Origin of the sequence: Sulfitobacter dubius (genome assembly GCF_027214245.1) — a bacterium.
Classification (GTDB): domain Bacteria; phylum Pseudomonadota; class Alphaproteobacteria; order Rhodobacterales; family Rhodobacteraceae; genus Sulfitobacter; species Sulfitobacter dubius_A.
Genome location: NZ_JAPWHM010000011.1, coordinates 1 through 57671 on the forward strand (window position 1 = coordinate 1; position 57671 = coordinate 57671).

Annotated in this window: 53 protein-coding genes and 2 pseudogenes (1 of these 55 running past the window's edge); 29 read left to right on the forward strand and 26 right to left on the reverse strand. The window is 59.7% G+C overall.

All coding sequences use genetic code 11. The features are described from left to right. Positions 1-121: 121 nt before the first annotated feature. Positions 122-1168 carry a tyrosine-type recombinase/integrase gene (locus O4H31_RS18125; protein WP_269348002.1) on the forward strand — a complete coding sequence of 349 codons (1047 nt, stop codon included), beginning with the start codon at positions 122-124 and terminating at the stop codon, positions 1166-1168. 97 nt (positions 1169-1265) lie between these two features. Here O4H31_RS18125 and O4H31_RS19695 read toward each other — a convergent pair. The 22 genes and pseudogenes from O4H31_RS19695 to O4H31_RS18235 form a co-directional block, all read right to left on the reverse strand. Beyond that, positions 1266-2624 (reverse strand): annotated as a pseudogene (locus O4H31_RS19695) (ParB/RepB/Spo0J family partition protein); the annotation flags it as partial. 179 nt (positions 2625-2803) lie between these two features. Then, on the reverse strand, positions 2804-4015 hold the full coding sequence (gene repC / locus O4H31_RS18135) for a plasmid replication protein RepC (protein ID WP_037954835.1): 1212 nt from the start codon (positions 4013-4015) through the stop codon (positions 2804-2806). A 213-nt stretch (positions 4016-4228) separates the two neighbouring features. Continuing rightward, entirely contained in the window at positions 4229-5158 is a 930-nt protein-coding gene (repB, locus tag O4H31_RS18140; RefSeq protein ID WP_037954833.1) for a plasmid partitioning protein RepB, read from the reverse strand. Further along, complete coding sequence (gene repA / locus O4H31_RS18145) at positions 5142-6335, reverse strand: plasmid partitioning protein RepA (RefSeq protein ID WP_009827042.1); 1194 nt, start codon at positions 6333-6335, stop codon at positions 5142-5144. Before repA ends, repB begins: the two co-directional genes overlap by 17 nt. A 192-nt stretch (positions 6336-6527) precedes the next feature. Beyond that, positions 6528-7439, reverse strand: a complete 912-nt coding sequence (locus tag O4H31_RS18150) for a DUF2493 domain-containing protein (RefSeq protein ID WP_009827041.1) — start codon at positions 7437-7439, stop codon at positions 6528-6530. A 312-nt stretch (positions 7440-7751) separates the two neighbouring features. Continuing rightward, entirely contained in the window at positions 7752-8798 is a 1047-nt protein-coding gene (locus O4H31_RS18155; protein ID WP_009827040.1) for a DUF7146 domain-containing protein, read from the reverse strand. After that, positions 8795-13192 carry a strawberry notch-like NTP hydrolase domain-containing protein gene (locus O4H31_RS18160; protein WP_009827039.1) on the reverse strand — a complete coding sequence of 1466 codons (4398 nt, stop codon included), beginning with the start codon at positions 13190-13192 and terminating at the stop codon, positions 8795-8797. Before O4H31_RS18160 ends, O4H31_RS18155 begins: the two co-directional genes overlap by 4 nt. 126 nt (positions 13193-13318) lie before the next feature. Continuing rightward, a complete protein-coding gene (locus O4H31_RS18165; protein WP_009827038.1) occupies positions 13319-13618 on the reverse strand; it encodes a type II toxin-antitoxin system RelE/ParE family toxin in 300 nt (99 codons plus the stop codon). Then, positions 13611-13862 (reverse strand): type II toxin-antitoxin system ParD family antitoxin, encoded by a 252-nt coding sequence (locus O4H31_RS18170; RefSeq protein WP_009827037.1) that lies wholly within the window; start codon positions 13860-13862, stop codon positions 13611-13613. Before O4H31_RS18170 ends, O4H31_RS18165 begins: the two co-directional genes overlap by 8 nt. 50 nt (positions 13863-13912) lie before the next feature. Then, complete coding sequence (locus tag O4H31_RS18175; protein WP_009827036.1) at positions 13913-14557, reverse strand: hypothetical protein; 645 nt, start codon at positions 14555-14557, stop codon at positions 13913-13915. A gap of 105 nt (positions 14558-14662) precedes the next feature. After that, entirely contained in the window at positions 14663-15139 is a 477-nt protein-coding gene (locus O4H31_RS18180) for a DUF6915 family protein (RefSeq protein ID WP_009827035.1), read from the reverse strand. Position 15140: 1 nt separating this feature from the next. Then, positions 15141-15524 carry a DUF6878 family protein gene (locus O4H31_RS18185; RefSeq protein WP_009827034.1) on the reverse strand — a complete coding sequence of 128 codons (384 nt, stop codon included), beginning with the start codon at positions 15522-15524 and terminating at the stop codon, positions 15141-15143. Positions 15525-15602: 78 nt separating this feature from the next. Further along, positions 15603-15899 (reverse strand): hypothetical protein, encoded by a 297-nt coding sequence (locus tag O4H31_RS18190; RefSeq protein ID WP_009827033.1) that lies wholly within the window; start codon positions 15897-15899, stop codon positions 15603-15605. Positions 15900-16015: 116 nt separating this feature from the next. Then, on the reverse strand, positions 16016-16396 hold the full coding sequence (locus tag O4H31_RS18195) for a DUF3768 domain-containing protein (protein ID WP_009827032.1): 381 nt from the start codon (positions 16394-16396) through the stop codon (positions 16016-16018). Positions 16397-16522: 126 nt separating this feature from the next. Then, positions 16523-18694 carry a ParB/RepB/Spo0J family partition protein gene (locus O4H31_RS18200; RefSeq protein WP_009827031.1) on the reverse strand — a complete coding sequence of 724 codons (2172 nt, stop codon included), beginning with the start codon at positions 18692-18694 and terminating at the stop codon, positions 16523-16525. 165 nt (positions 18695-18859) lie between these two features. Continuing rightward, positions 18860-19986 (reverse strand): IS3 family transposase gene (locus O4H31_RS18205; protein ID WP_197918801.1). Its coding sequence is split into 2 segments (ribosomal slippage): positions 18860-19716 and positions 19716-19986, totalling 1128 coding nucleotides; the frame shifts between segments, so codons are not numbered across the junction. A 204-nt stretch (positions 19987-20190) separates the two neighbouring features. Continuing rightward, a complete protein-coding gene (locus O4H31_RS18210) occupies positions 20191-20649 on the reverse strand; it encodes an acyl-CoA thioesterase (protein ID WP_007120589.1) in 459 nt (152 codons plus the stop codon). A 73-nt stretch (positions 20650-20722) separates the two neighbouring features. Continuing rightward, complete coding sequence (locus tag O4H31_RS18215) at positions 20723-21604, reverse strand: helix-turn-helix domain-containing protein (protein ID WP_232272173.1); 882 nt, start codon at positions 21602-21604, stop codon at positions 20723-20725. A 52-nt stretch (positions 21605-21656) separates the two neighbouring features. Further along, positions 21657-22859: a CaiB/BaiF CoA transferase family protein gene (locus O4H31_RS18220; RefSeq protein ID WP_007120591.1), complete on the reverse strand. Its 1203-nt coding sequence runs from the start codon at positions 22857-22859 to the stop codon at positions 21657-21659. Beyond that, positions 22859-24013 (reverse strand): iron-containing alcohol dehydrogenase, encoded by a 1155-nt coding sequence (locus tag O4H31_RS18225; protein ID WP_007120592.1) that lies wholly within the window; start codon positions 24011-24013, stop codon positions 22859-22861. The genes O4H31_RS18220 and O4H31_RS18225 overlap by 1 nt, the downstream gene beginning before the upstream one ends. Positions 24014-24031: 18 nt before the next feature. Continuing rightward, positions 24032-25192, reverse strand: a complete 1161-nt coding sequence (locus O4H31_RS18230) for an acyl-CoA dehydrogenase family protein (protein WP_007120593.1) — start codon at positions 25190-25192, stop codon at positions 24032-24034. Positions 25193-25207: 15 nt separating this feature from the next. Continuing rightward, on the reverse strand, positions 25208-26002 hold the full coding sequence (locus tag O4H31_RS18235) for an IclR family transcriptional regulator (protein WP_007120594.1): 795 nt from the start codon (positions 26000-26002) through the stop codon (positions 25208-25210). A 171-nt stretch (positions 26003-26173) separates the two neighbouring features. Between O4H31_RS18235 and O4H31_RS18240 the strand changes: the two genes are divergently transcribed. Both O4H31_RS18240 and O4H31_RS18245 read left to right on the forward strand, forming a co-directional pair. Next, on the forward strand, positions 26174-27628 hold the full coding sequence (locus tag O4H31_RS18240) for an NAD-dependent succinate-semialdehyde dehydrogenase (protein ID WP_232272174.1): 1455 nt from the start codon (positions 26174-26176) through the stop codon (positions 27626-27628). A gap of 8 nt (positions 27629-27636) precedes the next feature. Then, positions 27637-29718: an FAD-dependent oxidoreductase gene (locus O4H31_RS18245; RefSeq protein ID WP_197918802.1), complete on the forward strand. Its 2082-nt coding sequence runs from the start codon at positions 27637-27639 to the stop codon at positions 29716-29718. Between the two features lie 75 nt (positions 29719-29793). Here O4H31_RS18245 and O4H31_RS18250 read toward each other — a convergent pair. Next, positions 29794-30727 (reverse strand): annotated as a pseudogene (locus tag O4H31_RS18250) (IS5 family transposase). A gap of 252 nt (positions 30728-30979) precedes the next feature. On the opposite strand from O4H31_RS18250, the gene O4H31_RS18255 reads away from it, so the two are divergent. From O4H31_RS18255 to O4H31_RS18290, 8 genes are all read left to right on the forward strand, one after another. Continuing rightward, positions 30980-31882, forward strand: a complete 903-nt coding sequence (locus O4H31_RS18255) for an alpha/beta hydrolase (RefSeq protein ID WP_009827026.1) — start codon at positions 30980-30982, stop codon at positions 31880-31882. A 125-nt stretch (positions 31883-32007) separates the two neighbouring features. Next, positions 32008-33645 (forward strand): flavin-containing monooxygenase, encoded by a 1638-nt coding sequence (locus O4H31_RS18260; protein WP_009827025.1) that lies wholly within the window; start codon positions 32008-32010, stop codon positions 33643-33645. Between the two features lie 51 nt (positions 33646-33696). Further along, positions 33697-34473 (forward strand): SDR family NAD(P)-dependent oxidoreductase, encoded by a 777-nt coding sequence (locus O4H31_RS18265; protein ID WP_009827024.1) that lies wholly within the window; start codon positions 33697-33699, stop codon positions 34471-34473. 76 nt (positions 34474-34549) lie between these two features. Continuing rightward, a complete protein-coding gene (locus O4H31_RS18270) occupies positions 34550-35308 on the forward strand; it encodes an electron transfer flavoprotein subunit beta/FixA family protein (protein WP_009827023.1) in 759 nt (252 codons plus the stop codon). After that, on the forward strand, positions 35308-36234 hold the full coding sequence (locus O4H31_RS18275) for an FAD-binding protein (protein ID WP_009827022.1): 927 nt from the start codon (positions 35308-35310) through the stop codon (positions 36232-36234). Before O4H31_RS18270 ends, O4H31_RS18275 begins: the two co-directional genes overlap by 1 nt. Further along, entirely contained in the window at positions 36231-37430 is a 1200-nt protein-coding gene (gene pcaF, locus O4H31_RS18280) for a 3-oxoadipyl-CoA thiolase (RefSeq protein WP_007120599.1), read from the forward strand. The genes O4H31_RS18275 and pcaF overlap by 4 nt, the downstream gene beginning before the upstream one ends. Positions 37431-37753: 323 nt before the next feature. Next, positions 37754-37963 carry a helix-turn-helix domain-containing protein gene (locus O4H31_RS18285; protein WP_007120600.1) on the forward strand — a complete coding sequence of 70 codons (210 nt, stop codon included), beginning with the start codon at positions 37754-37756 and terminating at the stop codon, positions 37961-37963. Between the two features lie 76 nt (positions 37964-38039). Beyond that, the gene (locus O4H31_RS18290) at positions 38040-38240 is read left to right on the forward strand and encodes a hypothetical protein (protein WP_007120601.1); all 201 of its coding nucleotides are present in this window, start codon (positions 38040-38042) and stop codon (positions 38238-38240) included. Here the strand turns inward: O4H31_RS18290 and O4H31_RS18295 are convergent. Then, positions 38234-38812 (reverse strand): hypothetical protein, encoded by a 579-nt coding sequence (locus tag O4H31_RS18295; RefSeq protein ID WP_007120602.1) that lies wholly within the window; start codon positions 38810-38812, stop codon positions 38234-38236. The genes O4H31_RS18290 and O4H31_RS18295 overlap by 7 nt on opposite strands. A 132-nt stretch (positions 38813-38944) precedes the next feature. Here O4H31_RS18295 and O4H31_RS18300 point away from each other — a divergent pair, with 132 nt between their 5' ends. The 17 genes from O4H31_RS18300 to O4H31_RS18380 all read left to right on the forward strand — a co-directional run bounded on the left by O4H31_RS18300 (position 38945) and on the right by O4H31_RS18380 (position 54462). Then, entirely contained in the window at positions 38945-39259 is a 315-nt protein-coding gene (locus O4H31_RS18300) for a hypothetical protein (RefSeq protein ID WP_007120603.1), read from the forward strand. Positions 39260-39338: 79 nt separating this feature from the next. Continuing rightward, on the forward strand, positions 39339-39896 hold the full coding sequence (locus tag O4H31_RS18305) for a lytic transglycosylase domain-containing protein (RefSeq protein WP_007120604.1): 558 nt from the start codon (positions 39339-39341) through the stop codon (positions 39894-39896). Positions 39897-39912: 16 nt separating this feature from the next. Next, the gene (locus O4H31_RS18310; protein ID WP_007120605.1) at positions 39913-40194 is read left to right on the forward strand and encodes a TrbC/VirB2 family protein; all 282 of its coding nucleotides are present in this window, start codon (positions 39913-39915) and stop codon (positions 40192-40194) included. A gap of 15 nt (positions 40195-40209) precedes the next feature. Beyond that, positions 40210-40488, forward strand: a complete 279-nt coding sequence (locus O4H31_RS18315; protein WP_038070148.1) for a type IV secretion system protein VirB3 — start codon at positions 40210-40212, stop codon at positions 40486-40488. Further along, the gene (locus O4H31_RS18320; protein WP_007120607.1) at positions 40463-42856 is read left to right on the forward strand and encodes a type IV secretion system protein B4; all 2394 of its coding nucleotides are present in this window, start codon (positions 40463-40465) and stop codon (positions 42854-42856) included. Before O4H31_RS18315 ends, O4H31_RS18320 begins: the two co-directional genes overlap by 26 nt. Then, complete coding sequence (locus O4H31_RS18325; protein WP_007120608.1) at positions 42853-43062, forward strand: hypothetical protein; 210 nt, start codon at positions 42853-42855, stop codon at positions 43060-43062. Before O4H31_RS18320 ends, O4H31_RS18325 begins: the two co-directional genes overlap by 4 nt. Beyond that, the gene (locus O4H31_RS18330; protein ID WP_007120609.1) at positions 43059-44171 is read left to right on the forward strand and encodes a lytic transglycosylase domain-containing protein; all 1113 of its coding nucleotides are present in this window, start codon (positions 43059-43061) and stop codon (positions 44169-44171) included. The genes O4H31_RS18325 and O4H31_RS18330 overlap by 4 nt, the downstream gene beginning before the upstream one ends. Beyond that, the gene (locus tag O4H31_RS18335; protein WP_007120610.1) at positions 44168-44935 is read left to right on the forward strand and encodes a type IV secretion system protein; all 768 of its coding nucleotides are present in this window, start codon (positions 44168-44170) and stop codon (positions 44933-44935) included. The genes O4H31_RS18330 and O4H31_RS18335 overlap by 4 nt, the downstream gene beginning before the upstream one ends. A gap of 8 nt (positions 44936-44943) precedes the next feature. Next, the gene (locus tag O4H31_RS18340) at positions 44944-45369 is read left to right on the forward strand and encodes a hypothetical protein (protein ID WP_007120611.1); all 426 of its coding nucleotides are present in this window, start codon (positions 44944-44946) and stop codon (positions 45367-45369) included. Continuing rightward, positions 45370-46383 (forward strand): type IV secretion system protein, encoded by a 1014-nt coding sequence (locus O4H31_RS18345; protein ID WP_007120612.1) that lies wholly within the window; start codon positions 45370-45372, stop codon positions 46381-46383. 17 nt (positions 46384-46400) lie between these two features. Further along, positions 46401-47081, forward strand: a complete 681-nt coding sequence (locus tag O4H31_RS18350; protein ID WP_007120613.1) for a virB8 family protein — start codon at positions 46401-46403, stop codon at positions 47079-47081. Positions 47082-47086: 5 nt separating this feature from the next. Next, a complete protein-coding gene (locus O4H31_RS18355) occupies positions 47087-47809 on the forward strand; it encodes a TrbG/VirB9 family P-type conjugative transfer protein (RefSeq protein ID WP_007120614.1) in 723 nt (240 codons plus the stop codon). Between the two features lie 2 nt (positions 47810-47811). Continuing rightward, positions 47812-49254, forward strand: a complete 1443-nt coding sequence (locus O4H31_RS18360) for a TrbI/VirB10 family protein (protein ID WP_007120615.1) — start codon at positions 47812-47814, stop codon at positions 49252-49254. Between the two features lie 82 nt (positions 49255-49336). Beyond that, entirely contained in the window at positions 49337-50332 is a 996-nt protein-coding gene (gene virB11 / locus O4H31_RS18365) for a P-type DNA transfer ATPase VirB11 (RefSeq protein WP_007120616.1), read from the forward strand. A gap of 348 nt (positions 50333-50680) precedes the next feature. After that, positions 50681-51538, forward strand: coding sequence for a DUF1837 domain-containing protein (locus O4H31_RS18370; RefSeq protein WP_235859527.1), 858 nt, complete (start codon positions 50681-50683; stop codon positions 51536-51538). Then, entirely contained in the window at positions 51535-54156 is a 2622-nt protein-coding gene (locus tag O4H31_RS18375) for a DEAD/DEAH box helicase (protein ID WP_084353841.1), read from the forward strand. Before O4H31_RS18370 ends, O4H31_RS18375 begins: the two co-directional genes overlap by 4 nt. An 18-nt stretch (positions 54157-54174) precedes the next feature. Further along, a complete protein-coding gene (locus tag O4H31_RS18380) occupies positions 54175-54462 on the forward strand; it encodes a DCL family protein (protein ID WP_007120620.1) in 288 nt (95 codons plus the stop codon). A gap of 231 nt (positions 54463-54693) precedes the next feature. Here O4H31_RS18380 and O4H31_RS18385 read toward each other — a convergent pair whose 3' ends face one another. Then, a complete protein-coding gene (locus O4H31_RS18385; protein WP_007120621.1) occupies positions 54694-54969 on the reverse strand; it encodes a WGR domain-containing protein in 276 nt (91 codons plus the stop codon). Between the two features lie 174 nt (positions 54970-55143). On the opposite strand from O4H31_RS18385, the gene O4H31_RS18390 reads away from it, so the two are divergent. Beyond that, on the forward strand, positions 55144-56565 hold the full coding sequence (locus O4H31_RS18390; protein WP_040701697.1) for a T6SS phospholipase effector Tle1-like catalytic domain-containing protein: 1422 nt from the start codon (positions 55144-55146) through the stop codon (positions 56563-56565). Between the two features lie 18 nt (positions 56566-56583). On the opposite strand, the gene O4H31_RS18395 is transcribed toward O4H31_RS18390, so the two are convergent. Beyond that, positions 56584-57671: the 3' portion of a type IV secretory system conjugative DNA transfer family protein gene (locus O4H31_RS18395; protein WP_269348001.1), read on the reverse strand. Its footprint extends 820 nt past the window's final position; only the last 1088 of its 1908 coding nucleotides appear in the window; its start codon lies off the right edge, out of view; its stop codon occupies positions 56584-56586.

Consider the following 57671-nt stretch of genomic DNA (forward strand, 5'->3'; position numbering starts at 1 on the left):
CTCAATCTCAAAATGAAAAATCCGCAAACCATTGAAAACACATGGCACCCAATCTCAAAAACCTTGGCAGAACGACACAGAGGACGAGAAGTCGACATCATCAAACTCTGGTGCGTTTTGTATCGCTCAGAACGGCGACAGCGATCAAGAAAAAAGCGACGACATCTCCCTACCCGCCCACGTCGCGGGATCCGGCAGCCTTGATCGCCTGGTCGACGCCGCCCGAGATTATGCGCGCGCCGCAGCTTCTGACAATACGCTGAAAGCCTATGCCAAGGATTGGGCGCATTTCGCGCGGTGGTGTCGGATGAAGGGCGCGGAGCCTCTGCCCCCGTCGCCTGAAATGATCGGGCTTTATCTCGCAGACCTGGCGTCCGGAGCGGGCCCCTCCCCTGCCCTATCGGTCAGTACCATCGAACGTCGCCTCTCCGGCCTTGCCTGGAACTATGCGCAACGCGGCTTTGTCCTCGATCGTAAGAACCGCCACATCGCAACAGTGCTGGCCGGGATCAAACGCAAACACGCCCGTCCGCCGGTGCAGAAGGAAGCGATCCTGGCCGAGGACATCCTCGCGATGGTCGCCACCCTGCCCTACGACCTGCGCGGGCTCAGGGACCGCGCCATCCTGCTCCTCGGGTACGCCGGCGGGCTCCGCCGCTCCGAGATCGTCAGCCTGGATGTCGGAAAGGACGACACGCCCGATTCAGGCGGCTGGATCGAGATCCTCGACGACGGCGCCGTGCTGACGCTCAACGCCAAGACCGGCTGGCGCGAGGTCGAGATCGGTCTGGGATCGTCTAACTCCAGCTGCCCTGTGCATGCGCTCGAGCAGTGGTTGCACTTCGCCAGGATCGACTTCGGGCCGGTCTTTGTCGGCACCACTCGGGGTGGAAAGAAGGCCCTGGAGACAAGGCTGAACGACAAGCATGTCGCGCGGCTGATCAAGCGAACGGTCCTGGACGCCGGCATCCGATCCGAACTGCCCGAAAAGGAACGCCTGGCACTGTTCTCTGGCCATTCTCTGCGCGCAGGTCTCGCCAGTTCGGCCGAGGTGGACGAGCGGTATGTGCAGAAGCACCTTGGCCACGCTTCGGCACAGATGACCCGCCGCTACCAACGCCGCCGCGACCGCTTCCGCGTGAACCTGACGAAAGCCGCTGGATTGTAATCTTGCGAACTGTCATCCTGTCATTAATCCTTGGCCGGTCTGAGCTGATGAAGTCAAGAAGATCTGCATCTTCAGCCTGCTCGGTGTCGGGAACGGGCTCAGGCAAGGGCTTCAACGCACCATCGTCCTCGTCGTCGCGTGCGTTCGCGCCAAGCGCTTGACCAGCAGAAGTGATTTCCGTACCGTGGCCGATACCATCCGCGTAACTCCCCGTTGAAAGCTCAGCGCCCTGCTGTCGGTTCACAGCTGAAGACATCAGCGTATTCCCGAGGCTCATCCTCGGGCCGGACAAAGCCGCGATTAACGACAAGCTCGCCATGCGATAAAGCGTCACAAAAGCCCCTGCCCGCGCGATCTCTTCATCGTCGAAGATCAACGGCCGAGTCTCGAGCTTCTCCATCGCAATTTCCAACTCGCCAAGTCGCGCGTCGACTTCCTCGGGGAATTCATCCTGGCCCTCGTATTCCTCTTCGAGCGCCCGGTATTCGGCAAGAAGCTTGGCATGGGCCGCGCCTTCGTCATCCGTCATCGGTGCCGGGTCTCCGCTCAGCCGCCGCAAACCGTGGCTGTAGCCATAGGGCAGGTCGAGCGAGACCTCGATCCATTTCCAACCTTCGGTCGCAATGGCTTCGGCTTCAGCCTGAAGCTTCTCGCTGACCAGACGATCGAACAGGGCGGGGTCTTCCAGCCAGCCGCCGTCATCGCCCTGGAAGAGGTCGTGCAACATGGTGCCGCCAGCAGACTCATAGGCATCGATGCCGACAAAGACAGCACGACGATCGGATGCCCGCACCGAGGTTTCCGTCAGCATCCGCCGGATCTGATAGGGCTCCTTGTTCCAGGACGAGCGGATCGCCTCCCAGACCTGAACCTGGCGCTCATGATCCGGGTTAACCGTCAAGGCCATCAGCTGCTCCAGCGTCATTTCATCCTCGGCATAAAGCTCGAGCAGGGCAGGGGCCACGACGGCGAGTTTCAAGCGCTGTTTGATCACCTGCGGCCTGACGAAGAAGGCGGTTGCGATCTCTTCGTCGCCCTGACCCTTCTCCTGCAGCGCCACGAAGGCGCGGAACTGATCGAGTGGATGCAGGACAGCGCGCTTCATGTTCTCGGCGAGCGAGTCGTCTTCGGCGAGGATCGTGGACTTCGCATCCCGCACGAAGCAGGGAATGGGCGTCGTCTTGGCCAGGCGCTTCTGCTTCACCAAGAGTGACAGGGCCTGGAAGCGCCTACCGCCAGCGGGTATTTTGAACTTGCCTGTCTCGGACCCATCATCCGCCAGAACGGGCCGGACGCACAGGCTTTGCAGCAACCCGCGGCGGGCGATGTCTTCGGCCAGTTCCTCGACCGAGATGCCGGCCTTGATGCGCCGGACGTTGGACTGGCTCAGCACGAGCTTGTCGAAGGGAATGTCCCGGAACGGGGACTGGGTGACTTTCTGGGCAGGTTTCGCCATCAGATCTCCTCCACGACGGGCGCCGGAAGCCACTCTTCCGATCTCACTTCCCGTCACCCTCAAACCAACAACCCTTTCCCTCTCATATTCTGACGCTCGCGAGGCAGGACTTTAACAGCTGTTAAGTCGACAGTCCCGAGGTGGCGGAAAAGTACGCAGTCTCTCAACCTTAACAGCTGTTAAGCTGCAGATCGTCGCCCAATCAATGCCATGACCATCGGCCCACAGGAGAACTCGCCGGCCGCAGCTTTGGCAGTCAGAGCTCGCAAGTATCCACCAGGCGATCTTATGTCGGCGAAGCGTTCCAGCATCGCAGCAACGACGATCGACGCTTGCTCCGGACCCATGAACCGCTGTGCTTCTTCCCATGCAGACGCACTGATCCCCATGGCTGGCCGCACATGGCCCGCCGCATCGAAAAGCTGATGCCAATGCCGGATCTCACCTTGGTAGAAGGTCTTCAGCGAGGGACATGCCGCTATCACTAGGTGAAGCGGGATCTTTGGCAGATGTCTTGTGTCCTGTTCATCAACGTCAGCCACCGGCTCATTCGTATCCACATCTGGCACACCCGCCGCCGCCCCGCTTTTTTCTAAAGCCGGCTCAAAATCTATAGATTCTTTATTTGAATTATGATGGTGACGCTCAGATTGGGCATCATTGGTGTTCATTTCTTCTGTTTCAGGGCCATCAATGATGTTGCGTGCCTGGTCAAGGAGAGCTTCAAGATCGGCTCGATAGGCCGCGAGGTCCTCAATTGAAAGCTTGCGGCGAAGCGCGCGGGCTGTGAGGGCAGCCTTGTCGCGAAGCTGATCCCAGAAGCCTAGGCCTGGCTGCATCTCGTCTCCGAACTCGGCGAGGGCCGCGAGATCGCGTCGCATGAGGCTTACGACCTCTCTCAGGCGCCTGACGCGCTCCTCAGCCTCACGTACGGCCTCTGCGGCCCGTGCTATCTCCTCGGACTGGCAGTAGAGCGGGGAAAGATCGAAGCCAAAGGCGACGCGGTCTTCGCCGTGCTTGCGGACGTAGCGCTTCCCATTGGGGCTATCGCGCCGCTGGAGCAAGCCAGCCTCGACGAGACGCGCGAGGTGACGACGCATCGTTGAGCACGGCATGCCATTCAGGCGCTCGCAGATCGCCTTGTTCGAGGGGAAGACGACCATCTCGGCGTTCCCGCCAAGCGCATCGTCCGGAAAGAAGCTGAGGAGCCCCTGCAAAACAGTCAGATCACGTTCCGAGACCCCAAAGGCCGCTTGCGCCTTGGAGAGCTCGCGCAGGAGTTCCCACTTGTTAACGGGTCTGGCCGGAACAGATGCCTCGGGTCGCTCGATGACGCGCAAATGAGCGTGCGAAATCGGCCGCATAAACGGCGAAATTGGTGTGTACTCCATGAAAATGTTCACGAAGACAAAAATTCTAGGGCCCGCGAATCGCTTTGCGCTTGCGGGGTAGGGGCCAGAACGCTACATTCAGAAGTGCGAAAACTGAGATTTTGTAGCGGGCTGATCCCGGTGCGAAACCTTACAAAGGTCTCGTGAAGCTAGCTTCTCGGGGCCTTTTTCTTTTTGCCTGTATCGTGCCTCCTTCTTGTTGGTTGCTCTTCCTCAGTCTTCTGAACGCTTCCAGCGCTCATGAAGCTCGGTAATCAGCTTTGGGGCATTGCCCTCCAACCAGCTGATAAAATCAGGTTCATCCGTAGTCAGATCGAGTTTAAGCTGCTTGCCTTGGCGGCTGGTCTTGACCGTCGCAGCTCCGACACCGGGGATCGCCAAAGCAGGCACGCCTTTTCTAGACGGGCTTGCTTTCTTCTCTGCGCTCTTCGCGGCTGCCAGAACTGCGAGAAACGCACGCTCAGAAACCTCATCGACCGAGCCGGAACTTTCGGACTTGGCTGCATGAGCTACGGCTTGCAGTTGGTCTCGATCACCGTCGTAGGCACCCAAAGCCTTTTTGAGCTCTTCCCATCTCGGGCGACCAATCCCGGGAGCCGCACCAATTGCCTGGATGAGTTCCTCGCCGACCGTCCGAACGACACTCAAGAGTTGTGAAACCCCGGCTTCGTGGAGGTTAAGGACTTCGGCGACACCTCGATTGGTGCGCTCAGCCCCTTCCAAATGATCACCGTCCAGAAGTGCCGTCGCAACGAGCGCACGCTCAATAAAGCTCAGATCACGACGCTCTTGGTTCTCGAGAAGCTGATCTCGAAGCGCTTGATCACCCTCAACCTCTGTGACGATGGCTCGAACTTTGATACCGAGTTCGCGACATGCTTCCAAGCGTCTGCGGCCATAGATCAGGTTGTAGCGATCGCCTTCCAGTGGGCGCACCAAGACGGGCACACGCTGACCGTTCTTGGAAATAGAGTTCTTCAGGCCCTCAACTTCAATCTGAAGCCTGTCATCCAACCGTCCTTCGGTAAGGATCTGCGCCGGATCGATCTCAAATACACCGCCACGCAGTCGGCGCCCTTCAAGAGCGTCAGGAGCGTTGCGAAGGGTCTGCAGCGGCAGGCCAAGTTTAGGCTTTCTTGCCATTCCGACCCCATGTGTTCTGGATGATTTCAGCGATCTCATCGTTCACTGCGTTCATGGATTCGATCGCACGATCAAACGTCTGACGCGTGAAGTCCTTTTTGTCAGCTTCGTAGAGCGTTTGCTTGGTCAAGCCGGCATCAGATATTGCGGTCGATTCAACCATGTGATTGGTCAGGACCGACCTCCCAAACAGCCCGCGAATGAAGGCGATGACTTCGGTTTGTGGCGCGTCGCCGACTTTGTATCGCGTTGGCAAGAAGCGCAGCCAATCGAAGCGCAGATTTGCGCCTGCATCCCTGATCACTCCCAGGAGATCCGCAGTCATTCGCAGGAATTGAGACATCGACATGAGGTCAAGCATCTGCGGGTGAACCGTCACGAGGACACCCGAGGACGCAGAAAGTGCTGACATCGTCAAGAAACCAAGCTGCGGCGGGCAGTCGATCACAACAACGTCGTAGTTTGCTTCAACACTATCGAGTGCGTCATGAACTCTCGCGAAGAACGCCTTCGCTCCGCCTCGCTGGATAGCAGCAGGCGTCTCGTGCTCGAACTCCATGAGTTCAAGGTTGCCCGGGATAAGATCAAGGCCGCGGATGTAAGTCTTGCGGATCACTTCGGCGATCGGAACCGGATCGTCGTAGCGAACGGCATCATAGAGGGTTCCGCCCTCCATAAGGTCGAGTTCTGGCTGGATTCCATGAAGAGCCGAAAGAGATGCTTGGGGGTCGAGATCGATCGCAAGAACCCTGTACCCCTTTAGCGCCAAGCGCTGAGCGAGGTGAGCAGACGTCGTCGTTTTGCCGGAGCCGCCCTTGAAGTTCACCACTGATATGACTTGAAGCTCGTCACCGTCGCGACGCCCAGGCACGTAAGTTCCAGACTTTTTTGCATTTCCTTCAAGCGTCTGCCGGATTTCCCAGATATCGTCGAGCGTATAGCGGCGATGACTTCCCGCCGTCGTCTCGACGTCAACGATCTTTCCTTCTCGATGAAGCTTCCGAAGATAGGTATGGTCGACGCCAAGGAGCTCAGCAGCTTCGCCGCTGGTCAAAGTGCGCATCACCTTCTTTGCATCTGGTGGGAAGTGCGCAGCGCGCTGAGCATGCAGGTTCGACGCGAGAAGTTCCGCGTAGTGCCCGATGGCGATATCAAGATCCTGTTCTGCTTCGCTCATGTCTGCCCCGATCCGTGGGCGCGTTTTTTATGTGACCGCGCGTTATTTTTCGAGACTATTGCCCGACCAGCCAGATTCGTGCAAGCACTTTCTAGATATTGCGTCGTGCACCAAGTCCACCACAAGGGTAGCGTTCCATTACTCCGAGGCTGTGGTCGTGCGGGATCTCCTGCGCGGTGCGTGAACCGGGGCCTAAGCCCCGATCCTCTTGATGCGGATGCCGAGTTTGCGGGCCTTGTCGACGATATTCTCGGTGATGCCCGAACCGGGCGTGGCGATCAGACCCTGGGGCATGGTCTCGAGCATCTTGTCGTTGCGCTTGAAGGGGGCAGCCTTGCCATGGCTCTTCCAGTCGGGTTTGAACGCCACCTGCGTGACACCACGGGTATCTGCCCAGCGGGCAGCGATCATCTCGGCACCTTTTGGTGTGCCGCCGTGTAAAAGAATCATGTCTGGGTATTTCGCATGGGTGGCATCGAGGACGGACCAGATCAGGTCGTAGGCGTGATAGTCCCCGCCCGAGAAGGCGATCCGCGTGCCTTCGGGGCAGTGAACCTCGGTCTCCTTGCGCCGCTTGGCCGAGAGATAGGCCCGGCTGTCCACCACGGCGGAGGTGAGACCGCGATGCGAGACCTTGGATCCGGTGCGGGGCAGCCAGGGTGAACCGGTGGCGGCCGAGAAGTGGTCCACGGCCAGATCGCGCATCTGCTCGAAAGCGTCGCGATGGTCCCAGAGCTTCAGCCCGATCATCTGGAGGCGCTCGAGTTCGACCGAGGCGACCTCGGAGCCGTCCTGGATGGCCAGACTTTCCCGGACCTCGAATTCGTTGTCATCGAGGAGCTTCTGGATATGGGTGAGCCGGCGATGGAAGATCGAGGTCAGGGACCAGAGCATCTCTTCGAGATTGTCTTCCAACTGGCTTCCGGTGAGGAGGCCGATGGTGGTGTCAAAGAGCGTCGCCATGGCGAGTTCGACCTCGTCGGGCTGGGGCAGGGGGCGATGATCGGTCTCGCCGGGCCCGGGCGTTGCGACGTGAAGTGCGAGGTGGTCGAGGATGGCGGAGGTCACGCCGGTTTCCTCTTGGATGTCTGTCTGATGGGGCATTGTCTGGTTCCTCTGTTTGATCTGACCCGATTTGGATGGGGCGATAACAGGACCGGCGGCGACCGGGCCGCATCCGTCAGGATCGGAGCGCAGCGGAGAATGTGACCCGGACCGGAAAATTGTTCCCGCGAGGAATGGCCCGCCACGGTCATGTGGTGGGGCAGGGGAATTTTCCGGGTAGCGGGCGCATTGCTGCCCGGGCGAGGAGCACTCTGCTCCGACCCGCCGGTCCATCGCTCCCCTTGTCCAAACGGGATCAGATAGAACCGGCGAAACCTTTGCCCGGTCAGGCATCCCCGGGGAGGTTGGCGGTCACCCGTCCTCGATCTCCAGACCTTGTGCTTTCATGGCCTTTAGCAGAGAACGGCGCAGCGCATCTTTGCCAAATGCCCGCAGATCGTCGTTGAAATCGCCCATGTTTGGTACGAGATCACCACAGGTAATTCCAAGCGATTCCAGTTGGTTAAGCAATCTTATTGATGCGTCGCGTCCAGCTTCGTCATTGTCCCGCGCGATCCAGATACGCTTGATCCTCGGCGGCGGGATGAAGAGGCCGAGATGGGTGGCAGTGAGACAGGAGGCGAGATCGAACTCGGGGAGAGCCGTGCCGACCGAGAGGGTGTTCTCGAGACCTTCACCGACGATGAGATCGCTGCGCGCCTTGCCGGACCAGAAGCGGATGGCATGGCCGTGCAGCTGTCCGAGGATCCGCTTCGGGCTCTCGATCTCGGCCAAACCGCCGGTGGACGGGTCGAGAAAAACCCTTGCGCATCCGGTGATCTGGCCGCGATTGTCGGTGATCTTTGCCAGTAGGGCAGGGGCCCGTTCCAGCAGATCGGGGTCGTCCTCGCCCTGCCGCAGGAAGACACGCGCGTGATAGCGCAGGGCCGGGCCGAGCCGTGTGATCCCGCGCCCCTGCAGATAGGTGGCGGCCAAGGTGCCAAACACCGGCTTGCCAGCAGCGAAAAGTTTGCGCGCCCGCGCGATGCGTTTGCTGGAGGCTGCATCCGGGCGCTCAGCCCTTTGGGTGTCTCGAGGTACGGCAGGGCAGGGGGCTTCGCCGAGGAAGGATCGAGCCTCCCTCAGGGTCTCCTTGAGCGTGACAGACCCAAGCCGTTCATGCAGCAGGTCGATCAGGTCGCCATATTCACCCGTCGCGAAATCTTGCCAGGACCCGGCTTTACGACCAACCTGCGCCTGCAGACGGATGGCGAGGCTCTGGCCCTTTGCACCGGACGTGTCGCCGACCTGCCAATAATTACCCAGCTTGCGCCCCTCGGGGAAATACTGGCGGCAGAAACTCTCGGCATGGTCTGCCAGATCGGCCGAGAGGTCCGCGATACTGTGGCGCGCGCTCATGCGGCGGCCTCCGATGTGCCGGCGCCAACTGGATGCTCGGCAAGGACCCGTGTCAGCACCTCGATGCCGTCGACCGGAATGAACACCCGCGTCTTCCACTGGATCACTTCCGTGAAACAGCCCATTGCCTTCAGTCCGGGCAGGGCCGCGCCTGAAGCACCTATCAGCTCAAGCCTCGGCTGCCCCATGACCAGCGACCGGCGCAGCTGATAGCCGCCGAGGAGGTTCAGCGTCGTCCTGGCTTCCATCACGGCGGCGAGCACTTCCCGCGGCGTCATCTCGATCTGGCAATCGAGACCAAGGCGTGCAAAGACATTGAGAAGCTGCTCCTGGCTGACCAGTCGACCGATGGCGCGCTCCCCATCCTCGGTCTGAAGGCGGTAGATGCGCATGTTGTCAGCGGGAAGCCGATCCCAGATCGGCAGGAGAAGCCCGCAGATGAGCGTAATCTTTGAGGTGGTGAACTCCGGCACTGCCTCGACCTCGGCCTGCCAGAGCTGTTCGAATATCGCATCATCGATCTCTTCCCAGTGCGACTTCGAGAACTCGGTCAGCGCGAGGATTTCTGTGGCCATCGGACGCAGAAGCTTCACCCGCAGGATCGGCACGCCGTCCTCGTCCATGAAGGCCGGCGCATTCACCATCAGCGCCGCGCGTTTGGAGGAGGTGTTCCAGCACAGCGTCGCGCCGTCCGTATTTGCGCAGATCGATTTGATCCGGGGCAGGGTGAGCGGATCGTTGCGATCGGTACGCTCCACGGTCAGCGCAGTTGCCGTTGCGCCCGTAGCCCCGTGCTCGAAGATGACCTTGCGGTCGACGATTTCGAATTTCTCGGCCTTGAGCGTTTCGAGGCCGACATCGAGCGTGCCTGCCTGGCGCGCATCTTCGATGATGGCCGAGAGGAACCCGCCGAAGGCCTCGAAGATCGCGTCCTGCATGTCGATGCGGAGCGCGAGGCAACGATTCAGGAACTGCTGGATCGGCGGCAGGGTCTCTTTCATCGTGCCATCCGCTTCATCGAGCGTCAGCCCAGTCATCTCCTGGAATTTCGCATAGGAGCAGGCCTCGATCTTACCCGCACGCAGCTTGTAGAAGAACTGGCGCAGCGCAGCGCGTGCGTAGGGGCTCTCAAGGTTGTCCTCGGCACGGAACATGTTCTGACCGCCGGTCTCGCGCTGTCCCTTGGTGATGGCACCCAGCGTGTCGAGGCGGCGGGCGATGGTGGAGAGAAAGCGCTTCTCGCCCTTCACGTCTGTGGCGACGGGGCGAAAGAGTGGCGGCTGCGCCTGGTTCGTGCGGTTGGTCCTCCCGAGACCCTGAATCGCATTGTCGGCCTTCCACCCGGGCTCCAGGAGGTAATGCACCCGAAGGCGCTGGTTCTTGGCCCCGAGATCGGCGTGGTAGCTGCGCCCGGTGCCACCCGCATCGGAGAAGATCAGGATGCGTTTTGCATCGTCCATGAAGGCCTGGGTTTCGCCGAGGTTGGAGGAGGCGGGGCGGTTCTCGACCTTGAGCCGCCCCTCACGCGTCTTGACGATGCGCCGCTTGCGCCCCGTGACCTCAGCCACTGCATCGCCTCCGAAATGCCAGAGGATCTGGTCGAGCGCGCCCTGCACCGGGGCGAGGGCCCCAAGATGCTCGACAAGATCATCCCGCCGCCGCTCCGCCTCGCGGCAGATGATCGGGTTGCCATCGCAATCGAGGGCGGGGCGCGAGCGCAGATCGCCATTCTCGTCGGTGTAAGGCTCAAAAAGCTGCGTCGGGAAGCTGTGCATCAGGTAGTCCATGATGTTCTCCCTCGGCGTGAAATCGACCTGCAGATCGTCCCAGTCCGAGGAAGGGATCTCTTCAAGGCGGCGTTCCATCACCGCTTCGCTGGTCGAGACCACCTGAATCACGGCCGAGTGCCCTGCTGCAAGGTCCGCCTCGATGGCGCGGATCAGCGAGGGACATTTCATGGCGGTGATGAGATGGTTGAAGAAGCGCTGCTTGTTGCTCTCGAAGGCCGAACGCGCGGCGGATTTCGCTTGGGCGTTCAGCGTGCCGGTCTCAGAAGAAATACCCGAGGCCTGAAGCGCTGCCTCAAGGTTGTTGTGGATGATCTGGTAGGCATCGGCGTAGCTGTCGTATATGGCGACTTGAGCGGGGCTCAGCTCATGGACCAGCATCTCGTATTCGACCCCGGCATAGGAGAGGGACCGCGCCAGATAGAGCCCAAGCGCCTTCAGGTCGCGCGAGATCATCTCCATGGCCGCAATGCCCCCGGCCTCCATCGCGGCGACGAACTCGGCCCGCGTCACGAAGGGGAAATCGCCGGTGCCCCAGAGACCGAGGCGCGAAGCATAGGCAAGATTGCCGACGACTGTGGCACCGGTCGCCGAGACATAGAGAACCCGTGCATCGGGCGCGGCGTTCTGCAGCGCGAGGCCAGCGAGGCCCTGCTGGGACGCCTTCTTGTCGCCGCGGTCGGACTTTTCTCCGGCAGCATTCGCCATGGCATGGCTTTCATCAAAAGCAATGACCCCGTCGAACCCATCGCTGAGCCAGGACGTGACCTGATCGAGGCGGGAGGCTTTGCCCTCACGTTCAGCCGAGCGCAGCGTGGCGTAGGTGACGAAGAGGATGCCCTCGGGCAGGCGGATGTCGCTGCCCTGGCGGAACTTCGAGAGCGGCACGATATCGCTTTCGCGTCCCCCGAGCGCTATCCAGTCGCGACGCGCATCTTCGATGAGCTTGTCGCTCTTCGAGACCCAGACCGCCCGTCGGCGCCCTTTGAGCCAATTATCGAGGATGATACCGGCAACCTGTCGCCCTTTACCGCATCCCGTGCCATCACCCAGAAACCAGCCCTTGCGCAGGCGAAACGCGCCTTCGTCGCCCTCGGCCGCCGCCATCAACTGGCCTTCGATCTCGCCGCGCTTGAACCAGCCCTTGAGATGCGTCTCATGCGCGTTGCCCGCATAGATGACACTTTCCAGCTGCGGCGCAGAAAGAAGGCCGTCCTGAACGAGGTTCTTCGGCAGGATGGGACGATAGGTCGGCACGGGCGGCGGCACCGAGGCCATGGCGGTGGATTGCACCAGCGCGGTCGGATGTTCCGCCGCGCCATCGATCCTGATCGCCTGAAGGTCATAGGCCTCGTAGACCGTGTCCTGCAGCGTGCCGTCGGGTTGGCTCCAAGCCTTCGGCAGGTAGTCGATCGGGGCCGTCGTGATATCGTCAAACGGGTGCCTTGCGCGTTCTTCGGCGAGGGCACGGGTTTCCTTGCGCGCGGCATTGCGCAGGGCCTGCAGGTTGGTGCGGGTCGAAGCGGTCGGAGCCGACAGGGCCGTACTGGTGGGGCAGGGCGAGGGGCTGTGGCGCTGCGGGCAGTGGGTGAGCACTGCGTTGAGAAGGTCGGCGGTGGTCGCGCAGATCGGATGGTAGACGGCCTCGCTTTCGACCGATGCGATCTCATCAGCGCCAGTCGCACGCTTGTCGATCACCGTCAGCCGTGTGTCGATCGTGGTGCCATGCCGCGCAAAGACCTTGCCGTCGATAGCGGCGGAAAATACCACATCGGCGCTTTGTGCGATCCGCTGAAACGTCGACTGAAAGGATTTCGTCGAGGGGCGGAAGCTCTCGCCGGTGATGACGACAAGCCGCCCACCCGGCGCGAGACGCGCTAGGGCGGACAGGACATGTTGGCTGGTGGCCTGCCGGAACCGGCCGTCGACATGGTTGGCCGCAGAAAACGGTGGGTTCATCACGATGACCGAGGGCGTGATCGACCGATCCAGCCGGTCATCGATCGAGGCGGCATCGTGATCCGAGACGACTGCACCGGGGAACAGATGTCCCAGCAGGGCGCGGCGGGTCTCGGCAAGCTCATTCAGCGCCAGGCGAGCGCCTGCAATCTTTGCGAAAATCGCCAGCAGGCCGGTACCGGCCGAAGGCTCGAGCACCAGGTCGTCGTCCCGAAAGCCCGCCGCCTGCGCAACGATGGCCGCGAGGGGCAGAGGGGTCGAGAATTGTTGCAGGCGGACACTGTCTTCAGAGCGCCGCGTGTGGGAGGGGGCCAGACCGGCGAGACGCTCGATCATGGTGAGAAATGCCCGCGGCGCGGATACCTGGCGCTGCATCAGCGCACCGTAGCGCGAAAGCATCAGGATCTGGGCGACCTCAGCGGCTTCGTAAGCATCCTTCCAGATCCAGGAGCCGCTGGTGTCGCTGGCACCGAAGGCTTGCTCCATCGCAGTGCGAAGGGCGGCGGCGTCGATGGACCTGCCCGCCTCGAACAGGGGGACGAGGGCTTTCGCAACCTGCATCAGGTGTTGGGCGAAGCCCGGAGCCTCTGGCAGGGCAGGGGCGTCGGGCTCGGTTGCAAGTTGGACGGAATGGGGGTGAGCGTTCATCGGCAATCTCCGGGGTTTAGGGTTGGCCCCAAGCCCCGCGCGCACTCTCTCACCCGGGAGGGGTCACCCCTCCTGCCCTGCCTCTCGCTCTTTCATGGCAAAGCCCCGGTGCGAATTCGCCCGTTATCAGGACGACCGCAGATGCCTCGGCACGTCCATGGACTGATGCAAGACTCGGATCACGAAGATCCTGTCCGGGTCCACCTCGTAGAACACGAGGTGCCGGCCCGTGATCAGTTTACGCGCACCCTGCAAGAGATCGGAACAGTCAGACCCCATTTGCGGGTTGGCGATGAGACCCTTCAGGGCGCGATCGATATCATCGAGATAGCGGTCCGCCTGCGCCTCGCCCCACTGTCGGTCTGTCTCGACCCAGATATCGACGAGGTCGGATTTTGCCGCCTGAGAGTGATGAATGTCACGCATCAGAAGCGCCAGAGCGGCTCCGCGCGTCGCGCTTGATCTCATCCATGTCAAGCGGACCGGCGTCACCGGATTGTTTGCCCTCCATCAGCGCAACGCGAAGCCGCGCCCGCTGACCTTCCTGCTCCTCCATCAGGCGCAGAGAGGCGCGGATCAACTCGCTGGTTGACCCGTAACGCCCCTCTTTAAGCATCAGGGCGATGAATTCGTCCCAATGGGGGCCAAGTGTGACGCTTGTGCTTGCCATGCTCACCTCCGTAATACGCATGAATAAGATATATGAGTATTGCGGGCGTTTCAACTCGGGGGTGGGCTTGCGCCCTGTTCCGCAGCGGCGGGTCTTTGTACCTCTCGCAAAATCAGAGGATCTACAACCGCCCGCGCCTCGGACAGGCAGTCCAGATCATAGTGCTCGAAGAACCCCCAACAGGCGTCGATCTCTTCACCGTCACGCTCGACGACATAGCCATAAACCCGTCCGCCGAGGTAGGCATCGAAGGTGACGATCTCAGCGCGCAGAATGTCCTTGGCCTTTTCGCGCATCGCCTTGGTGACGCGCTTCGCGCCGAACTCCTTTCGAACCGTTTCGAGCGTTACGTATACAAAGCCAACTTGGCCGGAATCCCACGGACAATGGAACTCGATGGTGTTCATCGCGAGGCCGGAATGGTCGTAGAGGTACACGGGCAAGATGATTGCCTTGCGCTCGGCGCGCTCGCGGAGGCGATCCAGTGAAAGATCGCTCTGATCCGAGACGCCCGCAAGATCGCGCAGGAACGCCTCGGGGCAGTCGAACCGGTGGCTGTCCCCCAGCCGGTATCGGCGGTGCCAACAGATCAGCGCTCCGAGGTTGGACCACTCCCTTGGGTTCTCAGAATCGGGGTCGTGATAGATCTTGATGACGTGGCCTTGGTAGGCCTCCTCGTAGACAGGGTCTTGCATGTCGATATCCTTTCTTGAAACGCAATCGACCCGCCAAGCCGGTTGTGGCGCAGGCGGGTCGAAGTGGATGGGATCCGGTGGTTGGTGAGTTTTCTGGCCGGCGGATCAGGCAGCGGCGCGGTTTTGGCGATGCTGGATGTGCTCGACAGAGACCTTCAGCAGCCAGTCCTCAAAACCGAGAATGGTCTGGTGATTGGAGACCGCCTCGATCCAGACCGCACGCGGATCGCCAACAATCTGCGTAGGATCGTTGTCGATCCGGCCATTGGCCATCCACGGTTCCGGCTGAATGCGGACAAGCCAGTCCGCCAGCGACGGGATCCGTCCCTGGCAGTCCTCGCGCACATGCTGCTCACCGATCCAGCGGATCGGGACGACCCGGCCCGCGCTGTTGGTCAGGCTGCGGCCGAAGTGACGTTCGGCATCATAGATCCCGACTGTATGATGTTTTTGGGCTCTGTGAACAAAGAGACCTAGGTGCTCTTTGGATGAGTCAAACCAGTCATGCACGAACTGATAGTCATCTGGAACACCGCCGAATTTTCGGGCGGAGCTTTCGGCGTGGTGGAGGGGATGTGCCATGTCAGAGCCCCTCGTGTTCGGTGGTGTTGGTTTCGATATAGCGGTTCGAGTGGCTAACATCGATCTTGTCCGTCTCGAGCGCCCAGGTCAGCTCGCCATAACCGCCCTCGTTGTTCTCGAATCCGGGGCTCAGCGCATAGGCGAAATCCCAACCAAAATCTTCAACCCGGCGTCGCAACTCTTCTGTCAGCGTGATCGTGTCGGGTGTCACGACGACATCCTCGACATTGCCGGAATCGCCGTAGCCTTCATATTGCACCTCGATGCTGGTCACGCCGAAGGCACGCAGCTCGGAGAGAAGGGCAGCGCGAGTCTCGCCCCGCTCTTCGGATGCGCGTCTCTGGGATTCGAGCATCTGTGCGTAGAAATCAGTCGCTTGTGTCATGTCTTTTTGTCCTTTGGAATTGGGAGAGGGGAGGGCGACCGTTACGCGAGGCCGCCCCGGAGTTTCCTTTGGGGGGCTTCAGGCCGCAGCGTCGCCGCGGTTTTCAGCCGTCCGGTCAACCAGGTTGAAATACAGATTCTCGGTCGCGCGCTTGAACCCCGGCGGTTTGCGCGGGGCGAGGCAACGCACCGAAGCACTGCAACTCTCACCATGCTCCATTGCGAACTGCGTCACCTTGTCGATCAAATCGTCCATGCCCGCGGCCTGGACGCGCTTTTCGGGGTAGGTCGCCATCATATGGAACTGGGTAACAACGAAGGCGCCGTCACGATGCGCGGGATAGAGGGTGATCTGGTAATCGAGTGTCTTGGCCATCTCTGGTCTCCTGCAGCAGGCCGGACGCGATCATCGCGCCCCTTGAAACCCGCCAGCCCGAAAGGACCGCCCTTTATGCAAGGACGGCCCGGGGCGGCGATTGGGGGTGGAGGGCGTCAGTATTCCGACGGGAGAAGCAAGGTCAGCACGCGACGCGTCTGTTTCGGGTCGGAAGGCTCAGGCGAGCCGTACTGATAATCGACGTCGTACAAGTCGATCTTGAACCAAACCTTCGTGCCATTGAATTCGATGACCCCCATCTCGTGCAATCCCTGCGGGTCACTGTCGGCATTGAAGGCGTCGAACGCGGCAACGCGGCGTGTGAGTTCCAGTTGTGCGTCGGGTCCAAGCGCGGCGACGCCACATGTCATCACAAACTGTCCCTGCGGGGCATCGGCAACGGAAGGATTGCCGAGGATGGAATTGCGAAACGCGTCATTCTGCGCGGCGATGCGTGCGGCTTCCTGAACAGGATCGAGGTCGAGTCTGGTGGTCATAGGATGTCTCCGGGACGGGCCAGCCGATCCGATATCGGCTGTCGGCAACCCGTCAGCCGGAAAGAGCCGCCCTCGATGTGAGGGCGGCCCAAAGCTCATGTCGTGATCAGGTCGGTGTTCGCTTCGTCAGGCCGCATCTCCGCTAAGGAAGGCGGGCAAGGACGATGGTTCATTGCTCTCCGCCTCGGCCAGAGCGTCTGCGGCAGGCACGTCGCCTTCCTCCGCCTCGGGCGCATCGCCAATCATTTTGGCGTCGGCCTCCGCCGCACCGGCAAACACCATCCCGTCTGGCAGCCAGCGCGTTGTCTTTGCTGCCGTCGCCGCGTCGAAACCTTCCGTCTCGCCGGCCGTTTCCGCGAAAGCGCGCTCCATCGCGGCTGCGAGATCGCCCTTGCGTTCGCGATTGCGATCCTCGGCGTAATCATCGCCGATGAGCTTGCGCGCCGTGGCCACCGCATGCCCCTTGTTGACGCGACCCCAGTAGTTCTGGGCACTCGGGCGCCAGCAGGCCGCCACATCGACGTCGAGCCGCGCACCAATCTCCTCAATGATGTGGGAGGGGCGATTGTCAGAGGAGAGCTGCGGCTTGACCGCGAGACCCGTCGCCCAGGCGAAAAGCGCCTGCTTGTCCGCAATGGGCAGGGCCGACATCGCCCGGAAGTCATCGGGTTTCTCCAGCTTCATCCAGTCGGTGGCGAGGTCCTGCTCCAACGCCTCAAGCATCTTCTGAGCGACGGTGTCCGCATGCAGCACCTCGCGGTTTTGCGCCTGGAAGGGCCGGATGGAGATATCGAGCGCCTCGTTGTTGTAGGACCGCCCCAAAGCCTGCTCGCAGAGCGCGTAGAGCATCGCATCGAAAGCCACCTCGAAATCCGCCGCCAGATGCGCCCGCAGGATGTGCTGACGCGTGGCGCGCAGATCGTCGGCCAGGCTCGCCGAAATCCCGTCCGCCTTGCGCAACGTCGCGGCCGGGTCGGAGCTCGGCACCGGCGTGGAGGAGGTCGGCGGCGTCACCTGTGGGCGGGCAGGGGAGGGAGCGCCATCCGGATCTGCGGTGGTATCGTCCGGTTCGGGCGCAACAGGAATGTCCTCGGGCCGCACCAGGCCTTTCTCGACGCGCAACACCCCGTCATGGCCGATGGTCAGGACTACACCGGCGATAGCGCGATCTGCCTCGGCATAGGGTTGCCGTTCGCGCTGCATGGCTTCAATTTCGCGCAAACGCGGCTCGATGGCGTAGTATTCTTCGGTCTCCGCGTCGGTCCAGTCCTCCCCGTCGTTCTGCGCCGCCAATTCTTCCTCACGCGCGATGAGACGTTCCTCCTCGGCCAGCATGTCCGCATCCGGTTCGATGTCCTGCGGATAGACCCGCCCGAAACTGCGAAACGCGCCATAATCCACCGAAAGATGCACTTCGACCCATTTCCATATCCCTTCGAAGGGTTTGGCCGCAGCCTGCAGTTTCTCAATGGCGAGACGCTCCAAGAGGTCGGGGTTTTCCATATGAGCGGTTGCCCGGTCGTCGAAGAGATCCCGCAGCAGAACCCCGCCCGCCGCCTCATACGCCTCGATGCCGACAAATCGACCAATTGCCGAGTTCGCCGAATGTGCGGCCCCGGTCAGCTGACGTTTGATGCTCTGCGGATGGATGTGATAGCCGCCCTTCACGGCGTTCCAGACCGCGAGCTGGCGGTCATGGTCGTCGGTCAGCGTGAAAGCCATCACGCATTCGAGGGTCAGATCACCGGCACGAAACTGCTCGATGATTTCGGGTGCGACACGGGCGAGTTTGAGGCGACGGCGCACCAGGTCGACGGAGACGCCGAATTTGAGCGCAATCTCGTCTTCGCTGCGACCCTCGCCGATCATCTTGTCGAAGGCCTCGAACTGGTCTGCCGGATGCATCGCCGCGCGCTGGAGGTTTTCTGTGGCCGAGGTAAGGATGGCGTTGCGCTCGTCCTCGACAAGGCAGGGCACTGGATGATCAGCGGGGATCACACCGTCCTCGGCGAGTTGTTTCAGCGCCTTGAGGCGACGACCGCCTGCGTCGACGGCAAAACGTGTCTCGGAAAGTGCGTGAACCACCAGGTTCTGCTTGATTCCCGTCTCGCGGATGCTCGCAAGAATCTCGGCATCGTCGCTGGCGCTTGCGGCCACCTTGCGGACGTTGAGTGGGCTCGGCTCCAGCTTGTCGAGCGGGATCATCCGGATGTCGGCACCGCCGTCAGGCGCGGCCGATCCAACGGCTTCGGTCTTTTTTGAGGTGGTGGGATTCGGGCGGGTCGTGGTCTTGGCCATGGTCAGGGTCCTTGTCTCGCCGGACCCGGATGAGCCTCTCTCTATCCTTTCAAGCCCGGCACCCGGGCTTCCCTTTCTCTGGCTTTCACTGTGCGTTGACGTGTGAAGTGGTCCCATCTTTTCGGACAGGTTTGCAGCGTTTCTAAGGTGTATCGGGTTTAGGTTTCATGCTGCGTGTCGCTCTTCCAAGCCTGCCCAATATGCGTCGTCCGGCGTCTGCCGATCAAGCGCGGAATGGGGTCGGCTGGTGTTATAGAATGCCATCCAGCCCTTGATGACACGACGGGCCCGGAAGCCTTCATTGATTTCTTCGAGATAGATGGCCTCCTGCTTCAGGGATCGCCAGAGGCGTTCGATGAAGATGTTGTCGAGGTAACGCCCGCGCCCGTCCATCGAGATGCGCACGCCCGCCTCGGTCAGCGTCGTGATCCAGGCCGATCCGGTGAACTGCGATCCCTGATCTGTGTTCATGATCTCAGGCGGGCCGTACCTGGCGATGGCCTCGCTCAGTGCTTCGACGCAGAAGTCGGCGTGCATCGTGTTCGACAACCGCCAGCTCAGCACCTTGCGCGTCGCCCAGTCCATGATTGCCACCAGATAGAGGAAGCCATTTCTGACTGGCACAAAGGTGATATCGGCGCACCAGACCTGGTTCGGTCGGTCAATCACCATCTTCCTCAGCAGATACGGGAAGACCGGGTGCTGAGGATGCGGCTGGCTGGTTCGTGGGCGCTTGTAGACCGCTTCAAGACCCATCTTCGCCATCAATCGCCTGACGCGATGGCGGCCAACAACAATGCCTTCCCGGCGCAGATAGGCCGCGATCTGGCGCGACCCGAAGAATGGGTATTTGGTGAACACCCGGTCGATCTCTTTCATCATCGACAGCGTGTCGGCGTCGATCCCGGCGGGCGTGTAGTAGAACGCCGACCGGCTCAGGCTCACCAGCTTGCACTGCTGGCTGATGCTCAGCTTGGGGTGATCCCGGTTGATCATCGCGCGTTTCTTTCCAGGGCTCATCGCTTCAGCCCTTCCGACAAAAAATCGTTCTCGACCGCCAGCCTCCCGATCTTGGCGTGAAGTTCCTTTACTTCCGCCTCGGTCGGGCCGCTCTGCTTGCCACCCGAGAACACATCGGCCATGCCCTCGATGGCCTGCCGCTTCCATGTGCTGACCTGATTTGGGTGCAACTGATGCTTCGCCGCGATCTCCTGCACGGTCTTGTCGCCACGCAGCGCTTCCAACGCCACCTTGGCCTTAAACTGATCTGTAAAGTTCCGGCGCTTTGCCATGTTCGTATCCCTTCAAAGGTTCGGGAAACACCTTAGCTGACTGTCCGGTTTCCTGGGACCACTTCAGACCTCATCCGCTGACCTTCGTCTCTGGCCGCGGCTTTTCAAAATGCCATTCTTGAAGGCCAGATAGAAATTTGCACTCGGTCACACGCAAACGGGGCGAAAAACCTCTTTGATTACAGGCGGCAACCTCAAAGGTTGCTAGCTCACTGTTTGATTTTCCGAACCCACTTCCGCGAGCAAAATCTGCCGAATTGAGCTTTCAATTTTGACTTTTCCAAATGTTGAAGCATCTCGGAAAACTGACTTCGTTTCGCATTCGAAGCAAATCAAGTCATGCTGACGGCCGACAACTTTTAGACCAACTGAACTTTCCCCGACATGGACCACATAGACCTCGCATGCTAGGTTCGCGCCTGCTTTCACCGGCGCATGGAATTGTAGGTCCATAGAGACAAAAGGCATGGCCGTGTTTCTTTCCGTGAGTAGAAAAAGCCAGCCCCGGCCTGAAAGCAAATCGTCCCAGAAAGTCTCGATCGCTTCCAGCGCGAAATTCGTGATCCGGCCAGTAAAGGCGATTCCCAGCTGGTCACAGTCGCCAAAGAAAATCCTGCGTTCGAAGGCAAATCGTGGTTTAAATTCTGTTTCTGGTACATTCATTGCAGCGTTACGGGCTCAACATTTCTTTGTCTCTGGTGCGTGACAGCGATAGGAAGGAATAGTTTTCCGGTAATTATGCCATGCGCCGGAATTCGGCGGGGGTCGCGCCTGTCATTTTTCGAAAAGTTCGACTAAAATGACTCTGATCTGCAAAACCGCAGTCAAGCGCGACCACTTTCAGGGGGGCATTACCCTTTCTCAGCATCTCCTGGGCCTTCGATATTCGCTTGCGCAAAACATATGCATACGGTGCCAACCCAAACTCCGCCTTGAACTGACGCGAAAAGTGAAACTGGCTGAAACCGATAGATGCGGCCATGTCTTCCAGACTGAGGTTTTCACCTAAGCAGCTTTCAACGAGATCGATGATTCTCTGCCTTTGAGCAGGGCTGAAGTTCGAGTTTGCGTCGCTGGTCAAAGAGACCTTGGCGTACTGACGCAGAAGGTGAACGGCGATCTGGATGCGCAGGGCGTCGATGATCAATCTCTGGCCGATTCCACCGTTCTTTAGCTCATTCTCTAGCAATTGGATGCAGTTCAGGATACAGGGGTCCTTCGCAGACAGACAATCATTGATCTCAATGGACTTCGGGTCACGATCAAAGACCGAAAGGGCCGTGTTTTCGAGTTCACTGTGACTGAGATAGACGTGTCTAACCGTGATAGGCTCGGACCAACTCCAAGTGGATTCCTCTGCACGCGTGAGCAAGGAAATCCTACCTTTCTCTACGCGCGCGCTTTGCCATGGGCCGCCACTCGTGCGGCGCATAGTGGTTGGCGCGCCATCATATGCAACAATCATATAGTCGCGCATGGGGGGAATTGCCGCGTCTTGTCGCTCATAACGATAGCCCTTCAGGGTAATGCCGTTCCAGTTGCACCCGGAACTGTCCAACGTAGTCGTGCCGGGAATCCATTCGGGTATCCGGTCCGGTGATATGAGCAGTCTTTCCATCTTGGCCTCCCTGAACTTTTTCACGATCGTCCGCTTGAGCTGAAATTTCGGCTTAGGTCGTCTCGCGCATCCGCGGTTCTTCTCGAACGATATTCGCTTGAGTCAATCTATCGATTTCAGCTTCTGTCAGTCCAGCCTCGCTAAGCAACTCCCTACTATGCTGCCCGAAGCGAGGCGGTGCCGCGCGAACCGCTCCGGGGGTACGCGACAAGCGTGCTGGCACGCCGGTGCCGCGGTAGGTGCCAACTGATACCACCATGCCGCGATGTCGGGTGTGTGGATGCTCCAACGCTTCATTCACATTCCGAACGACTCCGGCGGGAATCCCAGCTTTCAAAAGCACCGGCTCAAGTTTGAAGGCGTCATGTTGCACCAGGCACTCTGACAAGACCTCTGTCATCTCTGACCGATGCGCAAGACGCGCGGCATTGTCGGCAAATCGTGGATCGCAGGGCACCTCAGGTAGGCCAAGCACGTCACAGAGTTTTGCGAACTGACCATTGTTACCGATAGCCAGATAGAGTTTGCCATTACTTGTTTCGAACATGTCGTATGGTACGATATTTGGATGCCCATTGCCGGTCGCCATTGGTATCTGTCCGGACATGAGGGAATTAGCCGCTTGGGGATGCATCATGCTGATCGCGCAATCATATAGCGGCACTTCGATGGCTTGGCCCAATCCGGACCGGCCCCGTTCCAAAAGTGCGGCGAGAATAGCGTTACAGGCGATCAGACCGGTGCCGATGTCCACGATGGGCGTACCCATGCGTGTCGGGCCTTCGGAGGGATTGCCGTTGATGCTCATGAGGCCCGTCATAGCTTGTACCACGGCGTCATAGCCGGGAAAACCGCCAAGTGGGCCATCGGAACCAAATCCAGTCACATGGCAGAGTACCAGTCTAGGAAAACGTGCCCTGAGAACATCAGCATAACCAAGCCCCCATTTTTCAAGAGTACCAGACTTAAAATTGTGAACTAAAACATCCGCATCCTGAAGAAACCGCAAAATCAGGTCGCGCCCTTCCGGTTGCTGCAGATCGATAGCGATGGACCGCTTGTTGCGGTTGGCGCCAGAGAAATAAGCGCTGAGTTCATCATTGAAAGGCGGGCCCCAACTGCGGGTCTCGTCGCCCAGAGGCGGCTCCACCTTGATGACCTCAGCGCCATGATCCGCAAGCATTTGGGTGCAGTAAGGCCCGCCCAGCACGCGGCTGAGGTCGACCACCTTGATCCCGTCCAATGAGCCAGCCATCAAAGCGCCTCCTGATAGAGGCGCGACACATCTTCGGCTGTCATGTCGCGCGGGTTGGTCTCCAGCAATCGCGTGATACCGGTCACGACCTCATTAGCCATTCCGGGAATGGCTGCCTCGGTCACTCCGACACCAGAAAGTCGAGACTCAAGTCCGCTTTCGACTAGCATCCGTTCCATCTCGTCGATCAGGCCATGGGCCGCAGCCGCATCAGAGTTGAAAGGCCGCGAGGGCAGTAGTAACCGCGATAGACGAGCATATTCAGCTTCTGCAACGGGCATGTTGAACCTCATCACTGGTCCTGCGACCAGAGCGTTTGCGTGCCCGTGAGGAACCTTGAAACCTGTTCCAAGTGGGTATGACAAGGCATGAATCGCCCCCACGCTGGCATTAATGAAGGCCATCCCAGCCAGTGTCGCCCCCAACAGCATGGCCTCTCGCGCTGACAGGTCCGAAGGCGTTTCCATGACGATTGGTAAGTTCTGACCGAGAAGCACCAGCGCTTTGTCCGCCATTCCATCGGAAATGGGATTCTTTCTGGTGCGACTGGTTACTGCCTCAATGGCGTGAACCATTGCGTCTAACGCCGTGGCCGCTGTGATGTGACGAGGCATTCCCAATGTTAGCTTTGCATCTAGCAAGGCAACGTCAGGCAGAAGCTGCGGTGCATATACCGCTTTTTTTTCGTGGCTTTCCGAAGTCAGCACGGACACCCATGTTACCTCTGATCCGGTCCCTGCCGTGGTTGGCACCTGGATCAGTGGCAAGCGTTTATCGGTGACCTGATTAATCCCGATCATGTCCGTAATCGGTTGATCGTTGGCTACCGCCGCTGCGATGACCTTGGCAGTGTCCAGTGAACTGCCGCCGCCAAGTCCGATGATTCCGTCAGCACCAAAGGCCCGCGCGACCTCTACCGCGGCCTCGACGACAGCGATCGGGGGGTCCGCTTCGACTTTATGAAAAATCTCAACCTCGATGCCAGCAGCCCTAAGTGAGGCGGCTGCCTCGTCCGCAAAACCACAGGCCAATATGCCCGGGTCCGTCACGACCAGCGCACGGGTGCAAGACAAATCTTGCATCAGGCTGCCGATCCGGCCAAGCCCACCGCTCTCGCAGACGATCCTCGGGGTGGAAAGGAAATTGAAGTCCATAGTTTGTCTTCGCTCCTGTTAAGCTGCTGCAGTGCGGATCATATTCCGCGCGATCAGTATTTGCTGAATCTGGGTTGTCCCCTCGTAGATGCGGAAGAGACGCACATCGCGATAGAAGCGCTCGACCGCATATTCGGCCATGTATCCTGCACCGCCGTGGATTTGCACTGCGCGATCGGCCACTCGACCTACCATCTCACTGGCAAACATCTTGCAGCAGGCAGCATCAGTCGACACGTTCTGACCAGCGTCCTTGCGGCGTGCTGTTTCTTCGATCATGCAACGCGCTGCGAAGGCCTCGGCGCGACTGTCAGCCAGCATGGCTTGGATCAGTTGCTTTTCAGCGATGGGTTCACCGAATTGTTTGCGTTCCATCGCATAGGATAGGCTGTCACGGATCAGCCGTTCGGCGGCGCCCACACAGACGGCAGAAATATGCAGTCGGCCCCGGTCAAGGACTTTCATTGCTGTCTTAAAGCCCTTGTTCAGACGGTCCGGCCCGCCGATAATGTTCGCGGCAGGCACGCGGACATTGTCAAGGATGACGTCGCATGTGTGCGAGCCCTTCTGCCCCATCTTCCTGTCAGGCTGGCCAAGCGTTATGCCTGGCGTCCCTGCCTCGACGAGAAAGGCGCTTACGCCGGCAGAACCTTCCGCCTCTGGATTGGTCCGGGCAAAAACCGTGAATAGATCGGCACGCGGTGCATTGGTAATGTAGCGTTTCGTGCCGTTCAGAAGGAAATCGTTACCGTCACGCCGCGCCGTAGTGCGCAGACTGCCAGCATCCGACCCAGCATCTGGCTCGGTTAGGGCGAAGGATGCGATCATATCTCCGGACGCGAGAGCTGGTAGATACTGCGCCTTCTGCTCGTCGGTTCCATCGATGATGATTCCCTGAGAGCCGATCCCGTTGTTGGTGCCAACTAGCGACCGGAACGCAGGCGAAGCCTGGCCAAGAACGAAAGCGGCTTGCACTTCCTCTATCATCGACAAGCCGAGCCCGCCGAAATCTTCCGGGATCGACATGCCGAAAAGGCCCATCATGCGGATTTCATCGACCAGCATCGGCGGAATCACATCCTCGTCGGCGACGCGATCCTCGTAAGGGATTAGTCGCTCTTTCACGAAGCGGTCGAGCGCGTCGAGAAACTGGGAAAGGGTATCTTTATCAAGGGCCATGATGCTCTCTATTGTTCAGGGTGCGACCGCCGCAACGCGGCGGACAAGATCGACAAGGCGGTGCGCGACGTCGCTTTCGATCCAGTCGCGCGTAAGGGTTTGCGAAGGGCCACCGCAGTTGAAGGCAATAATGGGTGAGCCGTCCTTCGGCACGAAGGGCACCGCTACAGCGTTCACATCACGTTTCCACTCCGTGAAGGACGTGCAGTAACCGTGCTGTTGGTAGTCTGCGATAGCTGCTTCGATTCCGGGCTGCACATTCGGCCAGTTGTCGCCTTCATGTTCCTCCACAAGGGCCAGAATTCTGGCCCGCTCATCCGGGTCGTGCGCCGCTATGCAGGCGCGACCAACCGCGGTCGTGGCCAGTTTAATATGGGCACCAACCTCGATCGCCAGCGTGACGGCATTAGTGCCCTTGCACCGCTCCAGATAGACCATCGATAGCCGGTCACGACTGGCCATGGCCACCGGCATGCCTGTGTAATCAGCCAGCTCCTGCATAAAGGGCTTCGCCAGTTGCCGCAGCGGAATCCCTGCAAGGCAGGAGAAACCCAACGAAAGCACTGGAGGGGCCAGTCGATAACGTGCTGTATCCGGGTCGTAGCTGAGGTATTCCAGCTTGTTCAGTGTATAGGCCAGCCGGGAGACCGTCGATCTGCTCAGGCCAGTGCGCTCGGCCAACTCACCGTTCCCCAGAGCCTCCCCTTCCCGCCGAAAGGCCCGCAACAGCTCCAAGCCGCGCGCCAACGCCGTGACAAAATCGCGATCCTGTTTCTCGGCATCCTTGGTGCGGTCTTTCCTTGGTCTCACGATATCCCTCCTCGGAAAGAATTATGCGTCTTGAAACACACCTAAACGATCGATAACGTCCGAGTCAATACTGCGGTAAACTTTCCCGCTATGCGGAAAATTAAGGTCGTCCACCTAGTCCCATTCGTGCCGGATCCTGCGGATGACACAACTAAGCGAGGGCATAATGCCATGAAAGAAATGAATTATCCGACCATCCAGCACCTCATCGGACGAGACTGGATCGCTTCTCCCACGCCAGAGGATCGTGCAGTCATAAACCCTGCAAACGGGCAAACTATCGGACAGATTCCGCAGGCTAGCGCCGCAGATCTAGACCATGCGGTTCACTCGGCCGAATCAGCTTTTCGCCGATGGAAAAACAGCTCTCCCATGGAACGAAGTGCGATTTTGCGGCGGTTTGCCGACCTGCTGCGCCAAAATGACAGACTGATCGCTGGCTGGATCACTCTCGATGAAGGCAAGCCGCTGGCTGAGGCTTTGGCTGAGGTCCGCGCCTCGGCTGACCACGTTGACTGGCACGCCGAGGAATGTCGGCGCATTTATGGGCGCATCATTCCATCACGCAGCCCGCGGGTACAGCAGCTTGTCGTGCGCGAACCGATAGGCGTCTGCCTTGCCATCACGCCTTGGAATTTTCCGCTGAGCCAAGCGGTACGCAAGGTCGCGGCGGCGCTTGCGTCAGGTTGCACGATGATCTTAAAAGCCCCGGCAGAGGCTCCGGCGGGTTGCATGGCAATTGCTCGCTATCTGCTGGATGCAGGATTGCCCGAAGGCTGTCTGAACCTTGTCTGGGGTAATGCGGCCTTCATTTCGGAAACTCTAATTGCGCGCCCCGAGGTGCGCAAAATCACCTTCACCGGTTCGGTCGAGGTGGGCAAGCATCTGGCAGAATTGGCTGGCCGCCATATGAAGCGGGCGACGATGGAGCTCGGCGGTCACGCGCCCGTATTGGTGTTCGACGACACCGATGCCACGGCCGCGGCGCGCGCCTTGGCGGTCAACAAGCTGCGCAATGCAGGCCAGGTGTGCATCGCCCCAACCCGGTTTTACGTACAACAAGGCATCTACGATCGATTTCTGTCCGAACTAGTTTCAGCATTTGAGAGCGTAAAGGTGGGCGCTGGTTTAGCCGAAGGCACGCAGATGGGACCATTGTGTCATCGCGGACGCGTGAATGCGATGGAAAAGCTCGTCGAGGATGCCCGCGAAAACGGCGCACGGGTGTTGACGGGAGGCAAAAGGCTTGGAAATCATGGTAACTTCTATGCCCCGACAATCGTCGATACGCCCAACGACGACATTGACTTGATGCGCGAAGAACCCTTCGGCCCGATTGCTGTCGTCTCGTCTTTTCGTGACATAGAGGACGGACTGTCGCGGGCCAACGGGCTACCCTTCGGGCTGGCGTCCTATGTCTTTACCAATTCGTTAGAGCGTGCAGATAAAGCAGCTGCGGGTTTGCAGGCAGGTATGGTAAGCATCAACCAGTTCGGCCTCGCTCTGCCCGAGACTCCGTTTGGAGGCGTGAGAGACAGCGGCTATGGGACTGAAGGCGGGACGGAAACCTTCGAAGGCTATCTCATTACCAAATTTATCTCGCGCAATCGCGCGCCAGTGCTGTGAGGATGCCCATGCCTGTTGAATTAAGCTTCTCAAATGACGCAGCAATTCTGACCATAGACAATTCGCCGCTTAACCTAATCAACGCGGAGGTTCGGGCTGGAATACAACACTGTATCTTCAAAGTCCTCGAAACTGGGGCTACCAGGCTGATTATCACCGGCACAGGAACGACCTTCGTCGCGGGCGCGGATGCGAAGGAATTCGGTAAGTTGCCTGTTGATCCACAACTAAATGATGTGCTGATGCAACTTGCACACCTCCCGATTCCTACTATCGCAGCAATCAACGGGGCTGCGCTTGGTGGGGGACTAGAGATTGCTCTGGCTTGCTGCTATCGCATCGCCTCAACTTCTGCCAAACTGGGCTTGCCAGAGGTAAACTTGGGGATCGTGCCTGGCGCAGGGGGAACCCAAAGACTGCCGCGACTTATCGGTATTGAAGCTGCGCTTGACATGATTGTCACCGGGAAGGCTGTTTCCGCCGAGCAGGCACTGAAAATGGGACTGATCCAGCTGCTAGCCGATGACCCGCTTGGCGCGGCCATAGCTCTCGATGACGATGTACTTGAGGCGGCACAGGCACCCGACAATCTTCCTTCACCAAAGCCAAACCACGTCGCAGCGGAAGTCGCCCGAGCGCATGTAGCGCGGCGTATGCCTGGCCAGAATGCCCCGCAGGTTGCGGTGAACCTAGTCGCGACCAGTGCGACGACGCCGCTGCACGACGCACTAGCCAGCGAGCGCTCTGCGTTTTTGGACCTTCGTACCTCGGATCAGGCGCGGGCCCTTAGGCACGTTTTCTTCACCGAGCGTACCGCAACCAACAAGGGGCGCGCCTACCCCCGACCTTCCCGAGATGCTGAAACCGCCATCGTGGTCGGTGGTGGCAATATGGGCGCAGCTATTGCGTACACGCTGGCGACCGCAGGGATCTCGGTGACTGTCGTCGAACGTAGTGCCTCGTCCGCCGAGTGGGCCAGTAAAAACCTGCAAAAGCTGATTGATCAGGGTATCAGTCGCGGTATTCTGTCCGTCGATGCGGCAAAGACGGTTGAAGACCGGCTGGTTACGGTCTCAGGCTATGACGCTCTGCCACCAACCGATCTAGCAATCGAGGCGGCCTTCGAGGATTTTGCGGTTAAGACCGCGATCCTGACCGAACTCGAAGGCGCACTGCCACCCGAGACCATCATTGCCACAAACACATCCTATCTCGATGTAAATCGGCTCTCTGATGGGTTGAAACACCCGGCACGCTTTGTAGGGATGCATTTCTTCAGTCCTGCGCATATTATGAAACTTCTGGAAGTCGTCAGGAGCGACCGAACGTCAGACGGAACATTAGGTGCAGCACTTGTGCTGGCGCACAGGCTTGGTAAAATCCCGGTACTGTCTGGTGTTTGCGATGGCTTCATCGGAAACCGAATTTTGTCGAGCTACCGTCGCGCCGCTAATCGCCTTCTGGTGGAGGGGGCTAATGTCGACGAGATCGACGCGGCTATGCGCGGATTCGGTATGGCGATGGGTCCATATGCTGCACAGGACATGTCGGGGCTGGACATCGCCTACGCGAATATCCGTCGCAAGGCAGTTGCCGAAGGGAACTGCTGTGGTCACGTGCCCTTGGTCGAGCGGCTGGTCGAAAAGCACAAACGCCTAGGACGCAAATCGGGCGCCGGATGGTACGACTATGGGCCAGACGGCAAACCCTCACATTCGGAGCTGGTCGCTAGCGAAATACTCCGTGTCTCAGAAGAAATGAACTTCACTCGCCGCGAGTTCTCAGCTGACGAAATCGTAGAAAGGCTCTTGCTCACAATGGTGGCGGAAGCCTGCGATATCCTTGACGAAGGCGTAGCAGAAAAACCGCAAGACATCGACCTAGTAATGATTCACGGCTACGGATTTCCCCGCTGGCGGGGAGGCCTGATGCACCACGCCAAAAATATCGGCAAGGATCGGTTGACCGCGCTCTTCAGCGCGCATGTCAAAGAGGATCCTTGCGGCTGGAGGGTGCCTCGTTATTTAGAAAGAGTTTTCGCGACCGGGGAGGAACATGTCAGCATGTTTCCCACGATCACCGGCAGATAAGTTGTCTTTCTGTGGTAGAGGGAGTCTGTTTTGCAAATGGGGTGATGGCCGTGGTTGCCCTTTCCCCGGATAAACTTATCCCACAGCTTCCGTAACGGGTATGCCGAGTGCAGTGTATCCGTTCAGGACGGCGATGCGGACTGGGAGTGCCGCGACCTGACGGTCAAAGTCCCGCGCTATAAGGCGATGCCCCAGCGACATGACACAGTTCATTTTCGTCTCGACACTGCTTCGGCGGTGGTATCCGCTCCATCGTCGCCAGAGCGCGCGAGCCAGGCACTTCGCCGCGCGCAGGGCCTCGTTTCGCGCCACGGCTCCGGCGGTGATGGTCTTCCATGGCTTTGCGTTCTTGCGTGGCGGGATAACGGCGTGGGCACCACGGTCAGCAATTGCGTCGTGGCATTTCCGTGTGTCGTAGGCACCGTCAGCCATGACACTGCCGATCTACTGGTCCGCCGGGATCTGGTTGAGGAGGTCGGGTAAAACCCATGCATCGCCGATGTGGCTCCCTGTGACCTCGTCACTGCGCGAACCTCCAGTGTTTCCTCGTCAACCCCGAGATGGATCTCGGTCCAGACGCGCCGTTTGGGTCCACCATGCTTGCGGGCGTGCCACTCGCCTTCGCCCGCGACTTTGATACGCGTGCTGACAGCAGGTGCAGCGGCCCCTTGGAGCCGCGATTCGAGATGTTCACGGCCAGGGTCTTCTGACGCCGGGACAGGGTGCTGAAGTCGGGCACAGTCCGGACGAGACCAACCAGCTGCAGCAGGCTCTAGACGAACCCAGTCGTCTACCGGAGCGCCATGCCGAATAACACCTTCATGGAAAGGCAGGTCTGGCTGGAGGCATCGCTGTAGGTCTGCTGCCGGCCACGACTGCCTATCGGCGCGGCCTCCCAGCTCATTTCGGGGTCGAACCAGATTGCCAGAGCGCCCCGGCGCTTGAGCGCTTCATTGTAGGCTCGCAAGTTCCTGGTGTTGTAGGTCGGGGGTGCAGTCTGCTCATGCACCCCGGCTACCAAGCCGGGTTCATAAGATGGATCCCGCACGGAATTTGTTCAACAGAGCCTAGTAGCAGGCATATCTGCCTCACGACAGGCTGAGCAAGATCATACAATTTCCAAAGCAGGTATGTTCAATACACGGTGCATTCTTCGCCCTTACTCTGAGATCATTGGCGTACGCCTCAGACCGTTTGACGCCTCCGAGATTGGCGACGTCAGGTGGTGGCTTTGCCAAATGTTACTCTTGGGAGGATAAATATGGAAATCAGTAGAGAAGCGGATACGCTGCGGGCGCTTTATCAGAATTGGACCGATCAGATGGTCGAGAACCCAGACCTGACGATCGCGAACTTGCGCAGCATGTTCGATGAATGGGGGCAGCCTGCTCTAGAGCCGGAAAACGTTAGCTACAAAAGCGATCATATCGGAGGAGTCGAGGCTATCTGGGCACTGCCTGTCGGGGCCGATACCTCGCGTGTAATTGTTTACACTCATGGTGGCGGCTTTGCCGTCGGCTCAGCCGATAGTCATCGGAAAATGGCAGGGCACCTCGCTAAGGTGCTTGGGGTTACGTCGGTGATCCTGCACTATCGACGCGCACCCGAGCACCCATTTCCGGCGCAGATCGAAGATGCGGTAGCCGCGTACACAGCATTGCTGGATAAGGGCTTCAAGGCAAGAAATATTCTGACCGCTGGCGACAGTGCTGGCGGCAATCTTGCCATCGCCAGCGTGCTGAAATTTCGCGAACTTGGGCTGCCACTGCCCGGAGCGGTCATCGCATATTCGCCCTGGCTAGACATGGCGATGCGCGGGGAAACACTGGAAACCAACGCGGAAACCGATGCGCTAGTCGGGAAACCGATTCTCGAAGCGATGGCGGGAATGTTCCTCGGTGAAGGCACTGATCAGCTAAATCCGTTGGCCAACCCTCTGGAGAACGATTTCACCGGTTACCCGCCGCTTTATATCAATGCCGGAGGGGCTGAGACGCTTAGGAGCGATGCCGAGCGGTTGCACGAAAAGGCCAAGGCACAGGGCGTAAATGTGACCCTGTCTATCGTCGAAGGCATGCAGCATGTCTTTCCCGCGCTTTCGGGACGCGCGCCCGAGGCGAACGAGGAACTTGGTCGCATCGCCGCATGGTATCAGGCCCTCTGACACCTGTACTCGCACTGCATTGCGGTGCGGTGCGGTGCGGTGCGAGAGAAACCCCTACGACACATTCATCTGCCATCTCACCCGCAAACTGCGGGGCGGAGCAGTCTTACTCTGGGAGGAGTGACATGAACATTCAGACTGAGATTACTAAAACATCCGGAGCGGATTACGACGCAGTCGTCATTGGCGCGGGCTTCGGCGGGCTTTACGCCGTCCACAAACTTCGCAACGAGCAGGGACTGAACGTCCGGGGCTATGACAGCGCCAGTGACGTTGGCGGCACCTGGTGGTGGAACCGATATCCCGGTGCGCTGTCGGACACGGAAAGCTATGTCTACCGCTATTCTTTTGACAAAGAGTTGCTTCAAAAAGGCCGCTGGAAAACGCGGTATCTGACCCAGCCCGAGATCCTCGAATACATGAACGAGGTGGCGGATCATCTCGATCTCCGACGCAGCTACAAGTTCGACACCAAGGTGGACGGCGCGCACTATAATGAAAAAACCGGTCTCTGGAACGTGATCACTGATAGTGGTGAGACAGTTACCGCCAAATACCTTGTCACTGGCCTCGGTCTCTTGTCCGCAACGAATGTTCCAAAATTCAAGGGCATCGATGATTTCAAAGGCCGTATCTTACACACAGGTGCCTGGCCCGACGGCGTGGACTTGAGCAACAAACGCGTGGGCATTATTGGCACTGGCTCGACCGGTGTGCAGGTTATTACAGCAACGGCACCAGTTGCAAAACACCTGACTGTTTTTCAGCGCTCTGCACAATATGTCGTGCCGATTGGGAACACCCCGCAAGACGATGCTACCATCGCAGAGCAAAAGGCAAACTACGATAGTATCTGGAATCAAGTGAAGAATTCTGTTGTGGCCTTCGGCTTCGAAGAAAGCGTCAAGCCCGCCGAAACCGCCTCCCCCGAAGAACGGGAGCGGGTCTTCGAAGCCGCCTGGCAGCGCGGCGGTGGTTTCTATTTCATGTTTGGCACCTTTTGCGATATTGCGACCAGCCAAGTGGCCAATGATGCGGCCGCTGACTTCATCAAGGGCAAAATCAAGAAAATCGTGAAGGACCCCAAGGTCGCAGAGAAACTGACGCCGAAGGACCTTTACGCCAAGCGCCCGCTTTGCGGAAACAACTATTACGAGGTCTACAACCGAGACAACGTGACCCTCGCCGACGTTAAGGCCGATCCGATCGCAGAGTTCACTCCGAACGGCATACGTCTCGAAAGCGGCGAGGAGCATGAGCTTGACATCGTAATCTTTGCCACTGGCTTCGATGCGGTCGACGGCAATTACGTCAAAATGGACCTCCGCGGACGCGGAGGCGTGACCATGCGCGACACTTGGAAGGAAGGCCCGCTCGGTTACCTCGGCATGATGGAGGTCGACTTCCCGAACTTCTTCATGATCCTTGGCCCTAATGGCCCCTTCACCAACCTGCCCCCCAGCATTGAGACGCAAGTCGAATGGATCGCTGACACGATTTGCACGGTGGAAGAAGAGGGGGTTCGAAATGTGGAGCCAACCGTGGAAGCGCGCGATGCTTGGGTTCGCACCTGTCGTGAAATCGCCGACATGACACTCTTCCCCAAAGCTGAAAGCTGGATCTTCGGCGCAAATATCCCCGGAAAGAAGAATGCAGTAATGTTCTACATGGCCGGGATTGGCAATTACCGAAATGCCATTAATGCAGTGAAGGAGGAAGGTTATACATCCCTGATCCGCAACCGCACTGCCGAGAAGGTGTAAAGAATTCCGCCGGGCATCAAGAATCCCCGGCGGAACCAATTAAATTTGTTCATGAAAACTAGGGAGAGAGATTTGGGAAGGGTATTCGGAAAAGTCGCACTGGTAACAGGTGGAGCGATGGGCATGGGAAAAGCCCATTGTGAAACGCTGGCACGTGAAGGTGCGCATGTATTTGTAACCGACCGTGACACGGAAGCGGCTGAAAGCGTAGTGAAAGGTATCATTGAAGCCGGAGGGAAGGCGGAATTCATTCAACATGACGTGACGCTTGAAGAAGATTGGAAGAATGTCATCTCTACGGTGCAATCAAGTGCTGGTCGGCTTGATGTGCTAGTGAACAACGCTGGCATTCTCATTCTTAAGCCGCTCCACGAAACCTCGCCTGACGAATTTGACATGACGTTCAACGTCAATGTACGCGGTATTTATCTCGGCATCCGAGCCGCGGTTCCATTGATGAAAGAGGCCGAAAAGGCATCTATTATCAATATTTCTTCAATCTATGGGATTGTTGGAGCCGCTTCGGCGGGAGCCTACATTGGATCCAAAGGCGCCGTACGGATGTTGACGAAATCCTGCGCAGTCGACCTGGCTGAAAGTGGCATACGCGTGAATTCGATCCATCCCGGTGTCATCGATACTCCCATGACAAAAGATCTGCTACACGCCGACGAAGTTACCCGGCAGGCAATTCTGGGGGCGACGCTGCTCAAGCGACCAAGCAAACCTGAAGAGGTTTCGAATGCGGTCCTGTTCCTCGCATCGGATGAGTCATCGTTCGTTCACGGAGCAGAGATTGTAGTAGATGGCGGTTATACTGCGAATTGACAGGGACCCATCCCGAGTAACGGCTCGGAATCCGGGCCGTTACCACCATTGCAAATTTTGAAAACGATAAAAGCCAATGAAAATAATTGCTCCTATAAAACGCCTAATTGACCACAACGTGAAGGTTCGCGTTAAGGCGGACGGGAGCGGAGTTGATCTCGCGAATGTGAAGATGTCGATGAACCCGTTCGACGAGATTGCGGTCGAAGAGGCGATCCGGCTGAAGGAAGCGGGCAAGGCGGACGAGGTTGTCGTCGTCTCGATCGGCGTGAAGCAGGCGCAGGAAACGCTGCGCACGGCGCTGGCGATGGGCGCGGACCGGGCGATCCTGGTTGTGGCCGCCGATGACGTGCACCAGGACATCGAGCCGCTGGCGGTGGCCAAGATCCTGAAGGCCGTGATCGACGCCGAGGCGCCGGGCCTGGTGATCGCGGGCAAGCAGGCGATCGACAATGACATGAACGCCACCGGCCAGATGCTGGCGGCGCTGCTGGGCTGGGGCCAGGCGACCTATGCCTCCGAGGTCGGGATCGAAGGCGATCATGCCGTCGTGACCCGCGAAGTGGATGGCGGGTTGCAGACGATCAAGGTCAAGCTGCCGGCGATCGTCACCGCCGATTTGCGCCTGAACGAGCCGCGCTATGCCTCGCTGCCCAACATCATGAAGGCCAAGAAGAAGCCGCTGGATGAGAAGACCGCCGCCGATTACGGCGTCGATGTCACCCCGCGCCTGGAGATTGTGAAAACCGCCGAGCCCGCCGCACGGTCGGCAGGCGAGATGGTCGGCTCGGTCGACGAGCTGGTGTCGAAACTGAAAGAAAAGGGGATCGTGTAATGGCTGTTCTTCTCCTTGCAGAAATCGCCGGTGGCGCGCTGGCGCTGGACGCCACCGCCAAGGCGGTGACCGCTGCCAAATCGCTGGGCGATGTGACCGTTCTGGTTGCGGGCCCTGCTGCTGCGGGTCAGGCCGCGTCGCAGATCGACGGCGTGGCGAAGGTTGTGGTCGCGGATGACGCGGCCTACGCCAACGGCCTGGCCGAGCCGGTCGCCGATCTGGTGGTCAGCCTGGCAGGCAATTATGAACATATCGTTGCTCCCTCCACGGCAAGCGCGAAAAACATCCTGCCGCGCGTTGCGGCGCTGCTGGATGTGATGGTTCTGTCGGACGTGACGGCCATCCTGGACGGGTCCACGTTCGAGCGCCCGATCTACGCGGGCAACGCGATGCAGACGGTAAAGTCCAACGATTCCAAGAAGTTACTGACCGTCCGCACCACCGCCTTCGACGCGGCTGGCCAGGGTGGCTCGGCCGCCGTCGAGGCCATCGCAGCAGCCGGCAACGCGGGCCTGAGCGCCTGGGTCGAGGACAAGGTCGCGGCGTCGGATCGTCCGGAACTGACCTCGGCCAAGGTCGTGGTCTCGGGCGGGCGCGGCGTCGGTTCCGAGGAAAATTTCGCGATTATTGAAGCACTTGCGGACAAACTGGGTGCTGCCGTCGGCGCCTCGCGCGCGGCTGTGGACTCTGGGTTCGCACCGAACGACTGGCAGGTCGGCCAGACCGGCAAGGTCGTGGCGCCCGAGCTGTATATCGCGGTCGGGATTTCCGGGGCAATTCAACACCTTGCGGGGATGAAGGACAGTAAGGTCATCGTCGCCATCAACAAGGACGAAGAGGCCCCCATCTTCCAAATCGCCGATTACGGCCTCGTCGCAGACCTCTTCGACGCAGTCCCGGACCTGACAAAGGCACTCAAAGAATGACAAACGTCTATATCTGCGATTACATCCGCACACCAATCGGTCGCTATGGCGGCGCGCTTTCTTCTGTGCGAGCCGACGATCTTGGCGCAATCCCACTCAGGGCCTTGGCCAGCCGAAACCCGGGGCTAGATCTAGCGACCATTGACGAAGTGATTTTTGGCTGCGCCAACCAAGCGGGAGAGGACAACCGTAATGTTGCTCGCATGTCGCTTCTACTAGCTGGATTTCCGGATTGTGTACCGGGGACAACAATGAATCGGTTGTGCGGGTCGGGCATGGATGCGATAATCACGGCCGCCCGCGCTATCAAATCAGGAGAGGCCGATCTCATTGTCGCAGGTGGTGTGGAAAGCATGTCGCGTGCTCCGTTTGTGATGCCAAAAGCTACAACAGTATTCTCGCGCGAGAATAGTGTGGAAGACACCACCATCGGCTGGCGCTTCGTCAATAGACTGATGAAGAGCCAATACGGCGTCGACAGTATGCCTGAAACGGCCGAAAACGTGGCTGAAGTCTTCGGCATCAACCGCGCCGACCAAGATGCTTTCGCCCTACATTCCCAGCAAAAGGCGAGCGTTGCTATGGCGAACGGTCGTTTGGCCCGTGAAATTGTCCCGGTAGAGATTCCTCAGCGAAAGGGGGAGCCAAAGATCGTCGTACAGGATGAACACCCTCGCGCGAGTACGACTTTGGAAGCGCTCGCCCAACTGAAAACTTTCGTAAAAGCGGATGGCACGGTAACCGCAGGGAATTCTTCAGGCGTGAACGATGGTGCCGCAGCATTGATCCTTGCCACCAGCGACGTCGCAAAAAAATTTGGCCTCACGCCGGTCGCAAGGGTCTTGGGCGGCGCAACCGCCGGCGTTGCACCGCGCATCATGGGTTTCGGGCCGGCACCGGCGTCGAAAAAGCTGATGGCGCGACTTGGACTGAAACAAGAAGACTTCTCGGTGATCGAACTTAACGAAGCCTTTGCTTCGCAGGGTCTGGCCACACTACGGCACCTGGGGATCGCGGATGATGATGCCCGCGTGAACCCAAACGGCGGCGCTATTGCTCTCGGCCATCCGCTTGGCATGTCGGGTGCCCGCATCACCGGCTCAGCGATGCTGGACCTCAAACCTGGAGAAAAGTCGTTGTCGACCATGTGTATTGGCGTGGGACAGGGAATTGCAATCGCACTCGAAGCTGTCTGAGGTGCCGTGACAGCCTAAAAATTACCATAATCATGATTACGCGATTATTGGTCGACCCCAAATTTTCCGTGTAGAATTCGCCCTCTACCACCTCCCTGTGGGCGATACCCTGGCGGTACCGGAACCTCTCTCCGGTGCCGCCCTTTCCTGAAAGAACGATTGAACGGCCCATAATGTTTGCGAGACGGATCATCACGTGACCTGCGTTTCGGCAGGCATTCCATTCCGGCGATCTCGCGCCATCCCAAGATTTCTTCTCTGCACTTCCGAATGTAACATATATCGCGTGGCGATATTTCGCGCATCGTGTCCGTTTCAACGGCATGAACTTGCGGGACCGTGTAGCACTAAACATCCAGGAATTGAGACGCGCCCGCAGCCTCAGCCAGGAGGAGCTTGCTCATCGGGCCGATGTGAGTCGCGGCCATATGGGCAAGCTCGAGAACGCCAAGTTCGCGGCCTCCCTCGACCTTCTCGAACGTATCGCCAAAGCACTGAACGTAGATCCAGCAGAGCTCTTCACAAAACGCTAGCCAGTTTTTGCCAGCCCCTGATGCGTCCTGGAGCGGAACGTCTCAAGAGGTAGTCAAATGGAGTGCAGAGAGTTCGATGGGTAAGAAGAAGACAGGCTGGCCCTTCCAGAACGGGTTTCTGAACGACGGTGCGCAGGAGATTCACCTGTTCACCGATTACCGTTGGAATGATGGCTCGGTGAGCCGCCGCTGGCATGTCGATCCAGAACGCTTTGATGCTTGTCTGGTCGAGCTTCGCCCAGTTTCCCTGAAGGCATCAGACCGTTCGGATCAGTAGGAGAACCACTCCGAGTGGCCCATGTTGCCCTCGTAGTCGCCGTATTCAACCATGATACTGCGCAAATAGAAGTACGAGGAACCTCCGCCGGTCGGATAGGCGATCTCCTGACCGCCTTCCGATACGAATGCCTCGGGCCAGGGCGTGTGGGATCGGTAGACCCGCTGGATGTACCGGCAGGTGCGGTTCTCTCGGTCGCAGGAACGGAGAGACCAGTCCCAATACTGTTCACCTCCCCTTTCTCTATAGGCTTGACCGGTGAACCAGATCACATGGGTGCGGTTCAGCCATTCGTATTCGGGCAGAGTGGTGTCGAGCTCGCCCTCCCCGCCGGGCCCGCCCAGCTCGACCGGCACATGTGCGAAGGTGCAGACCCCGAAGGGCGGCAGGCTCGGCCAGGGCGTGATGCGGCGGATCATAGTGCGATAGGCCCGTGCACAGACTGCGCTCGGGGGGAAGCCGCCAGCCATGCAGAGCATGATGGCGCAGTCGATGTCATAGGCCTGCGCCTTCCCCGGGGCTCCGAACACCGCCATCACCCCCATCGCCGCTGCCATCGCCTGTCGCTTCATGTCGCTCTCCCGCAAAAGTTGCGCAGACTATCGCGCAATATGTATTTTTCTGCAATATGTCGTATTGACTCCATATGACTTTATGGCCTTAGTGTCGTGCAGTAGAAGGGCTCTCGTGGGGAGAGTCCGAACATGCCGATAGCGCGCAACCAGATCCTGATCACCATCGATGGTGTCAAAGACCTGTCCGAACAGGGCATCGCGTTCCGCTGCCGGTATGAACTCGTGGGGTTCACGGACGATGGCAAGCCGCGCTACCAGTGCATCTACCTGCGCGAGGGTGAGCCGGAAGCCATTCTGGTCTCGACCCGGATCACCCCGCACGGGCCTGAGCCGCGGTATTTCAACATATGGCCAGGGCTCTTCAAACATCATCTCGAGTTCGGTGACGGGCGCGATCTGCGCTTTGGTCCTGACTACAGCATCACCCTCGAGGAGCGCGGCTGACGTTATCGCCTTCGGCCGCGACGGCACAGCCCGGACTTCGGGCTGGACCTTTCACGGTGAGCGCCCTGCCTGGGCTGGTTTGGAACATAGCGCTGAAGCCGAGGTCGTTCTGGCCTCGTTGGACGCCACGCCGCCTTCCAGTCGCGACGACACCCTCTCCCTGATCCGCACGACTGCCGTCCGCCACCAGGGGAACCGTGCCCTGCGGCAGGTCAGCCTTGATGCGGACGACTGGCAAATTCTGTTCCGCGCCCTGGTCGAGGCTGAAAGCAGCTACAACCCGACCGCCGTCAGCCCGAAGGATGCCTATGGTCTTGGCCAGCTGATGCCGGATACTGCCCGTGCGCTCGGCGTCGATCCGCGCGATCCCTCCCAGAACCTCGACGGCGCGGCGCGGTATCTGCTCGCACAACTCGGAACGTTCAAGGACATCGACTTGGCGCTCGCGGCCTACAATGCCGGACCGCACCGGGTGGTCGAGTATTCCGGCATCCCGCCTTTCATCGAGACCCGCGACTACATCGCGCGCATCCACCGGATCCGGTCCCGACTTGCGGGTACACCTGTTTCCGCGCCGGACATCCGCGTCGCAGACCGGGTTCCAGCCCGCGCGCCGGTCCTCATCGATCTTCAGTAAAACAAGGGAACTTCGCATGCTTCGACATCGCCTCAGCCGCCTCTTGCCTGCCACCACAACCTTGGCGGCTCTCGCAAGCCCTGCCTTCGCGCAGGACTTGTCGCCGATCCAGACCATGCTGGAAACCGTCGAGGCCGCGCTGACCGGTCCGATTGGGATCGCGGTTGCCACACTCGCCGTCATCGGCACTGGTTTCATGTGCATGATGGGGCGGCTGAACTGGGGCTGGTTCGCCTCGGTCATCATCGGGATCGTGCTGATCTTCTCGGCCGGCACCATCGTCGACGGCTTCTCCTGAGGTTGGAGAATAGAGTTGGCAGAACGATCCCCCCTTTTTCTGGGCCTCGCCCGACCGCCCAAGTATCTGGGCCTCCCTGTCGGATACCTCGTGGTGCTGGCGACCGGGGTCGTTCTGCCGTTCATCTGGACCAAGTCCATGGTCTTCTTCCTGATCGGCCTCGTCGCCTATCCGATCCTCTGGTTCGTCGCCGACCGCGAGCCGCATTTCTTCGAGGTCCTGCGCGTTTCCTACGGCTCGGTGCGCCCGACGAAGAACCGCGCCCTGCATGGAGGCGACAGCTTTGGCGCTTGATGCGGGCACACTTTCCACTCACGGAACCGCTCTGCTTCAGGCTGGCGGCGGGGAGTTCGCGCGGGAGAGCTATCTCGCTGATCACCTGCCGTATTTCGCGCTTGCCGATGACGATGTGATGGTGCTGCGCGAGGGCGATCTGATGGCGACCCTGCGCCTTGATGGTCTGAACCCGATGACCAGCGAAGACGCACGGCTCGATGCGCTCAAGCGCGCGGTTGCCGCCATCGTCGCCCAGACCGGCAATGCCTTCGGCTTTTACATCCACCGCATCTCCGTGCCACAGGATCTGGGGATGCGCCCCATCGAGGGCGACAGCTTCGCCGCCGCGATAGATGCCCGCTGGCAGGCCCATGTGAAAGACCTGCGCCCGGCCAAGCGCCAACTCTATCTCAGCGTGATCCGGCGCCCCGATATCTCCGCGCGCATTCCATTCCTTCGGACGCTGGCCCGCAAAGCCTGGGTCAAGGACCGCGCGACGCGCCTGCAGGAGCTGAACGAGGTCATGGGCTTTTTCGAGGTGGCTCTGTCTTCGGCCAACCCTGTGCGCCTGACCCGCACGGGTGGTGAATGGCTGGGCTATCTAAACACGCTGAACGCGGGCAGCTTCTCCCCCATAGCCTTCGGACAAAGCGCTCTGCCTCTTTCACATATTTTGAGCAATTGCCGCGCGACCTTCGACGGCGACGTCGTCACCCTGACCGACGCCGTGACTGGGCGGGTCAAATACGGCGCGCTCTTTTCGATGAAGACCTACCCGGCATTGACCGATGTGACGCTGCTCGACGCGCTCGACCTGCCGCTCGACATCGTGCTCACGAACTCCTTCAGCCCGATCCCGAACAACATCATGGCCGAACGCATCCAGCGCATCATCCGCCAGATGCAGGCCTCCGACGATGCGGCCGTCTCCCTGCGCGAACAATTGGGCCAGGCTGCCGACGACCAGGAGGCAGGACGCATCGCCTTCGGGGACCATCACCTCTCCATCGCGGTCTACGCGCCGGACCGCGACACGCTCGAACGGGCCGCCGCCCAGATCAAACGCGTGGGTCAGGAGATCATGTCCGTCATCGTGCGCGAGAACATGGCGCTGAAAGCCACCTACTTCGCACAATCCCCCGGCAATTTCGGCTACCGCGCTCGCAAGACGCCGATTTCCTCCATCAATTTCGCCGACTTCGCAGCTCTGCATGGTAGCGTCGAAGGACGCGGTCCTGATCAGTCGCCCTGGGGTCAGACCATTTCGGTCCTGCCCACGGTCGGCACCTCTGGTTATCGCTTCAATTTCCACGAGGCGGGAGCCCCAGGCAAGGAACCGACCGTTGGCCATACGCTGGTTCTGGGGCGCACCGGGACCGGCAAGACGCTCACCACTGCCTTTCTCGCAGCGCAGGCGCAGCGGGTCGGCGCACGGCTTTTCTTCTTCGACAAGGATCGCGGCCTGGAGATGGCCGTGCGCGCCCTCGGCGGGCGCTATAACGAAATCCGGGCTGGCGTGCCGACAGGTCTGAACCCGCTCGCCACCGAAACCGACGAGCGCGGCCGCGCCTGGCTCTCGGACTGGCTTGCGACACTTCTCACACGGAATGGCACGCTCTCGGGCGAGCAATCCCGCCATATCCAAAGCGCGGTCGGCCAGAACGCCGATGCGGGGGCGGCGCTGCAGCGTTTCGCCAGTTTCGAGACCCTGTTCCAGTCACTCGATGATGATGGCGAGCTGCAATCCCGCGTTGCCGAATGGGCCCCCGGCGGGCGCTATGGCTGGGTGTTCGACGAGCCCGAGCGCGGCGCGGGCCTCAAGCTCACGGGCGACATCGTCGGGTTTGATATGACCGAGATCCTCGACATGACGACCGAGCGCATGGCGGTACTCTCCTACATCTTCCGCCAGATCGAACGCGTGGTCGAAGACCGCCGTCCCACCATCATCGTGCTCGACGAAGCGTGGAAGCTCTTGGACGATCCGTATTTCGGGGCGCGGCTGGAAAACTGGCTGGTGACGCTTCGCAAGATGAACTGCGTCGTCATCATGATGACGCAGTATCCGAGCCAGTTGCGCGACAGCCGCGTCGGCAAAACCATCGTCGAGACGGTGCCGACGCAGATCCTCTTCCCGAACGATCGCGCCACCGTCTCCGATTACGATTTTCTCCGCGTCAACGCCAAGGAGGCTGCCCTTCTCGTGCAGCCGACCATCGGCCAGCGCATCGCGCTTATCCGCTCGGCGGGCGACAGCGTCTTCGTCGATGCCGATCTCTCCGCACTTGGCGACCTCCTTCCCATCCTTGGCGGCGGCGCCACTGGCGAGGCCCGCGTGCCTGCCGATTGGCGCGCCAATCCCGATTTCTGGAGACATGTGATATGAGTTCGAAACCCCTCCTCGCGCTTTGCGCCGCCGCGAGCCTTCTTTCCGCTTGCGAGAAATACACCGAGAAAACCTCGCCCTGTTTCGGACGCAATGGCGAGCCGCAAGTGACGCGGTCCGCCCTGTCCTTCTCGACCATGGGCGCACCGGTGCAGGAGACGGCCAAGCCTGACTGCACCTTCGAGCCCCTGCCCCGTTCGGAATGAGCCGCGCCGCGATCATATCCGCCGGGCTCTGCCTCGGCCTCAGCGCCCTGCCTGCGCATGCCCAGGGCGTGCCGACACAGGACAATTCCGCGATCGGTCGCGCCATCGCCCGGGTGAGGGCATTGGCCGAGGATCTAAGCGTCCAGCAGGACAAGGATCGGACCGAGTCCACGCTGGCGGATGTGCAGGCCGACCAGCTGCGCGTCCTCGAGGAAATGACCGCTGCCATTACCGGGCCTGGCTTCGACATCCGTGCGCTCGAGGGCAATGCGGATTTCGGGGTGGCGGCGGTCTATCCCAATACCGATCCAAGCCCGATGAACAGCCGCCTCTTCGGCGAGGGCCGCGAGACGGTCGAGATGATGATCGTCGAGGTCGCCGGCGAGTTCGCAGGCGCGCCCGGTGTGGCCCGCGCCGGTCTCTCGGCCACCCAGTGGCGCTGCCTCTTCCAGGCTCTGATTAAACAGGAGAGTCGCTTCAACGTCGCCGCTGAAAGCCCGGTCGGGGCTTATGGCCTGACCCAGCTCATGCCTGGCACCGCCTCCGATCTCGGCGTCGACCGCTATGACGTGAAAGACAACCTCCGCGGCGGCGCGCGCTATATCACCACCCAGCTCAACCGCTTCGGCAACATACCCCATGCGCTCGCGGCCTATAACGCGGGGCCGGGTCGGGTCATCGAATACGGGGGCGTGCCGCCCTTTGCCGAGACCCAAGGCTATGTGCGCAACATCTCGAAATTCTACAACGAATACCTCGCTGTGGTGGGCGGTGCCGACGCGCTTGGCACGCTCTCGCCCTCGGATTTTGCGCTCGCCGAATATGCCAGCATCTCCGAGGCGGGCGTCTATTACGCCGCCGACAGTTCGGCAACGACCGAGCAAGTGATCAACCGCCTCCGCGCGATCATCCTGCAGATCGATGCGCAACCCAATGCCAAGGCGGCCTGGGAACTCAACACCTACGCCAAGGCCGAGATTGGCCGCATCCTCAACCTTCGCGTCCGGCTGATGGCCGCCAACCAGCAGCGCGAGGCGGTCTATGCGCAGCACCTCGTCGCAGACCGGTTGGCGGAGCGCGACTTCATGCAGATGGGAGTTCCCGAATGAGACAGCTTCTCCTGACCGTGGCCGCGGTCGCCACACTCGGGTTTACCTCGCCCGCAACGGCCCAGGGCGTCCCAACCTTTGATGGCTCGCAGCTTGGTCAACTCGTGGCGCAGCTCGAACACATGGCCGAGGACCTGAATGTCCAGATGCAGCAGCTCGCCACAATGCGGCTGGAACTGGAAACCCAGCTCTCGCAGCTCACGAACCTCGAGGCGCAACTGACCTCGCTCATTGAAGGCAGCGGGCTCGGAGAACTCTTCGCCACGGTCGAAGAATTCCGAGCGCTGCGCGGCAAGCTGGTGGCGCCCCTCAATACCGCACAATCGCTGGCAAGCGGCGATTTTCTCAGCGGCTTCAATCCGGGTGCAGAACTCTCGGCCTCGGTCGAACGGGTGCTTTCGGGCAGCGGGTTTACTTCGGAACGCCTGAGCACGCTTTCTGGCTCGGATGAGCCCGCCGATAACCGCATCGCCGCTTCCGCCGGGGCCAGCGCCATGCTCTCCGTCGCGGCACAGGAAAGCCACGAAGAAGCGGGCCAAAGCCTTGAGCGGCTCGAGACCATGGTCGGGCTCATCGACGATCAGGACGGGCTGAAGGCTGCCGTCGATCTCAACACCCGCGTCACCGCCGAGCTTGGCATCATCCTGACCCAGATTTGGCGGCTGGAAGCGGCGCAAGGCGTGAGTGCCGGCCAGCTTGGCGTTGTCGATGCCGCGACCCTCGCGGATGAGCGCAAGTTCCGCTCGATGGCGGTGGATCCATGAGGCAAACCATGACCCGCAGCTTGGCTCCAGGCCGGGCGCTCGGTCTCGCCGCCCTTGTCTTGAGCATCCTGCACAATGCTGCGTCGGCCCAGACCCCGAGCACGAACCCTTCCGGCGACACGCCCTTCAACTCGATGGCCATCGCGCGGGATCAAACGGATGAATGTCGTGTTCCGAAACCCCCTACCGATCTGGCCGAAACCGCCTATCTGCGCAATGGCTACCGCGCGATCTTGCGCATCCTGATTGCCGAAGAGGCGCTCGCTTCGGAAACCTGCACCTGCCTGCTGGATCAGTTCGCCTGGGATCAGGCGCTTGCCGCCCTGCCCCGGTTCCAGACCTCGGACAACCCGCGCCTGCCCTTCAACGTGCTCGAGCTCTACGCCAAGGCGGACGCGCTCGAGGCGCAAGTTGTGGAGGCCTGTGCGGAGTAAATGGGGGTCATTCGCGACATCCTTGGCCAAGTCGACGCCGCGGTGAACACCGTGGCGCAGGACGGCTTTATCTCCTCGGCGGCCTCGGTCGGTAATGTCATCTCGGCGGGCGCGACGCTCCTTGTCGTGCTCCTCGGGATCAACGCGGTCATGCAGCTCCGCCCCCTGCCCTTCGGAACCGGGTTTGCCTTCGGGATGAAAGTGGCCCTGGTCGGGATCTTCGCGCAGAGTTGGGATAATTTCAGCGTCATCTATGACATCGTCACGCGCGTGCCCGACTCCGTGGGCGCCTCGATCCTGGCGCTTACCGGCTCGGGCGACGAGGCAGGGGTCTATGAGAGCCTCGACAATATGGTCGCCCGCATCACCGCCTATGGCGATACGATCGGCGACCGCGCGGGCTGGGTCTTCGGCGCGGTTCTGGGTGCCATCTTCTTCGTCCTCTCCGCCGTCTTCGCCGCCGTCACCGCAGGGATCATCGCCTTCGCCCGCATCGTCTTCGCGCTGATGATCGTCATCGCCCCCTTCATGATCGTGACCTCGCTGTTCAAACCGACCCAGTCCCTCTTCGAGGCCTGGACCCGCGCCACCATTGGCTACGCGCTCATGCCGGTCGCCGCAGCAGGCGCCGCGGGCATCATCGTCGCCATCGCCGAAGCGATCGGGGACGCCTCCGCCGATCCGGGCGATGTCGAAACCGTCAGCCTGATCCTGCCCTTCCTCGTCATTCTGATCCTCAGCGCCGGGATCATGGCCTCGGTGCCCTACATCGCCTCCAATCTCACCGGTGTCGTCGGCATCGCGTCCAATGCCGTCGGTCTCACGGGCCTTGCGCGCCAGGGGTTCGTGAACACACGGGAGTATGGCGCGGGCGCAACCTCGCGCCTCGTCACCGGCAAGTCCCCGCATGAGCTGAACCAGATGGCCAATGCGGGTGTGGTGAAGACCGGCGAGCTGATCCGGCAAAGCCCCGGCGCGCTTCTCTCCGCCGCCAAGGCCTTCCGCAAACCCTGATGTGAAAGACGACGACTTTGAAGAAGCTTGTGACCAGTTCCTCCGCGCCTGACCGCGACGCTTTCGAGGCGGATTTCATCTACGGGCCAAGACGGCGTGAGCGTTTCGCCTGGTTCGTTGCGGCGGCAGGCGTGCTGGTTGGTGTTGCCGGCATGGTCGCGGGCGCGAGCCTCTTTCCACTCAAATCGACCGAGACCTTCGTCGTCGTGGTCGACAAGGAAACCGGAGAGATGGACCGGGTCGCCGCCGTACAGGCGCTGACGCTTTCCGAGAGCGACGCCATCATCCAGGCCAATCTCGTGGCCTATGTCGATGATCGGGAAACCTATGACCTGACCGATGGCGAGCAGCGTATCAACTCGGTGCTCAACCGTTCCGATGGCGATGCCGCCCGCACGCTGCGCGATCTCTGGTCCTCGACCAACGAAGACTACCCGATCACCGTCTATGGCCGCGACGCCAAGATCGAGGTGGTGATCAAGTCCGTGAACCAGATCGAGCGCGGCGTGGCCCAGGTCCGCTTCACCCGCACGCTGCGCCGTCCCCGCGACACCCGCACCGTCACCCGGTCCTATGTCGCTACCGTTGGTTATGACTTCCAACCTGAAACCCGCCAGCGCCTTCAGGACGTCTGGGCCAACCCCTTGGGCTTCGTGGTGACCTCCTACCGCGTCGACGCCGAGACTCTGGAGAACTGACCAAGATGAAATCTCTGCCCGCGCTTTTCCTGGCGCTTGCCCTTCCTGTTGCCGCAAACGCCGAGGCCACGCCGCAAGGCGGCCCGCTCGACATCCGCATCCGCACCGCCGTCTATAGTGAAAACCAGGTCTATCGGATCGAAACCGATCTGAGGCATTCGACCACGATCCATTTCGGGGCGGGCGAGCGCTTCGAGGCCGTGATCGTCGGCGACACCGAAAGCTTCCAGGTCGATCCGATCCCAGAGCTTGGCAATGTGCTGACCATCAAACCGCATGTGGCCAATGCCTCCACCAACATGACGGTGATCACCAACCGACGCACCTATTCCTTCCACCTGCGCGAAGGCTCGATCCCGAACCGCACCGGCATGTTCTTCGAAGTCCGCTTCCGCTACCCCGATGAGGAACGTCGAGCGACGGCGGCTACCCAGCCCAAAGGCTTTGAGGCGCCCCGCAACTACAACTACCGCGTCTCGGGCGAAGGTGATTTCCGCCCCAGCCATATCTATGACGACGGGCGCTATACCTACTTCGTCATCCCGGAAAACGGTCGCCAGCCCGCCCTCTTCAAGGCCGATGACCAGGGCCGTGAGCGCACGGTCAACTGGACCCAGCAAGGCAACACGGTCCGGGTGCTTGGGGTGAACACCTACTGGTCGCTGCGTATCGGCGATGAGGCGATCTGCGCCTGGCGCGACGAGAGCGCCATCTACGTGAGCAACTGACCATGGCCGAACAAACCCCTCCCGACCTTCAGGACCGTCTCGACCAGTTCAGCCAGCGCGGCAAGTCCAAGCCCCGCGGAAACAGCCTCGGGGTCGGCGCGCTCGCGGCCGCCCTCGCCCTTGGCGGGGCCGGGGTCGCGTATTTTCTGGCCACCGGTCTGCAGGAAGGTGACAGTGCGCTTGAGACCTCCGATGTCGAGACCTTTCAGGACCGCCGCCCCGGCTCCGGCGGGCGGCTGAAGTTTCCGCCCGACGAGACCGAGCAACGGGTCAATGACGCACTGATCGCCGTCGAGGAAGCGCTCGACGTGCCCGCCGCCCCTGCCCCGGAACCGAGCGCCGAGGTGCTGGCCGAAATCGCCAAGCTCCGCGAAGCCCTCGCCGCCAGCCAGGCTGCCCGCAACTCGGAAATCCAATCCGCTGTCGCGGACCTGCGCGAGGCCTTCGACGAGCAAAAGGCCGCGCTCGAAGCAACGCTCGCCGCAAAGGAAACCGAGCTGGCAAACCTCCAACGCCAGACCGAGACTCGCATCGAGGGGCTGCAGGCCATGCTCGATGCCGAACGGGCGCAGCGCGAGGGGCTTGAGGCCGAGCTCGATCGCGAAGGGGTGATCGCCGATCAGCGCCTTCTCGAACAACGCCGGCGTCAGGAAGAGGAGCAGCGTCTGCGCGAGGCCGAACGCATCGCCGAGGAGCTTCTGACTGCCCAGATCAAATCCCCCGCCGTGGTCTATGCGGACGGTCCACGTGGTGGTGCGAGTGGCGCGGCGGTGGCCGATCCTGCCGCCGCTGGCGCAAGTGGACCGGCCCTCTCGGGCAACGAGCAGTTCTTGCAGAGTGCGCGACCGCTCGAGGTGCAGGAGGCCGCCCGCCTCATCCATCCCGAACGCACGCTGACCCAAGGATCCGTCATCCAGGCGGCGCTGCAAACCGCTATTAACAGCGATCTGCCCGGCTCCGTTGTCGCGGTGGTCTCCGAGCCGGTGCTGGCGTTTTCCGGAGACCGGATCCTGATCCCCCGGGGCTCCCGCCTTTTTGGCCAATACCGCTCCGGGATCGAAATGCACCAGAAGCGCATCCTGATCCTTTGGACCCGCGTCCTGACCCCGGACGGCACCTCGATGGAAATCGCCGCTGTGGGCGGCGACCAGCTTGGCCGCTCGGGCCTCACTGGTCTCGTCGACACCAAGTTTGCCGAGCGCTTCGGCGGGGCGGCGCTGATTTCCGTGATCGGGGCGGCGCCTGCCGTGGCGGCGGAGAGTGCCAACAACGAGACGACAAGCATTGTCCTGGGCGATGTCAGCAGCGACCTGCAGGACGCTGTCGGGTCGGTCATCGCCGATCAGGTCTCGATCGCGCCGACGATCTATGTCGATCAGGGCGCCTCGGTCACCGTGCTCGTGGACCGGGATGTGGTGATCTACGGGGGTTCCGGTTCACAATGAAAAAGAAGCATCAGGTTTCGCGTTCGAGCCGCAGGCGAGAGGCAGCGAAACCAGGTTCAATATTACCGGAATCACCGAATTGATGGATCAGGCCTCGCCAGCCTCATACCTCGAGCGTTATCTCGACCCGTTCCGCGATCTCCTGCGGCGTGACGACGTGGTCGAGATCGCGATCAACCCCGACGGCAAGGTCTGGCTCGAGGTCGCGGGGGATGCCAGCATGCGCCACGAAGGTCAGACCGTGGATCGGACCACAGCCCTCAACATGGCCCAGACCATCGTCGGCGATGCCAAGGCCCGCGTCTCTGAAAAGAACCCCCTCGTCTCCGGCAAGGTGGAATATGCGGGCCGCCCGCTTCGGGTCCAGGTCGCCGTGCCGCCCGCCATCGATCGCGGTGCCTCGATCACCATTCGCCTCTTCGCCTCTGGCAGCATTAGGGACTACGCCCCGGCTTATCTCTTCGGCAAGGCCGTCTCGCTCGACGCCCTCCGCGCGGAGAAGATGAAAAACATCGCCAGTCTAGCGGAGGAGAACCTTGAGGCCGCGCTGCAGACTCTGGTCGAGGCGCGGCTCAACGTCCTGATCAGCGGCGGCACCTCGACCGGGAAGACCACGTTCGCCCGCCACCTCCTGACCCATGTGAGCGAGCACGAGCGGCTGATCACCATCGAAGACGCTTTTGAGCTCTTCCCCGGCCAGCCCAACACCGTCGCCCTCCTTGCCGACCGCGGTGCCGGTTCGCAACGCAGCGCCAACGCTCTCCTTCAAGCCTCCCTCCGTATGCGACCTGACCGGATCATCGTCGGCGAGCTGCGCGGTGCCGAGGCCCTGACCTACCTCGAGGCCATCAACACCGGCCATGGCGGGTCGGTTTCCACCATCCACGCGGAAACCGCAGAACTCGCAATCGATCGACTGGCGATCATGGTGCTGCAGGCCGGCACACCACTGACCTTTGCCGAGGTTCGGGAATACATCCGGAAATCCATCGATGTGATCGTCCAGCTCGGGCGGGCCGAGGGGAAGCGGGGGATTACGGAGTTCTATCTGCCGGGGTCGAGAAAACTACCGACATAGACGGCGCGATGCAGCCGTTTGCAACGCTGAACTGAACTTCCGCAAGGCGAAGTGTAGCGTTCACGCCAAAAGGAGACAGCTGACGTATTATCAACGGGCAGCGGTGACACTCCGGACCTTGGGGCGTTGAAGGAGTATCGCACAATTTCTTTGACCGCAGCGCGAAGAAAAACCTAACTATTTGAATTACGTATGATACTCTCTATGCGAGCAGCAGCGGGGTCGGCACAACCACCCTAAAACGAAAGGAGGCGACCACTGACTCAAGTACTTCCAGAAGATTTGGTTAATATAGTTTCGGGCGATCCAGAAGAGTTGGGTGTTCATCTCCAGCTTGTTAAACGGGACGTGCTCTTGAAAGATTGCGTGGCCCGTCTCCACTGTCATTGCCTGACTGTGGATGGGAACGGACGCGTCAAGCCGGAGCGTCTTGCGGAATTTATGCGCAACTCAATTATCGATTATGCCGTCCCGAAATCGCGGTTGGATGATGCGCGGGCGCGGGACGCCAGATTCAAGTCCGGAAGCGCGGTTGCAGCCCTGCACCACGAGGCAATCGGCACTTTTACGGACCTTGCCAATACTGGCGAAGGCGGCGAGATGCTGCTCTTCCTACTCGCAGAGCGCTTTCTCAAGGTTCCTCAGGTGCTCTGTAAGATGGACCTTAAGACCGACTCTCACATGCACTATCATGGTGCGGACGGCGTCTATGCTTCCGTAAACGAAAACGGCCTTCTCAAACTTTTCTGGGGCGAGTCAAAGGTGTATGGCGACCCTACAGCGGCCATAAGAGATTGCCTTTCATCACTTGCCCCTTTCCTCGTGGAGACGGACCACGAAGGCGCTGATCGCGAGCGGGATCTCGTGCTCCTCAGCGACAAAGCCGATCTCAGTGATCCGGAACTTACGGCCGCATTCCGGAAATATTTCGACCGAACCTCACCGCTATCGAACAGGGTCGAATATTGCGGGATCGCGCTTATCGCCTTCGATGCGGATTTCTATCCGAAAGATGATGCAAAAGGCATCGGGGAGGACATCCTGAAGGCGGCGAATGACGAAATGGAAAAATGGGTGAAGAATGTAAAGAACAGACTATCGGTGGAGAAACTCGACAAATTCGACATTCAGTTTTTCTGTGTGCCAGTGCCTTCGGCGGATGGGTTTCGCGCATCGTTCCTTAAGGCGCTGGGTATTAAGAAATGAAAGATACCGAACTCTTTGATTGGCTGTCGGGTGAGGCGCTTCGTGATGATATTATCAGGTTGACTCAGATCACAGTGGCGACTGAGATAACAAATCTGGACGCAATCCATGAATCCGCTGACCCAAAGAAGAGCTTTGACTGGCAGCAGCTTCTTTTGGCCGGAAGCCTTTTGGCCAGATCAACCGAACGAACGCATCAGGAGGCGGCGCTGCGGATCGCAACCGCTGCCGTCACACTCGAAACTTCGCCGGAAGTGCGGGATGCGGGGGCTGTCCTCCTCGAAAAGCTGTCCAATCGCAGGTCCGTCGAGCTGGCAATACTGCGAAACCGGATCGCTCCCGATCTTGAGGGCAGACTGGGCGTGTCGATGCGCCTTGAAGCCAACAGAAGACGTTTCGAGGACTCGATACTCCTTGAATCGAGCGGAAAATGGATAGGCGTCAACGATTTTCAGAAAGAACTATGGGCGGGCGCCTCTTCCGGCGCCGGCTGGCTTTCAGCGTCCGCGCCAACCGCGTCCGGAAAAACTTACCTCGTTTTGCAGTGGCTGCTCGATCACGTTCGCACGAGCAAGACAAAGATCGCCGTTTACCTTGCCCCAACCCGGGCTTTGGTGAGTGAGATTGAACTCAGTCTGAAGGAGCTATGTCAGTCGGACACCGGCATCGAGATCACGTCGCTACCGCTGACGGAAGTTTATTTCTCATCTACGACGGGAGACAAGAAAGCCGTCTTCGTATTCACGCAGGAGCGTTTGCACCTGCTTGTCAATCTTCTCGGGGAGGACTTCAGTGTAGACCTTCTCATTGTTGATGAAGCGCACAAGATCGGAGACAATCAGCGTGGTGTAATACTGCAGGATGCAATCGAGCGGGTGTCTCGGCAGAACCCGATGATGAAGGTCGTGTTTGTAAGTCCTTCGACACAAAATCCCGGAGAACTGCTTGAGGATGCGCCGAACGATATGCCGAAAACGTCGGTCAATACCGATATGCCAACCGTTCTGCAGAACGTGATCCTAGCCGAGCAAGTGCCTCGGAAGCCCAAGGAGTGGTCGCTGGACCTTGTCTGGGGCGATTCACCCATACCACTGGGCACGCTTAAACTGTCAAACAAGCCTGCGGGCCTGAAAAAAAGGCTGGCGTTTATCGCAGCGGCGGCAGGCGGTCGCGGCGGCACACTGGTTTACTGCAACGGCGCGGCTGAAGCGGAGGACGTCGCGCTCCTTATCAGCCAGTTGGAAGGCTCGGAGAAGACAGATGATCAGGAATTGCTGGACCTGGCTGATCTGGCCCGCAAAGGGGTCCACCGTAATTATCAGCTCGCGCCGCTGGTCGAACGTGGTGTCGCTTTTCACTATGGAAACATGCCCTCTCTCATCCGCACCGAGGTTGAGAGGCTGTTCCGCGACGGCAAGATAAGATTTCTTGCCTGCACCTCGACGCTGATTGAAGGAGTAAATCTCTCTTGCAGGACCATCGTTGTGCGCGGTCCCCGGAAGGGCCGTGGGAACCCGATGGAGCCGCACGACTTCTGGAACCTCGCGGGACGGGCCGGTCGCTGGGGAAACGAATTCCAAGGCAATATTATCTGTATCGATCCAAAGGATGAAAAAGCATGGCCCGTCGGCGTGCCGAAGCGCTCACGCTACCCGATCAAGAGAGAAACTGACGTCGTTATATCTTCCACCGATGAACTGGCTGCGTATCTTGAGAACAGAAACATCGACTCTTTGGCCGATCTTGCGCAAGGCGAAGAATTCGAACAGGTCGGGGCTTACCTCCTCAATACATATATTCGTCTTGGTACGCTTTCCGATGCCGCATTTGCGAAACGGCATTCTCCAGATGCGCTCCGGAAACTCGATAGAAGCCTCGAAGGTATTTCGGCGCTGATCAATATTACGCAGGATGTTCTAGTAAGACATCCAGGCGTCAGCGCGGTGGGCCTGCAGCGTTTGCTGGAAGCTTTTCGAAAGTACGAAGGCAATATCGAAAATCTGCTGCTCGCGCCTTCGGAAAGCGTCGATGCGTACGACAGGTACGTCACCGTCATGCGACGGATTAACGCAAATTTGTATCCTGTCTTCCTGCCAGACAGTCTCATTCCCCTGCACGCGCTCGTGGTTGTCGAGTGGCTGAAAGGATTGTCTTTGGCTGCAATTATCAGGAAGCGTATAGAGTATCAGCAACGAAACAACAGATCGTTCAAGCTTCCAGTGCTCATTCGCGAAACGATGAGCATGGTGGAAGAGACAGCAAGATTCAAGGCACCGAAGTATATTTCCGCCTATATGGATGTCCTCCGCCTGTTCTTGACTGAAGCCGAGCGCGAGGACCTGATTGATGAAGACTTTGACATCGGGATAGCGCTTGAGTTTGGCGTCTCCAGCATCACGCTTCTCTCATTAATGGAACTAGGGCTTTCCCGCATGTCTGCGGTGGCCTTGTATGAGAAGATTGCGCGCGACGATCTGGACAAGGAAGGTTGCCTGGCCTGGATTAATCAGCATGGCCCGAATTTCGCCGGGATGGACCTGCCTAACCTTATCGTCAGGGAAACGCTGCAGGTATCGGGCCTTGATGATCCGGAAGCGGGCCACGAATTCAGCGAATAGAGTAGAGAGGAAGCGATTATGCCCGCAAAGCCAGTAGAGATCGGATCGCTCTCATTCGCGAGGAAAGGAGACGCAAACGACTTTTTTAGGGATATGCTGTACAAATATGAACTGGGTGACAAGGTAACCAATGAAGACGCCGAAATACTAACGCATCTCATGCATATGCATCCCGAAGCCGCCGAAAAGATCGGCCCGGGAATTGAAAGCTTCAGTGTAAGAACGGCGGATTACGGAACGCGCTGCTTCTGGGTCAACCGCGTCGATGGAACGACAGAAAAATTCTCCTTTCGAGCGTGTTACTGATCATCAACACAGAGCTGCCATCGGCTATCGCTCATTAATTGGCTCGTATTCGAGTTTATGCTCTTCCTGGTGTGCGGTGACCTGCCACTGGGCTCTGATCCAGCCATGACTGGTGCCCGGTTGGTCTTAAGCTGCCTACGGATTCTGGACCGCCGAAAGGTGGAGGATCCGGTTGCCGAAAACAAACGCGAAATACATGCTATGCGAAATCTTCTTCTCTAAAATTCAATCTTAGTTCTGCGCCACGGCTGCCCTATACCCTCGCTGCTTTTTGCTAGCATGGAGCTTCATGAGCGCCGTGACAGCCTTGCCCTCGTCATCATGAAATTCGATCATCATCTGCCCTCGAAACCCGATACGGCCCCATTCCCGCACGAGGCATGCGCCGCCAAACAGGTCTGGTTGAACACTCATTCTATAGAAGCGCCGCATGTTGATAGACAGGTCGACCCGCTTGAGATCGACTGTCGTCGGGAACACTTCCATTTGCTGCATCGTATCCAACATATTGGGCAATCCCTTCTCATGTGTCACAATATCAGGTAGACATATGTGTTTCCACTATGTTCTAATTTTTCCCGACTCGGGCGAAACATTTCCGCTGCACTCTCTCCTAGCTTGGCAGAACTGCTGCAGGTTTAGGATTTTGACTGTACTTCGTGTTCTTGAATAGGGCGACAAATGGTAAAGAACATCTGCATATTCTCGGACGGAACCGGCCAGATGGGTGGCGCCAGGCCAGACCAACGGCTGTCGAATGTTTACAAGATGTATCGAGCCATGCGTCCCGGCCCAGATTCACCAATTAGCCCTAAGGACCAAGTGGCTTTTTACGACCCGGGCTTGGGAACAGGAGAACGCGGTGGGTTTTTCGGTCGGATCAAGCCCATCCTGGAAAGCGCCGTCGGAACTGGCATCGACCACAACATAATCGATTGCTACGAGCAGATCATCGCCCATTACGAGCCCGGCGACCGTGTGTTGCTGTTTGGGTTCTCGCGCGGGGCCTACACAGTAAGAGCACTTGCAAACGTTATGAACCTCTGCGGTGTCCCGACGCAGATGCCAGATGGTTCGCCGGTCCCGCGTTACGGCCCCGGATTGCGCAAGATCGCCAAGGACGCTGTAAAATTCGTGTATAATCACGGTGCTGGAAAACCGCGCGGACAAGATCCTTACTTCAAGAACCGTGAAGAACTCGGCAAGCGATTTCGCAAGAAGTATTCGAGCTTTCCGCTCGTAGGCGAAGAAAATCAGGGAAACGTTCAGCCAACATTCATCGGGGTCTTCGACACGGTGGCATCACTGCGAACGGCAGTTGTCCGCACCTTGGTCTGGGGCGTCACGTTCGGGGTCGGGGCGGCTTTGGCCGCAGGCGTTGCACTCGGATGGTCTTGGCTTTTGGTTGTTCCGCTTGGCGTACTTCTAGTCGCGCTTCTTTGGCAGCTAGGTTCCCTGTTGCTCGACAACTTCAAGTATTTCTCGGACGATCCCGAGCGCAAACTGAAGCTCTGGCGCCCAACCGATTGGCCGCAGATTCTCAAGACGGGTCATTTCGCGGCTTGGAACAAGCGCAACTACGACAAGTGGCTGGATCCCGATGTCCAACACGCCCGTCACGCCATGGCGATCGACGAAGACCGTGCTGACTTTCCAAGGGTTGGATGGGCATCGAAGGCGGCCGCGATTGAGACCAAAGATCGAGAGCCGAAGTGGTTGAAGCAGGTCTGGTTCCCGGGCTGTCATAGCGACATCGGTGGAAGCTATCCTGAGGCAGAGTCCCGCCTGAGCGATATCGCCCTCGATTGGATGGTCGACGAATTGAAAGACTGCGTGCCGTCGATCCAGATCAACGAGAACGTCTTGAACCGCGCCCCTGACCCTCTGGGTTTGCAGCACCGCGAAGACGCGATGGTAGCATTTGGCCCCCTCCGCATCCGCTGGAAGAAGGGAATTCGCGCAGTTGGCGACGACTTCCCGCTCCATCCTTCAGTCGAAGAGCGCATGCGAGCCAAGGCCGTCGCCCAGTGTGGCGAGGTCAAACCCTACCGACCTGCCCAATTGAAAGAGCGACGCGACTTGAAATTCTACTACGACGAATAGGGGACTAGTCGACGGCGCTCACCCTCCCAACAATTCCTCGATGAAGTCCTCCTGCCGGTCGAGCGCCGCCTTCCAATCCTTCGGCACGGCGGCTTCCCTTTCGAGCGTCTCGGGCTCGGGCTGCCCGCGTCCGGCCTCAATCGGCATCACGCTCATCGCGCGCGCTTCGCGCCGCTGCGATCGATCCCGGACAGGCGCACGTTCGGCTAGTTTCGCCTGGTCGTCTGCGCCGACCTCAAAGTCACCGCCCCAGGGCCCCACGCCCTGCACACTCGGCGGATAGGGGAACGGCTTGCCGTCCTGGCGGGCCAGCATGTCCTTGAAGAACGGATCGTCGTAATACTTGATCCGGCTAGCCTTGATAGGGTGCTGGGGCGAAGCGAGGATTATGACCTCGTCGGGATCCATGAGGCGCGCTTCCGTCTCGGAAAGTAGCGGCCGCTCTTCCAGACGCGCCGAGGTCGAGGTCGCGCCAAGGAAGCCCTTGTTGCGACCGTACATCCGGGTCACCGCCTCGCGGGTGGTGCTGCCGACCGCGGCGGAGACCTCTTTCACCGTGCGCTGGTCCCGCGGGGTGATGTAGAGCTTCAGCCCTGCCCCGTTCTCGAGACTTTCACGGCCCTCGGGCCCGTAAATCCGATCAAGCGAAGCCAGCGACTGCGCGATCATCGCGACGCGGCCGCCATAGCTTGCCAGCGAATGGATCGCCCGCTCGAGATAGGGCATCGCCCCCATCTGCTGGAATTCGTCGATCATCATCATGACCGGCCAGGGCTCGTCCGGGCCGGGCTCGTTCAGCCGGATCGAGGCGATGAGATCGGCGAACATCAGGCGCAAGAGCGGCGCCAGCGTCGCGATGTGATCCTCGGACACCGCGATGTAAAGCGACTGAGGGGTCTTCCGGAAGGTCGAGAAATCGAAGTCACTCGCTTCGGTGGCCGAGCGCACCGCCGGGTTGTCCCATTGTTTGAGACCCGCCGTCATCAGTGCCTGGATGTTCGAGGTCAGAAGCCGCGACGAGGCCGACGCGGCGTTGGTCCACAGCTCGCGCAGGATGTCTTCCTCAGCTTCGTCGGCGTAGGTCTTATACTGGGCGTTCTTGTATT

Excerpts from the sequence above, each read along its gene's own strand:
- repC (WP_037954835.1), bottom strand. The coding sequence starts at position 4,015 with ATGGAGTACACACCAATTTCGCCGTTTATGCGGCCGATTTCGCACGCT.
- repB (WP_037954833.1), bottom strand. The coding sequence starts at position 5,158 with ATGGCAAGAAAGCCTAAACTTGGCCTGCCGCTGCAGACCCTTCGCAAC.
- repA (WP_009827042.1), bottom strand. The coding sequence starts at position 6,335 with ATGAGCGAAGCAGAACAGGATCTTGATATCGCCATCGGGCACTACGCG.
- O4H31_RS18150 (WP_009827041.1), bottom strand. The coding sequence starts at position 7,439 with ATGCCCCATCAGACAGACATCCAAGAGGAAACCGGCGTGACCTCCGCC.
- O4H31_RS18155 (WP_009827040.1), bottom strand. The coding sequence starts at position 8,798 with ATGAGCGCGCGCCACAGTATCGCGGACCTCTCGGCCGATCTGGCAGAC.
- O4H31_RS18160 (WP_009827039.1), bottom strand. The coding sequence starts at position 13,192 with ATGAACGCTCACCCCCATTCCGTCCAACTTGCAACCGAGCCCGACGCC.
- O4H31_RS18165 (WP_009827038.1), bottom strand. The coding sequence starts at position 13,618 with ATGCGTGACATTCATCACTCTCAGGCGGCAAAATCCGACCTCGTCGAT.
- O4H31_RS18170 (WP_009827037.1), bottom strand. The coding sequence starts at position 13,862 with ATGGCAAGCACAAGCGTCACACTTGGCCCCCATTGGGACGAATTCATC.
- O4H31_RS18175 (WP_009827036.1), bottom strand. The coding sequence starts at position 14,557 with ATGCAAGACCCTGTCTACGAGGAGGCCTACCAAGGCCACGTCATCAAG.
- O4H31_RS18180 (WP_009827035.1), bottom strand. The coding sequence starts at position 15,139 with ATGGCACATCCCCTCCACCACGCCGAAAGCTCCGCCCGAAAATTCGGC.
- O4H31_RS18185 (WP_009827034.1), bottom strand. The coding sequence starts at position 15,524 with ATGACACAAGCGACTGATTTCTACGCACAGATGCTCGAATCCCAGAGA.
- O4H31_RS18190 (WP_009827033.1), bottom strand. The coding sequence starts at position 15,899 with ATGGCCAAGACACTCGATTACCAGATCACCCTCTATCCCGCGCATCGT.
- O4H31_RS18195 (WP_009827032.1), bottom strand. The coding sequence starts at position 16,396 with ATGACCACCAGACTCGACCTCGATCCTGTTCAGGAAGCCGCACGCATC.
- O4H31_RS18200 (WP_009827031.1), bottom strand. The coding sequence starts at position 18,694 with ATGGCCAAGACCACGACCCGCCCGAATCCCACCACCTCAAAAAAGACC.
- O4H31_RS18210 (WP_007120589.1), bottom strand. The coding sequence starts at position 20,649 with ATGAATGTACCAGAAACAGAATTTAAACCACGATTTGCCTTCGAACGC.
- O4H31_RS18215 (WP_232272173.1), bottom strand. The coding sequence starts at position 21,604 with ATGGAAAGACTGCTCATATCACCGGACCGGATACCCGAATGGATTCCC.
- O4H31_RS18220 (WP_007120591.1), bottom strand. The coding sequence starts at position 22,859 with ATGGCTGGCTCATTGGACGGGATCAAGGTGGTCGACCTCAGCCGCGTG.
- O4H31_RS18225 (WP_007120592.1), bottom strand. The coding sequence starts at position 24,013 with ATGGACTTCAATTTCCTTTCCACCCCGAGGATCGTCTGCGAGAGCGGT.
- O4H31_RS18230 (WP_007120593.1), bottom strand. The coding sequence starts at position 25,192 with ATGGCCCTTGATAAAGATACCCTTTCCCAGTTTCTCGACGCGCTCGAC.
- O4H31_RS18240 (WP_232272174.1), top strand. The coding sequence starts at position 26,174 with ATGAAAGAAATGAATTATCCGACCATCCAGCACCTCATCGGACGAGAC.
- O4H31_RS18245 (WP_197918802.1), top strand. The coding sequence starts at position 27,637 with ATGCCTGTTGAATTAAGCTTCTCAAATGACGCAGCAATTCTGACCATA.
- O4H31_RS18255 (WP_009827026.1), top strand. The coding sequence starts at position 30,980 with ATGGAAATCAGTAGAGAAGCGGATACGCTGCGGGCGCTTTATCAGAAT.
- O4H31_RS18260 (WP_009827025.1), top strand. The coding sequence starts at position 32,008 with ATGAACATTCAGACTGAGATTACTAAAACATCCGGAGCGGATTACGAC.
- O4H31_RS18265 (WP_009827024.1), top strand. The coding sequence starts at position 33,697 with ATGAAAACTAGGGAGAGAGATTTGGGAAGGGTATTCGGAAAAGTCGCA.
- O4H31_RS18270 (WP_009827023.1), top strand. The coding sequence starts at position 34,550 with ATGAAAATAATTGCTCCTATAAAACGCCTAATTGACCACAACGTGAAG.
- O4H31_RS18275 (WP_009827022.1), top strand. The coding sequence starts at position 35,308 with ATGGCTGTTCTTCTCCTTGCAGAAATCGCCGGTGGCGCGCTGGCGCTG.
- pcaF (WP_007120599.1), top strand. The coding sequence starts at position 36,231 with ATGACAAACGTCTATATCTGCGATTACATCCGCACACCAATCGGTCGC.
- O4H31_RS18285 (WP_007120600.1), top strand. The coding sequence starts at position 37,754 with ATGAACTTGCGGGACCGTGTAGCACTAAACATCCAGGAATTGAGACGC.
- O4H31_RS18290 (WP_007120601.1), top strand. The coding sequence starts at position 38,040 with ATGGGTAAGAAGAAGACAGGCTGGCCCTTCCAGAACGGGTTTCTGAAC.
- O4H31_RS18295 (WP_007120602.1), bottom strand. The coding sequence starts at position 38,812 with ATGAAGCGACAGGCGATGGCAGCGGCGATGGGGGTGATGGCGGTGTTC.
- O4H31_RS18300 (WP_007120603.1), top strand. The coding sequence starts at position 38,945 with ATGCCGATAGCGCGCAACCAGATCCTGATCACCATCGATGGTGTCAAA.
- O4H31_RS18310 (WP_007120605.1), top strand. The coding sequence starts at position 39,913 with ATGCTTCGACATCGCCTCAGCCGCCTCTTGCCTGCCACCACAACCTTG.
- O4H31_RS18320 (WP_007120607.1), top strand. The coding sequence starts at position 40,463 with ATGGAGGCGACAGCTTTGGCGCTTGATGCGGGCACACTTTCCACTCAC.
- O4H31_RS18325 (WP_007120608.1), top strand. The coding sequence starts at position 42,853 with ATGAGTTCGAAACCCCTCCTCGCGCTTTGCGCCGCCGCGAGCCTTCTT.
- O4H31_RS18330 (WP_007120609.1), top strand. The coding sequence starts at position 43,059 with ATGAGCCGCGCCGCGATCATATCCGCCGGGCTCTGCCTCGGCCTCAGC.
- O4H31_RS18335 (WP_007120610.1), top strand. The coding sequence starts at position 44,168 with ATGAGACAGCTTCTCCTGACCGTGGCCGCGGTCGCCACACTCGGGTTT.
- O4H31_RS18340 (WP_007120611.1), top strand. The coding sequence starts at position 44,944 with ATGACCCGCAGCTTGGCTCCAGGCCGGGCGCTCGGTCTCGCCGCCCTT.
- O4H31_RS18345 (WP_007120612.1), top strand. The coding sequence starts at position 45,370 with ATGGGGGTCATTCGCGACATCCTTGGCCAAGTCGACGCCGCGGTGAAC.
- O4H31_RS18355 (WP_007120614.1), top strand. The coding sequence starts at position 47,087 with ATGAAATCTCTGCCCGCGCTTTTCCTGGCGCTTGCCCTTCCTGTTGCC.
- O4H31_RS18360 (WP_007120615.1), top strand. The coding sequence starts at position 47,812 with ATGGCCGAACAAACCCCTCCCGACCTTCAGGACCGTCTCGACCAGTTC.
- virB11 (WP_007120616.1), top strand. The coding sequence starts at position 49,337 with ATGGATCAGGCCTCGCCAGCCTCATACCTCGAGCGTTATCTCGACCCG.
- O4H31_RS18375 (WP_084353841.1), top strand. The coding sequence starts at position 51,535 with ATGAAAGATACCGAACTCTTTGATTGGCTGTCGGGTGAGGCGCTTCGT.
- O4H31_RS18380 (WP_007120620.1), top strand. The coding sequence starts at position 54,175 with ATGCCCGCAAAGCCAGTAGAGATCGGATCGCTCTCATTCGCGAGGAAA.
- O4H31_RS18385 (WP_007120621.1), bottom strand. The coding sequence starts at position 54,969 with ATGTTGGATACGATGCAGCAAATGGAAGTGTTCCCGACGACAGTCGAT.
- O4H31_RS18390 (WP_040701697.1), top strand. The coding sequence starts at position 55,144 with ATGGTAAAGAACATCTGCATATTCTCGGACGGAACCGGCCAGATGGGT.